This window comes from Escherichia sp. 94.0001 (genome assembly GCF_013369155.2).
GTDB lineage: Bacteria > Pseudomonadota > Gammaproteobacteria > Enterobacterales > Enterobacteriaceae > Escherichia > Escherichia coli_F.
The window spans coordinates 1-57,671 of sequence record NZ_JABWMS020000021.1 but is presented as its reverse complement, the minus strand read 5'-3'; the positions used below and the strand labels follow the sequence as shown (position 1 = coordinate 57,671).

Sequence of the window (57,671 nt, the reverse complement as noted above, 5' to 3'; positions counted from 1 at the left end):
TGCCGCAAATGGTTCGCGGTGCTCGTCGAAAATACACGCTGCGAGGCAACGCAGCCCCAGCGCATGTTCCTCATCGTCAAATGAATAACCCCGTTTTCGCGTTTGGGCGAGATCTTCTTTTAAATGTACAGGAGACACCAGTGTTGCGTGGGTATAGGCATGTAACCCTTTGCGGTGCAGCAGCTTCGTCACCTGTTCTTCGCTCAGTTGGGCTAAAAAGGCTTTACCCGCACCGGAAGCGTGCATCGGTAATTTACCGCCAATAGGGGCGGACATACGCATCAGGTGCGTACACTGTACCTGGTCGATAATAATCGCTTCGTGATCGCTTTGATCAAGCACCGCCATATTTACCGTTTCGCCAGACTCTTCCATTAGATTGCGCAGGATAGGGTGAACAATGGCTAACAAATTACGGCTCTGGAGAAAGCTGCTGCCGACCATAAAGGCATGTGCGCCGATTGCCCAGTGTCCCAGTTCGCCGACCTGACGCACGAAACCCAGCTGTTGCATCGTGGTTAGCAGACGGTGGGTCGTGGAGTTGGGTAACCCGGCTTGTTGCGCCAGTTCCGTGAGTGCCACACTGCCATTTGATTCGGCAATCCACTCCAGTAATTTCAGGCCACGCGTTAAAGACTGTACTTGCCCGGTAGCGGGGGCGGTGGCAGCGGCGGGTTTTCTGCCGCGTTTTGCGGGAACAGGTGCGACCATGACAGCCTCCTTTTTCTGTATCGTGGAAATCATTTTCATTTTTATTGTTAGCTAATGCAATAGTTGCCACACTGATCCGATGAGTTAATGTTGAACAAATCTCATGTTGCGTGGTGCTCGCTTTTACCACAGATGCGTTTATGCCAGTATGGTTTGTTGAATTTTTATTAAATCTGGGTTGAGCGTGTCGGGAGCAAGTGTGAGCAGCAAAGTGGAACAACTGCGTGCGCAGTTAAATGAACGTATTCTGGTGCTGGATGGCGGTATGGGCACTATGATCCAGAGCTATCGACTGAACGAAGCCGATTTTCGTGGTGAACGCTTTGCCGACTGGCCATGCGATCTCAAAGGCAACAACGACCTGCTGGTACTCAGCAAACCGGAAGTGATCGCCGCTATCCACAACGCCTACTTTGAAGCGGGCGCGGATATCATCGAAACCAACACCTTCAACTCCACGACTATTGCGATGGCGGATTACCAGATGGAATCCCTGTCGGCGGAAATCAACTTTGCGGCGGCGAAGCTGGCGCGTGCCTGTGCTGACGAGTGGACCGCCCGTACGCCGGAGAAACCGCGCTACGTTGCCGGTGTTCTCGGCCCGACCAACCGCACGGCGTCTATTTCTCCGGACGTAAACGATCCAGCATTCCGCAACATCACTTTTGACCAGCTGGTGGCGGCTTATCGAGAATCCACTAAAGCGCTGGTGGAAGGCGGCGCGGACCTTATCCTGATTGAAACCGTTTTCGACACCCTTAACGCCAAAGCGGCGGTCTTTGCGGTGAAAACGGAGTTCGAAGCGTTGGGCGTTGAGCTGCCGATTATGATCTCCGGCACCATCACCGACGCCTCCGGGCGCACGCTCTCCGGGCAGACCACTGAAGCATTTTACAACTCATTGCGCCACGCCGAAGCGCTGACCTTTGGCCTGAACTGTGCGCTGGGGCCTGATGAACTGCGCCAGTACGTGCAGGAGCTGTCACGGATTGCGGAATGCTACGTCACCGCGCACCCGAATGCTGGGCTGCCCAACGCTTTTGGTGAATACGATCTCGACGCCGACACGATGGCAAAACAAATACGTGAATGGGCAGAAGCGGGATTCCTGAATATTGTTGGCGGTTGCTGCGGCACCACGCCACAACATATTGCAGCGATGAGTCGTGCAGTAGAAGGATTAGCGCCGCGCAAACTGCCGGAAATTCCCGTAGCCTGTCGTTTGTCCGGCCTGGAGCCGCTGAACATTGGCGACGAAAGCCTGTTTGTGAACGTCGGCGAGCGGACCAACGTCACCGGTTCCGCTAAGTTCAAACGCCTGATTAAAGAAGAGAAATACAGCGAGGCGCTGGATGTGGCGCGTCAGCAGGTGGAAAACGGCGCGCAGATTATCGATATCAACATGGATGAAGGGATGCTCGACGCCGAAGCGGCGATGGTGCGTTTTCTCAATCTGATTGCCGGTGAACCGGATATCGCTCGCGTGCCGATTATGATCGACTCCTCAAAATGGGACGTCATTGAAAAAGGTCTGAAGTGTATCCAGGGCAAAGGCATTGTTAACTCTATCTCGATGAAAGAGGGCGTCGACGCCTTTATCCATCACGCGAAACTGTTGCGTCGCTACGGTGCGGCAGTCGTGGTTATGGCCTTTGACGAACAGGGCCAGGCCGATACCCGCGCACGGAAAATCGAGATTTGCCGTCGGGCGTACAAAATCCTCACCGAAGAGGTTGGCTTCCCGCCGGAAGATATCATTTTTGACCCGAACATCTTCGCGGTCGCAACCGGTATTGAAGAGCACAACAACTACGCGCAGGACTTTATTGGCGCGTGTGAAGACATCAAACGTGAACTGCCGCACGCGCTGATCTCCGGCGGCGTTTCTAACGTTTCGTTCTCATTCCGTGGCAACGATCCGGTGCGCGAAGCCATTCACGCGGTGTTCCTCTACTACGCTATTCGCAATGGCATGGATATGGGGATCGTCAACGCCGGGCAACTGGCGATTTACGACGACCTACCCGCTGAACTGCGCGACGCGGTGGAAGATGTGATTCTTAATCGTCGCGACGATGGCACCGAGCGTTTACTGGAGCTTGCCGAGAAATATCGCGGCAGCAAAACCGACGACACCGCTAACGCCCAGCAGGCGGAGTGGCGCTCGTGGGAAGTGAATAAACGTCTGGAATACTCGTTGGTCAAAGGCATTACCGAGTTTATCGAGCAGGATACCGAAGAAGCCCGCCAGCAGGCTACGCGCCCGATTGAAGTGATTGAAGGCCCGTTGATGGACGGCATGAACGTGGTCGGCGATCTGTTTGGCGAAGGGAAAATGTTCCTGCCGCAGGTGGTGAAATCGGCGCGCGTCATGAAACAGGCGGTGGCGTATCTCGAACCGTTTATTGAAGCCAGCAAAGAGCAGGGCAAAACCAACGGCAAGATGGTGATCGCTACAGTGAAGGGCGACGTCCACGATATCGGTAAAAATATCGTTGGCGTGGTGCTGCAATGTAACAACTACGAAATTGTTGATCTCGGCGTGATGGTGCCTGCGGAAAAAATTCTCCGTACCGCCAAAGAAGTGAATGCTGATTTGATTGGCCTTTCAGGATTGATCACGCCGTCGCTGGACGAAATGGTTAACGTGGCGAAGGAGATGGAGCGTCAGGGCTTCACCATTCCGCTATTGATTGGCGGCGCGACCACCTCAAAAGCGCACACGGCGGTGAAAATCGAGCAGAACTACAGCGGCCCGACGGTGTATGTGCAGAACGCTTCACGCACCGTTGGTGTGGTGGCGGCGCTGCTTTCCGACACTCAGCGCGATGATTTCGTTGCTCGTACCCGCAAGGAGTACGAAACCGTGCGTATTCAACACGGGCGCAAGAAACCGCGCACTCCACCGGTCACGCTGGAAGCGGCGCGCGATAACGACTTCGCTTTTGACTGGCAGGCTTATACGCCGCCGGTGGCGCACCGTCTCGGCGTGCAGGAAGTCGAAGCCAGCATCGAAACGCTGCGTAATTACATCGACTGGACGCCGTTCTTTATGACCTGGTCACTGGCTGGGAAGTATCCGCGCATTCTGGAAGATGAAGTGGTGGGTGAAGAGGCGAAGCGCCTGTTTAAAGACGCCAATGACATGCTGGATAAATTAAGCGCCGAAAAAACGCTGAATCCACGTGGCGTGGTGGGCCTGTTCCCGGCAAACCGTGTGGGCGATGACATTGAAATCTACCGTGACGAAACGCGTACCCATGTAATAAACGTCAGCCACCATCTGCGTCAACAGACCGAAAAAACGGGCTTCGCTAACTACTGTCTCGCTGACTTCGTTGCGCCGAAGCTTTCTGGTAAAGCAGATTACATTGGCGCATTTGCTGTGACCGGCGGGCTGGAAGAGGACGCACTGGCTGATGCCTTCGAAGCACAGCACGATGATTACAACAAAATAATGGTGAAAGCGCTTGCCGACCGTTTAGCCGAAGCGTTTGCGGAGTATCTCCATGAGCGTGTGCGTAAAGTCTACTGGGGCTATGCGCCGAACGAGAACCTCAGCAACGAAGAGCTGATCCGCGAAAACTATCAGGGAATCCGCCCGGCACCGGGCTACCCGGCCTGCCCGGAACATACGGAAAAAGCCACCATCTGGGAGTTGCTGGAAGTGGAAAAACATACCGGCATGAAACTTACAGAATCTTTCGCCATGTGGCCCGGTGCATCGGTTTCGGGTTGGTACTTCAGCCACCCGGACAGCAAGTACTACGCGGTAGCGCAAATTCAGCGCGATCAGGTCGAAGACTATGCCCGCCGTAAAGGTATGAGCGTCTCAGATGTTGAACGCTGGCTGGCACCGAATCTGGGGTATGACGCGGACTGATTCACAAATCTGTCACTTTTCCTTACAACAAACAGGGCGCTCAATGAGTGCCCTGTCTCTTTATTAATATGAAACACTTATACTGGAATCAGGCTGGAATAATCTTAGCCGGAAAAACGAATGTCAAAAGTCACGATAAAGATTTCAGTCAGCGTGTTTCCGGTCCTTTGGTCATTCAATTGCTTCAGGAACATATAACGATAAGGAGAACCTGAACTCGTGTTAACGCTGCTTCACCTGCTTTCTGCCGTCGCCCTGTTGGTCTGGGGGACACATATTGTTCGAACAGGCGTAATGCGCGTCTTCGGCGCACGTCTGCGTACCGTTCTGAGCCGGAGCGTCGAAAAAAAGCCGCTCGCCTTTTGTGCGGGGATCGGCGTTACCGCACTGGTGCAGAGCAGTAATGCTACCACCATGCTGGTGACTTCGTTCGTCGCTCAGGATCTGGTTGCCCTCGCGCCTGCGCTGGTGATTGTGCTGGGTGCAGATGTCGGGACGGCGCTAATGGCGCGTATTCTCACCTTCGACTTATCCTGGCTGTCACCGTTACTTATTTTTATCGGCGTGATTTTTTTCCTCGGCCGCAAACAGTCACGCGCCGGGCAACTAGGCCGTGTCGGTATTGGTCTTGGGCTGATTTTACTGGCGCTGGAATTGATTGTGCAGGCCGTAACGCCGATCACCCAGGCAAACGGCGTTCAGGTGATCTTTGCCTCGCTAACCGGCGATATTCTGCTGGATGCGCTGATTGGCGCGATGTTCGCCATTATCAGCTACTCCAGCCTTGCTGCTGTACTGCTGACCGCGACTCTGACCGCCGCAGGCATCATCTCCTTCCCCGTGGCACTTTGTCTGGTGATTGGTGCTAACCTCGGCTCCGGCTTGCTGGCGATGCTCAACAACAGTGCCGCCAATGCCGCAGCTCGCCGTGTCGCGCTGGGTAGCCTACTGTTTAAGCTGGTGGGTAGTCTGATTATCCTGCCGTTTGTCCATTTGCTGGCAGAGACAATGGGGAAGTTGTCATTGCCAAAAGCGGAACTGGTGATCTATTTCCACGTTTTCTACAACCTCGTTCGTTGCCTGGTCATGCTGCCCTTTGTTGAACCGATGGCACGTTTTTGCAAAACGATTATTCGCGATGAACCGGAACTGGATACCCAGCTACGGCCTAAACATCTGGATGTCAGCGCGCTGGATACGCCCACGCTTGCTCTGGCGAACGCTGCCCGCGAAACCCTGCGCATTGGCGACGCCATGGAACAGATGATGGAAGGGTTGAATAAAGTGATGCACGGCGAGCCACGGCAGGAGAAAGAGCTGCGTAAGCTGGCTGATGACATCAACGTTCTCTATACCGCTATTAAGCTGTATCTGGCGCGAATGCCAAAAGAAGAGCTGGCGGAGGAAGAGTCGCGTCGCTGGGCGGAGATCATCGAAATGTCGCTTAACCTTGAACAGGCCTCCGATATCGTCGAGCGCATGGGTAGTGAAATTGCCGACAAATCGCTGGCTGCAAGGCGAGCATTTTCGCTTGATGGCTTGAAGGAACTGGATGCGCTCTATGAGCAATTGCTCAGTAATTTAAAACTGGCAATGTCGGTTTTCTTCTCTGGCGATGTTACCAGCGCCCGTCGTTTGCGCCGCAGCAAACATCGTTTTCGCATTCTTAATCGCCGCTATTCCCACGCCCACGTCGATCGCCTGCATCAGCAAAACGTGCAGAGCATTGAAACCAGTTCGCTACATTTAGGCTTACTGGGAGATATGCAGCGCCTGAACTCGCTGTTTTGTTCGGTGGCTTACAGTGTGCTGGAACAGCCGGATGAAGATGAAGGACGGGACGAGTATTAATACCGTGACCCTGAAGGCCTGATAAGACGCGTAAAGCGTCGCATCAGGCACTATGAACAAGATGCCGGATCATGCATCCGGCAATTCACTTAAAAACGGTGACCCGCTTCCAGCGGAACCGCTTCTTCACCAGCCTTAAACACATAAGTGGTGTTCGGGCCACCCAGCGTAGCGTGACCTTTACTTACTGTGATCCAGTTACCTTCCGGCAGACCAATAATCGTCAGTTCTGGCGCGACGACCAGCAGTTCGCGAATACGCTGCTCACGGGTTTCACCTTTATGGCCTTCCGGCAGCGCGTTGGTGAAGTGCGGGTTGATTTGCAGCGGGAACAGATTTAGCGCATCGAAACCTTGCGGATCGACAATCGGCATATCGTTGGTGGTACGAATGGTTGGGCAAGCAAGGTTAGCGCCTGCGCTCCAGCCAATATACAGCGCGCCACGTTTCACCACGTCAGTAATTGGTGCCAGCAGCCCGCGCTCGCGGCACTGTTTCAGCAACTGGAAAGTATTACCGCCGCCGACAATCACGATCTCAGCATTTTCAATCGCGGCAACGGGATCGACAACGCTATGAATACCGGTGACAGAAACACCCAGCGGAGCGAGAACCGCAGCCGTTTTCGCTGTGTAATCATCCCAGGTCTGCGTTACGCCAGCGAAAGGAATAAATACCGCAGAACGGCGACCCTGCAACTGTTCAGCAATCAGCGGCAGCGCGTGTTCCAGCCAGGCTTTTCCCGGCAGCGTCGAGTTACTCAATAAAAGCAGTTCCATTACTTCTCCGGTTAGTAAGAAATCACGGGAGGCATGCTATCACTGTGATTTTAATCGCTTACTGACATGGCTCACGATGTCGCACATTGCTTCTGGAAAGTGATTTGAGCAGGTAATGAATTCAAGCCAATGGAAATAACAAATAGTTCGCTCATGACTATTTTTTATCAACCCAAAGGTACGGTATATTCCGTTTTTTACAGGAGAATTTATGCTGCCCGACTCATCAGTCCGTTTAAATAAATACATCAGCGAAAGCGGAATTTGCTCACGCCGCGAAGCGGATCGCTATATCGAGCAAGGCAATGTGTTCCTTAATGGCAAGCGAGCCACCATTGGCGATCAGGTGAAACCCGGCGACGTTGTGAAAGTAAATGGTCAGTTGATTGAGCCTCGGGAAGCCGAAGATTTGGTACTTATCGCCCTGAACAAGCCCGTCGGTATTGTCAGCACCACCGAAGATGGCGAGCGCGATAACATTGTCGATTTTGTTAACCACAGCAAACGCGTGTTCCCGATTGGCCGCCTGGATAAAGATTCCCAGGGGCTGATTTTCCTCACCAATCACGGCGATCTGGTGAATAAGATCCTCCGTGCGGGTAACGATCATGAGAAAGAGTATCTGGTTACGGTCGATAAACCGATTACCGATGAATTTATTCGTGGTATGGGGGCGGGGGTGCCGATCCTCGGGACGGTGACGAAAAAGTGCAAAGTCAAAAAAGAAGCGCCGTTTGTTTTTCGCATTACCCTGGTGCAGGGACTGAACCGTCAGATCCGTCGCATGTGCGAGCACTTTGGTTACGAAGTGAAAAAGCTGGAGCGTACGCGCATTATGAACGTCAGTTTAAGCGGCATTCCGCTGGGTGAGTGGCGCGATTTAACCGACGATGAGCTAATTGATCTCTTTAAATTAATTGAGAATTCCACTTCTGAGGTAAAACCCAAAGCGAAGGCCAAACCGAAAACGGCGGGCATTAAACGCCCGGTGGTGAAGATGGAAAAAACGGCGGAAAAAGGTGGTCGCCCGGCGTCCAACGGTAAACGTTTCACCTCGCCGGGGCGCAAAAAGAAGGGGCGCTAATCAGCGCCTACCACGCGTCGACGTATTTGCCGACCAGCTAAACGATGCTTCGGGATCGGGTTTATAAGCCTGCTTTTTCTTCAACTGGCGGGCTTTTTTTGCTTCAGCCTCACGCTCAACCATTAATTTATCGATGTAATCTTTCTTAATGCTGTTGGTTTCGGAGTTGGTCAGTACGCGACCATGCGCAATCCGCGCGCGATCCAGCAATGTTTTTAGTTCGCGCTGCTCGCGTTCAGTCATCTCTTTTTGGGTAATACGGGGGAGTGCCATGATGGTGCCCTCAGTGAGCCGGAGAGTTCAGTGTACGGGAATTCCCTTGCGAGCAGAACTGATAATATTCATTTTGCCTTCTCTTAAATATTTATCTCTCTCGATAATTAGCTAGAGATGCAGATAAAAAATTAAAGGTAATTATTCTTAGATAAAGATGCTGGTTAACAGGGAATAGACTCGTTTATTGATGGGCATAATGACAAGAAAAACATACGGCCCGAAATAATGTCTTTCGGACCATACTGTGTTTACTCAAACAAATTAAAATGCAGCTTCTGCACCACCTGCTCGGCATCTTCGCCGGGCACCAGGAAGCACAGGTTATGGCTGGATGCGCCGTAGCAAATCATGCGGATGTTGAACGGTTCCAGTACGCCGAATACCTCTTTGCCTACGCCGCAGGCTTTTGACAGGTCATTGCCAATCAACGCGACCAGCGCCAGGCCTTCTTCCACTTCTACCCGGCACAGTGCGGAAAGCTCCATCAGCAGAGATTGCGTCAGCAATGTATCGCCAGTGGAGGTTGAACCGGTGGTATCAAGGGTTAATGCCACGCTCACTTCTGATGTGGTGATTAAATCCACCGAGATATTATGCCGCGCGAGAATGCCAAAAACTTCCGCGAGGAAACCGCGAGAATGCAGCATATTCAGGCTGTGCAAAGTGAGCAGAGTCTGATTACGACGAAGCGCCAGGGCGCGGAACAGCGGCGGATTTTCAGTTTTATTGCACACCAGCGTACCACCTGCGCGTGGGTCTTTACTGGAGCCGACAAACACCGGAATATCGCTGCGTACTGCGGGTAGCAATGTTGCCGGATGCAGTACTTTTGCACCAAAAGTTGCCATCTCTGCCGCTTCGGCAAACGCGATTTCATCAATACGTTTTGCTGCGGTGACCACGCGTGGATCGGTGGTGTAGATGCCCGGGACGTCGGTCCAGATATCAACACGAGATGCGTGTAAAGCCTCCGCCAGCAAGGCTGCCGTATAATCGCTGCCTCCACGGCCAAGCGTCGTTGTACGACCTTTACTTTCGCTGCCGATAAATCCTTGGGTGATCACTAAGCCTTCATTGAGGCGCGGGAGCATCTGCAGCGCGGTCAGTTCCGCCAGCGCGGCTACGTCTGGCTCTGCACGACCAAATCGGTCATTAGTACGCATCACTTTACGTACATCAAACCACTGTGCCTGAATATCGCGTTCGCGCAGGATCTCAACAAACAGCAGGGTCGACATCAGCTCGCCGTGGCTGACCAGTTCATCTGTCAGCGCCGGAGACGTTGCCAGCGCCGCCGCTTCTGCCAGAACAGTAATGTTCTCCAGCAGACGTTCAATCTCTTCACGGATAACGTTCGGGTAACGCAGACGTTCCAGAATGGCAAACTGGATATTGCGGATTGCGTCGAGTTTTTCGAATCGCTCGCCAGGTTCCAGTCCTTCAGCTAAAGCGACCAGCAGATTAGTGATACCAGCAGAAGCCGAGAGGACAACTAAACGTACGTTGGCATCAGAAAGCACAATATCAGCACTGCGGTTCATCGCGTCAAAATCAGCTACGCTGGTACCGCCAAATTTGGAGACAACAATTTCAGACATAACTACCTCGTGTCAGGGGATCCATTTTCAGCCTTGGCACAAGGGAAGAGCGGAAGACGGGTGGGCGCAGAGCGATACTTCGCTACTATTTTCACCCAGAAGTGCTCCACCACTTGCGAAACGCCCGACTGCGAACGCTTCTGGTGACAACCCAGGGGATTCAGCCCCTGTAGCCGATGATGAACGTGGCCAGCCGTTCAATCACCTCGGCGATGCACCCCCTCAGGTGTTATCACAGGACTGGCTCCTCCAACACCGTTACTTGGGCAACGCGCCTCTTCTGGCCTGCGCTAGCGCAGGTAGTACATTTATAAATAAAGGGTGAGCGGGGCGGTTGTCAACGATGGGGTCATGCGGATTTTTCATCCACTCCTGGCGGTCAGTAGTTCAGCTAATAAATGCTTCACTGCGCTAAGGGTTTACACTCAACATTACGCTAACGGCACTAAAACCATCACATTTTTCTGTGACTGGCGCTACAATCTTCCAAAGTCACAATTCTCAAAATCAGAAGAGTATTGCTAATGAAAAACATCAATCCAACGCAGACCGCTGCCTGGCAGGCACTACAGAAACACTTCGATGAAATGAAAGACGTTACGATCGCCGATCTTTTTGCTAAAGACGGCGATCGTTTTTCTAAGTTCTCCGCAACCTTCGACGATCAGATGCTGGTGGATTACTCCAAAAACCGCATCACTGAAGAGACGCTGGCGAAATTACAAGATCTGGCGAAAGAGTGCGATCTGGCGAGTGCGATTAAGTCGATGTTCTCTGGCGAGAAGATCAACCGCACCGAAAACCGCGCCGTACTGCACGTAGCGCTGCGTAACCGTAGCAATACCCCGATTCTGGTTGATGGCAAAGATGTCATGCCGGAAGTTAACGCCGTGCTGGAGAAGATGAAAACCTTCTCGGAAGCGATCATTTCCGGTGAGTGGAAAGGTTATACCGGCAAAGCCATCACTGACGTAGTGAACATCGGGATCGGCGGTTCTGACCTCGGCCCATACATGGTGACTGAAGCACTGCGTCCGTACAAAAATCACCTGAACATGCACTTTGTTTCTAACGTCGATGGAACTCACATCGCGGAAGTGCTGAAAAAAGTAAACCCGGAAACCACCCTGTTCCTGGTAGCGTCTAAAACCTTCACCACTCAGGAAACTATGACCAACGCCCATAGCGCGCGTGACTGGTTCCTGAAAGCGGCAGGTGATGAAAAACACGTTGCGAAACACTTTGCGGCGCTCTCCACCAATGCCACAGCCGTTGGCGAGTTTGGTATTGATACCGCCAACATGTTCGAGTTCTGGGACTGGGTCGGCGGCCGTTACTCTTTGTGGTCAGCGATTGGCCTGTCGATTGTTCTCTCCATCGGCTTTGATAACTTCGTTGAACTGCTTTCTGGCGCACACGCGATGGACAAGCATTTCTCCACCACGCCTGCAGAGAAAAACCTGCCTGTACTGCTGGCGCTGATCGGCATCTGGTACAACAATTTCTTTGGCGCGGAAACTGAAGCGATTCTGCCGTACGACCAGTATATGCACCGTTTCGCAGCGTACTTCCAGCAGGGCAATATGGAGTCCAACGGTAAGTATGTAGACCGTAACGGTAACGTTGTGGATTACCAGACTGGCCCGATTATCTGGGGTGAACCTGGTACTAACGGTCAGCACGCGTTCTACCAGCTGATCCACCAGGGTACGAAGATGGTGCCATGCGATTTCATCGCCCCGGCTATCACCCATAACCCGCTCTCTGATCATCACCAGAAACTGCTGTCTAACTTCTTCGCTCAGACCGAAGCGCTGGCGTTTGGTAAATCCCGCGAAGTGGTTGAGCAGGAATATCGCGATCAGGGTAAAGATCCGGCCACGCTTGACTACGTGGTACCATTCAAAGTGTTCGAAGGTAACCGTCCGACCAACTCTATCCTGCTGCGCGAAATCACTCCGTTCAGCCTGGGGGCGTTGATTGCGCTGTATGAGCACAAAATCTTTACTCAGGGCGTGATCCTGAACATCTTCACCTTCGACCAGTGGGGCGTGGAGCTGGGTAAACAGCTGGCGAACCGTATTCTGCCAGAGCTGAAAGATGATAAAGAAATCAGCAGCCACGATAGCTCGACCAATGGTCTGATTAACCGCTATAAAGCGTGGCGCGGTTAATCATCGAGCGAGCCTGATGCCGATGATATGTAGGCCGGATAAGGCGTTTACGCCGCATCCGGCAACTGGTGCCTGATGCGACGCGTTACGCGTCTTATCAGGCCTACAGGTCGATGCCGATATGTACATCATATTCGGCAATTAATACATAGCAGGATTGATTAAATAACCTTAATAACAATGCCGACTATAAGTCGGCATTGTTTTATCAGATAAATCCCCTTGTCTGTGATTTAACGAAAATCATACCGTGAGGTTAATCCTAAAATAGATTTTTAATCATGATTGATTTCGGAAAATACGTAGGTTAATTATTTTTGATTTTGTTTTAAATTTTTGATTTTAAATATTATTTATATATAAGTTGAAACTTATATTTGATATTCATTCCAATTATCTTAAAACCCCATCACTAATTCCCCGCGCCGTAATTCGCATGCTTTAGTTGTGTATACTCGATCCCGCCCGAAATGTTTTTGGGTAAATCTCCATTCATTCAATGAAGGGAAATTGTTATGAAAAAAGTTCTGTATGGCATTTTTGCCATATCTGCGCTTGCGGCGACTTCTGCGTGGGCTGCACCTGTACAGGTGGGCGAAGCGGCAGGGGCGGCAGCAACGTCGGTTTCGGCGGGTAGCTCCTCCGCGACCAGCGTCAGCACCGTAAGCTCGGCGGTGGGTGTCGCGCTCGCGGCAACCGGTGGCGGTGATGGTTCTAATACCGGGACCACAACAACCACAACCACCAGTACCCAGTAATAAAGTATGTATCCCCAAAATAATTCGAGTCATCGCATCTGTGGCTTGAAGTATGACGGGGATTAACCATAACCACACTCCGGTGTGGTTATTCTGCCCCTCTGGAGAAGAGTCGTGAAGCGACCTGCACTCATTCTTATCTGCCTGCTATTACAGGCCTGTTCAGCCACGACTAAAGAGCTGGGCAATTCACTGTGGGACAGTCTGTTCGGTACGCCAGGCGTACAGCTGACGGACGATGATATTCAAAATATGCCCTATGCCAGCCAGTATATGCAGCTTAATGGCGGGCCGCAGTTATTTGTGGTGCTGGCCTTCGCTGAAGATGGACAACAAAAATGGGTCACTCAGGATCAGGCCACTCTCGTCACACAACATGGTCGTCTGGTGAAGACTTTGCTTGGCGGCGACAACCTGATTGAAGTGAATAACCTTGCCGCCGACCCGCTGATAAAACCCGCACAAATTGTTGATGGCGCAACCTGGACGCGCACGATGGGCTGGACCGAGTACCAGCAGGTGCGCTACGCCACCGCACGCTCGGTTTTCAAATGGGATGGCACCGATACCGTCAAAGTCGGTAGCGATGAAACTCCGGTTCGTGTGCTGGACGAAGAAGTCTCCACCGACCAGGCACGCTGGCATAACCGCTATTGGATCGACAGCGAAGGGCAAATTCGCCAGTCGGAACAGTATCTCGGCGCGGATTATTTCCCGGTGAAAACCACTCTCATCAAGGCGGCAAAACAATGATTAAACAAACTATTGCTGCGTTGATTATGAGCGTGGGAGCGTCATCGGTCTTTGCGGCAGGCACCGTCAAAGTGTTCAGTAATGGCAGCAATGAGGCCAAAACGCTGACAGGCGCAGAGCATTTAATTGATCTGGTAGGTCAACCGCGGCTCGCAAACAGTTGGTGGCCCGGTGCGGTGATTAGCGAAGAGCTGGCAACGGCGGCGGCATTACGGCAGCAGCAGGCGTTGCTGACAAGGCTGGCAGAACTGGCCTCAGAATCCAGCACCGACGATGCCGCCGCCATTAACGCCTTACGCCAGCAAATTCAGGCGTTGAAGGTGACGGGCAGACAAAAAATCAATCTTGATCCTGATATCGTGCGCGTTGCCGAACGCGGTAACCCGCCGTTGCAGGGCAACTACACGCTGTGGGTCGGACCACCACCGTCCACGGTCACGTTATTCGGGCTTATCAGCCGTCCTGGCAATCAGCCATTCACTCCAGGTCGCGACGTGGCGAGCTATCTCTCTGACCAGAGCCTGCTCAGCGGTGCGGATCGCAGCTACGCGTGGGTGGTTTACCCGGACGGACGCACGCAAAAAGCGCCGGTGGCTTACTGGAACAAGCGTCACGTAGAGCCGATGCCCGGCAGCATTATTTATGTTGGCCTCGCGGACTCCGTCTGGAGTGAGACACCTGATGCACTTAACGCCGACATTCTTCAGACTCTGACGCAGCGGATACCGCAATAATGAAAAAAAGACATCTGCTTAGTTTACTGGCGCTGGGCATTAGCACGGCTTGCTATGGCGAAACATATCCTGCGCCCATTGGTCCGTCGCAATCGGATTTCGGTGGTGTAGGATTATTACAAACACCTACCGCGCGCATGGCGCGGGAAGGGGAGTTGAGTCTGAACTATCGCGATAACGATCAGTACCGTTATTACTCTGCTTCGGTGCAACTCTTCCCGTGGTTGGAAACAACGCTGCGTTATACCGATGTGCGCACTCGGCAGTACAGCAGCGTCGAAGCGTTCTCTGGTGATCAAACGTATAAAGATAAAGCCTTCGATCTCAAACTGCGTTTATGGGAAGAGAGTTACTGGCTGCCACAGGTGGCGGTTGGTGCGCGGGATATCGGCGGTACGGGGCTGTTCGATGCGGAATATCTTGTCGCCAGCAAAGCCTGGGGGCCATTCGATTTTACGCTCGGCCTGGGCTGGGGATATCTGGGCACCAGCGGTAACGTGAAAAATCCGCTCTGTTCAGCCAGTGACAAATATTGCTATCGCGATAACAGCTACAAACAAGCGGGATCTATCGACGGCAGCCAGATGTTCCACGGTCCGGCCTCACTGTTTGGCGGCGTGGAATACCAGACGCCCTGGCAGCCGCTGCGTCTGAAACTGGAGTATGAAGGCAATAATTATCAGCAGGATTTTGCCGGGAAGCTGGAGCAAAAAAGTAAGTTTAACGTCGGGGCGATTTATCGCGTTACCGATTGGGCCGACGTTAACCTTAGCTATGAACGCGGTAACACCTTTATGTTTGGCGTCACGCTGCGTACCAACTTTAACGATCTACGCCCGTCCTACAATGATAACGCCCGTCCGCAATATCAACCGCAACCACAGGATGCCATTTTGCAGCATTCGGTGGTGGCGAATCAGTTAACGCTGTTGAAATACAACGCCGGACTGGCCGATCCGCAGATCCAGACGAAAGGCGATACGCTGTACGTCACCGGTGAGCAGGTGAAATATCGTGATTCGCGTGAAGGGATCATCCGTGCTAATCGGATCGTGATGAACGATCTGCCGGAGGGGATCAAGACGATCCGCGTTACAGAAAATCGCCTTAACATGCCGCAGGTGACGACGGAAACCGATGTCGCCAGCCTGAAAAATCATCTTGCCGGAGAGCCGTTGGGCCACGAAACGACGCTGGCGCAAAAACGCGTCGAGCCGGTAGTTCCTGCGTCCACTGAGCAGGGCTGGTATATCGACAAATCGCGCTTTGATTTCCATATCGATCCGGTGCTGAACCAGTCGGTCGGGGGCCCGGAAAACTTTTACATGTACCAGTTGGGCGTGATGGGAACGGCGGATTTGTGGCTGACGGACCATCTGCTGACCACCGGTAGCCTGTTTGCTAACCTGGCGAACAATTACGACAAGTTTAATTACACCAATCCACCGCAGGACTCGCACTTACCGCGCGTTCGTACCCATGTGCGTGAGTATGTGCAGAATGATGTCTATGTGAATAACCTGCAAGCCAACTACTTTCAGCATCTGGGCAACGGCTTCTACGGTCAGGTCTACGGTGGTTATCTCGAAACCATGTTTGGCGGCGCGGGGGCAGAAGTATTGTATCGCCCGCTGGATAGCAACTGGGCGTTTGGTCTGGATGCTAACTACGTTAAACAGCGCGACTGGCGTAGTGCGAAAGATATGATGAAATTCACCGATTACAGCGTGAAAACTGGTCATTTGACCGCCTACTGGACGCCATCTTTCGCTCAGGATGTATTAGTGAAAGCCAGCGTCGGGCAGTATCTGGCAGGGGATAAAGGCGGCACGCTGGAAATAGCCAAACGCTTTGACAGCGGCGTGGTGGTGGGTGGGTATGCCACGATCACGAATGTTTCGAAAGAGGAGTACGGCGAAGGGGACTTCACCAAAGGCGTGTATATCTCTGTACCGTTGGATCTCTTCTCGTCTGGCCCGACTCGTAGCCGAGCGGCAATTGGCTGGACGCCGCTGACGCGTGACGGTGGTCAGCAACTTGGGCGTAAGTTCCAGTTGTATGACATGACCAGCGACCGAAGCGTCAATTTCCGCTAAGTCAGAGGAAAGGTGCCAGTTTTCGCACTCACTGGCACCTTCATTCTTAATGGCCTGTCGAGCCATCAGGAACGCAGTTCACCCCCGGTTTGCGATCTGGTGTGTAAAGGCGAAAACATTCTGTTTTCCTGTCCGTCGATATTGGTTGCAGGTCTGGTTGCCTGAGCGACTGGGCCATCATTGGGCTGGAGACATTGCTTTGCGGTAGGTCGGCTTTATCAGCAGTACCGAGCGGACCAGCATAAGCAGGAAGGACAGAGACTGATAACATCAAAGCAGCAAAATAAGGCTTCATTTTTACCACCTTTATCAGGTTACGTTTCATTTGTTCCAGAGGAACATTGTTGATTTTTCGCGCATTGCTGGTGGCTGGGAATCACCTGAATGGGTGATTTTTGCATTACAGGCTATGGTGCGGTTTGTCTTGCCGGATGCGCCGCCAGGCGCGGCTTATCCGGCCTACGGGTAGGACGGATAAGGCGTTCACGCCGCATCCGGCGTTGGTTGGGAGATGCCCATTTAATCGATCTGAACAAAACATACACAAAAAATATAGATCTCCGTCACATTTTTGCGTTATACAGGAAGCTCGCCACTGTGATGGAGGTACTGCTATGACGTCACTCTCTCGTCCGCGCGTGGAGTTTATCTCCACCATTTTGCAGACCGTTCTCAATCTTGGCCTGTTGTGTCTCGGCCTGATTTTGGTTGTCTTCCTCGGCAAAGAAACGGTGCATCTGGCTGATGTGCTGTTCGCGCCAGAACAAGCCAGCAAATATGAGCTGGTGGAAGGGCTGGTGGTTTACTTTCTCTATTTCGAATTTATCGCGTTGATTGTGAAGTACTTTCAGTCCGGTTTTCACTTTCCCTTGCGTTACTTTGTCTATATCGGGATCACCGCCATTGTGCGCTTGATCATCGTCGATCATAAATCACCACTGGATGTGTTGATCTACTCGGCAGCGATCCTGCTACTGGTGATCACCTTATGGCTGTGTAATTCGAAACGGCTGAAGCGGGAGTAAAAAAAGGCGCTCCATAGAGCGCCGAATAACAGTCACAAGTTGGGATAACGTAAGTTGAGGGTGTAGCGGCATAACATTGGCAGAACAACATCTTTAACCTTTCACACCACCTGCCGTCAGTCCGTTGACCAGCCAGCGTTGAGCCAGCAAGAAGACGATGGTGATCGGTAATGCAGACATCACGGCAGCGGCGGCAAAGTCACCCCACAGGTAGTTTTGCGGGTTGAGGTATTGCTGCATTCCCACGGCCAGGGTGTAGCTGTTTACGTCACGCAGTAACAACGACGCGACCGGAACTTCAGTAATGGCAGCGATAAACGACAGGATGAACACCACCGCCAGAATCGGCACTGACAGCGGCAACAGGACAAGGCGGAAGGCCTGCCACGGTGTTGCACCATCCAGCGCCGCCGCTTCTTCCAGCGAACTGTCGATGGTTTCGAAATAGCCTTTGATGGTCCAGACATGCAGCGCAATCCCCCCCAGGTACGCGAAGATTACGCCGCCGTGAGTATTCAGGCCGATGAATGGAATGTACTCACCCAAACGATCAAATAACGCATACAACGCTACCAGTGAAAGCACCGCCGGGAACATCTGGAAAATCAGCATGCCTTTCAGCAGTGTCGCTTTACCAGGAAAGCGCATACGGGCGAAAGCGTAGGCGCAGGTGGTGGATAGCGCAACAATGCCAATCGCAGAAATTCCGGCGACCTTTACTGAGTTCCACAGCCACAGCAGTACCGGGAACGGCGGTGGCGTAATGCGCCCATCAGCCTGTTCAACGCTAAAACCTAACGCCAGTTTCCAGTGATCCCAGGAGATTTGTTCCGGGATCAGGCTACCAGTCGCGAAGTTCCCCTGACGCAGAGAGATAGCGACGACCATCAGCAGCGGGAACATAATCGCCGCGATAAAAAGTAGCAGTAGCAGATGAGTAATAAACAAACGTGCTTTTTGCGATTTCGGTTGGACCATTGCCATTTTTGTTATCTCCCTTAATCAAACTTCATTCGCGTGGCTTTCAGGTTGACGATCGCCAGCGCACCCACCAGCAGGAAGATCAGCGTGGCAATTGCCGCCGCCAGACCGAAGTCCTGACCACCGCCGCCTTCAAAGGCGATGCGGTAGGTGTAGTTAACGAGCAGGTCGGTATAACCGGCTGGCGTGGTAGTGCCAAGACGATCCGGGCCGCCGTTAGTTAACAGTTGAATCAGCACGAAGTTGTTAAAGTTAAAGGCGAAGCTGGCGATCATTAGCGGTGTGAGCGGTTTAATCAGCAGCGGCAGCGTAATTTTAAAGAAGTTCTGGAATGGACCTGCGCCATCCATTGCTGAGGCTTCATACAGATCGTCCGGAATCGCTTTCAACAAGCCCATGCAGAGGATCATCATGTACGGATAACCCAGCCAGGTGTTGACGATAATCAGCATCGTGCGGGCAGTGGTCGGATCGCTAAACCAGGCAGGCTTCACGCCAAATAGCGCGCTCAACATCATGTTGATTTCACCGAAGCTCTGGTTAAACAACCCTTTGAAAATCAAGATTGAAATAAACGATGGCACCGCGTAGGGCAGAATCAGCAGGACACGATAGACCGCTTTGCCGCGCAACGCTTCCCACTGCACCAGACACGCCAGAACCATGCCGACTGCCACTGTTAAAAAGACGGTGATTAGCGAGAACACCACGGTCCAGACGAAAATGGCGAGGAACGGTTTCTGAATGCCTTCGTCGGTGAAGACGCGGGTAAAGTTTTTCCAGCCGGTGGTCACGGTGTAACCGGGGCTTAACTTTTCATCGCCCCAGTTGCCGTCGGCGGTAATGGACTGGTAAAAACCAATTTGGTTATTCGGCCGATATTTCACACCGCTCTGGTTATTCGTCAGCGTGCCGTCACCGTCGAGTGTGTAGAGCGGCTGCGTGCCAGAAAACTGGCGCAGGGAGCTCATCATCACTTTGTTACCATCCGGCAGAATGGCAGTAATGTCACTCAGTGCCTGACGATTCTGGGTAATCACACGCAGATTCGCGCGCTCGCCTTCAGGCTGGGCGGCTGTTTCTTTTAGTTGCAGTTTTTGCTCGCCGCCAAATTTAAACGCGTCGGAGAGGTAATTTTTGCCAGTTTCGCCGTCGCTGAGCGCCAGTTGCCACTCATCGCCCGCCGGGTAAAGACCAAAGTTATAGGTTTTGCCTGCTTGCCAGGAGCGATCTAACAATACTTCCTGCGCACGTTCAAAAGTCAGCTGGTTAGTGCTGCTGTAGTTGGTGAAGGCAATGGCGATGGTGCAGACCAGAGGGAAAAGGACGAATAGCCCCATCCCAGCCATACCCGGATAGACATAGCGCCAGGCGTAGGCTTTACGATTGGCGAAAATATAGAGCCCCGCTGAACTCAATATCAGCGTGGTAATGGCGAACAGGTATTCCCCTTGTGCGTACATTAAAACAACAAGGTAACCCACCAGCAGGCCGAGCAGACCTAACACTGACCATTTCAGCGCGTCGCTTTGCCACCAATGTTTCTTTTTAATGACATCCATGGGGTTCTTCCTCATTCCAGGACAGATAAAGCATTTACGCCTTATCCGACAACAACTGCCTGATGCGACGCTGACGCGTCTTATCAGGCCTACATACGTTTCGGTTTTGTAGGCCGGATAAGGCGTTTACGCCGCATCCGGCATTTCACTGCATTACTTGGTGATACGAGTCTGTGCATCTTTCAGCGCTGCATCCACAGTCTGACGACCGCTGGCGGCGTTGATCACGGCAGTACGCACGGCATACCAGAAAGCGGACATCTGCGGGATATTCGGCATAATTTCACCTTTCTGAGCGTTATTCATGGTGGCGGCAATACGAGGATCTTTCGCAAGTTCATCCTGATAGGACTTCAGCGCTACTGCACCCAGCGGTTTATCTTTATTAACCGCTTCCAGGCCTTCGTCAGTCAGCAGATAGTTTTCGAGGAACTCTTTCGCCAGCTCTTTGTTCGGACTGGCGGCGTTAATACCCGCGCTCAGTACGCCCACGAACGGTTTGGATGGCTGGCCCTTAAAGGTCGGCAGTACCGTTACACCATAATTCACTTTGCTGGTGTCGATGTTGGACCATGCCCACGGGCCGTTGATGGTCATCGCTGTTTCGCCTTTATTAAAGGCGGCTTCTGCGATGGAGTAATCGGTGTCCGCATTCATGTGTTTGTTTTTAATCAGGTCAACCAGGAAGGTCAGACCCGCTTTCGCGCCAGCGTTATCCACGCCCACGTCTTTAATGTCGTACTTGCCGTTTTCGTACTTGAACGCATAACCCCCGTCAGCAGCAATCAGCGGCCAGGTGAAGTACGGTTCTTGCAGGTTGAACATTAGCGCGCTCTTACCTTTCGCTTTCAGTTCTTTATCCAGCGCTGGGATCTCTTCCCATGTTTTTGGCGGGTTCGGCAGCAGATCTTTGTTATAAATCAGCGATAACGCTTCGACAGAAATTGGGTAAGCAATCAGCTTGCCGTTGTAACGTACGGCATCCCAGGTAAACGGATACAGCTTGTCCTGGAACGCTTTGTCTGGGGTGATTTCAGCCAACAGGCCAGATTGAGCATAGCCACCAAAGCGGTCGTGCGCCCAGAAGATAATGTCAGGGCCATCGCCAGTTGCCGCAACCTGAGGGAATTTCTCTTCCAGTTTATCCGGATGCTCAACGGTGACTTTAATTCCGGTATCTTTCTCGAATTTCTTACCGACTTCAGCGAGGCCGTTGTAGCCTTTGTCGCCGTTAATCCAGATTACCAGTTTACCTTCTTCGATTTTGGCGAGAGCCGAGGCGGAAAACATCATCGTCGTTAATGCGGATAATGCGAGGATGCGTGCACCTGTTTTTATTTTCATAATCTATGGTCCTTGTTGGTGAAGTGCTCGTGAAAACACCTAAACGGACTCTAGTTTCTTTATACGGCAACCTCTTTCCATCCTCCTTGCCCCTACGCCCCTCCGTTGCTTTGTGTGATCTCTGTTACAGAATTGGCGGTAATGTGGAGATGCGCACATAAAATCGCCACGATTTTTGCAAGCAACTTCACGAAATTCCTTACATGGTCTCGGGTTAGTTCACAGAAGCCGCGTTCTCATCCTCCCGCCTCCTCCCCCATAAAAAAGCCAGGGGGTGGAGGATTTAAGCCATCTTCTGATGACGCATAGTCAGCCCATCATGAATGTTGCTGTCGATGACAGGTTGTAACAAAGGGAGAAGGGCATGGCGAGCGTACAGCTGCAAAATGTAACGAAAGCCTGGGGCGAGGTCGTGGTATCGAAAGATATCAATCTCGATATCCATGAAGGTGAATTCGTGGTGTTTGTCGGACCGTCTGGCTGCGGTAAATCGACTTTACTACGCATGATTGCCGGGCTTGAGACGATCACCAGCGGCGACCTGTTCATCGGTGAGAAACGGATGAATGACACACCGCCAGCAGAACGCGGCGTTGGTATGGTGTTCCAGTCTTACGCGCTCTATCCCCACCTGTCAGTAGCAGAAAACATGTCATTTGGCCTGAAACTGGCAGGCGCAAAAAAAGAGGTGATTAACCAACGCGTCAACCAGGTGGCGGAAGTGCTGCAACTGGCGCATTTGCTGGATCGCAAACCGAAAGCGCTCTCCGGTGGTCAGCGTCAGCGTGTGGCGATTGGCCGTACGCTGGTGGCCGAGCCAAGCGTATTTTTGCTCGATGAACCGCTCTCCAATCTCGATGCTGCACTGCGTGTGCAAATGCGTATCGAAATCTCCCGCCTGCATAAACGCCTGGGCCGCACAATGATTTACGTCACCCACGATCAGGTCGAAGCGATGACGCTGGCCGACAAAATCGTGGTGCTGGACGCCGGTCGCGTGGCGCAGGTTGGGAAACCGCTGGAGCTGTACCACTATCCGGCAGACCGCTTTGTCGCCGGATTCATCGGTTCGCCAAAGATGAACTTCCTGCCGGTAAAAGTGACCGCCACCGCAATCGATCAAGTGCAGGTGGAACTGCCGATGCCGAATCGTCAGCAAGTTTGGCTGCCGGTTGAAAGCCGTGATGTCCAGGTTGGAGCCAATATGTCGCTGGGGATTCGCCCGGAACATCTACTGCCGAGTGATATCGCTGACGTCATCCTTGAGGGTGAAGTTCAGGTCGTCGAGCAGCTCGGCAACGAAACTCAAATCCATATCCAGATCCCTTCCATTCGTCAAAACCTGGTGTACCGCCAGAACGACGTGGTGTTGGTAGAAGAAGGTGCCACATTCGCTATCGGCCTGCCGCCAGAGCGTTGCCATCTGTTCCGTGAGGATGGCACTGCATGTCGTCGACTGCATAAGGAGCCGGGCGTTTAAGCACCCCACAAAACACACAAAGCCTGTCACAGGTGATGTGAAAAAAGAAAAGCAATGACTCAGGAGATAGAATGATGATTACTCTGCGCAAACTTCCTCTGGCGGTTGCCGTCGCAGCGGGCGTAATGTCTGCTCAGGCAATGGCTGTTGATTTCCACGGCTATGCACGTTCCGGTATTGGCTGGACAGGTAGCGGCGGCGAACAACAGTGTTTCCAGACTACCGGTGCTCAAAGTAAATACCGTCTTGGCAACGAATGTGAAACTTATGCTGAATTAAAATTGGGTCAGGAAGTGTGGAAAGAGGGCGATAAGAGCTTTTATTTCGACACTAACGTGGCCTATTCCGTCGCACAACAAAATGACTGGGAAGCTACCGATCCAGCCTTCCGTGAAGCAAACGTGCAGGGTAAAAACCTGATTGAATGGCTGCCAGGCTCCACCATCTGGGCAGGTAAGCGTTTCTACCAACGTCATGACGTTCATATGATCGACTTCTACTACTGGGATATTTCTGGTCCTGGTGCCGGTCTGGAAAACATCGATGTTGGGTTTGGTAAACTCTCTCTGGCAGCAACCCGTTCCTCTGAAGCTGGTGGTTCTTCCTCTTTCGCCAGCAATAATATTTATGACTATACCAACGAAACCGCGAACGATGTATTCGACGTACGTTTAGCGCAGATGGAAATCAACCCGGGCGGCACGTTAGAGCTGGGTGTCGACTACGGTCGTGCCAATCTGCGTGATAACTATCGTCTGGTTGATGGTGCATCGAAAGATGGCTGGTTATTCACTGCAGAACATACTCAGAGTGTCCTGAAGGGCTTTAACAAGTTTGTTGTTCAGTACGCTACTGACTCGATGACCTCACAGGGTAAAGGTCTGTCGCAGGGTTCTGGCGTTGCGTTTGATAACGAAAAATTTGCCTACAATATCAATAACAACGGTCACATGCTGCGTATCCTCGACCATGGTGCGATCTCCATGGGCGACAACTGGGACATGATGTACGTGGGTATGTACCAGGATATCAACTGGGATAACGACAACGGCACCAAATGGTGGACCGTCGGTATTCGCCCGATGTACAAGTGGACGCCAATCATGAGCACCGTGATGGAAATCGGCTACGACAACGTCGAATCCCAGCGCACTGGTGACAAGAACAATCAGTACAAAATTACCCTCGCACAACAATGGCAAGCTGGCGACAGCATCTGGTCACGCCCGGCTATTCGTGTCTTCGCAACCTACGCCAAGTGGGATGAGAAATGGGGTTATGACTACAACGGTAGCTCTTCAACCAACCCATACTACGGCAAAGCTGTTCCAGCTGATTTCAACGGCGGCAGCTTCGGACGTGGCGACAGCGACGAGTGGACCTTCGGTGCTCAGATGGAAATCTGGTGGTAATAGCAAAACCTGGGCCGGATAAGGCGTTCGCGCCGCTTCCGGCAATCAGCGCCTGATGCGACGCTTGCGCGTCTTATCAGGCCTACAACGGCTGTCAAATGTAGGCCGGATAAGGCGTTTACGCCGCATCCGGCATAAAAACAGGTTGTCATTATCTGAAAGGGGCGAAAGCCCCTCTGATTATCGGGTTTGGCGCGCTATTGCCTGGCTACCGCTGAACTCCAGATTTTGAGGTGAAAACAATGAAAATGAATAAAAGTCTCATCGCCCTCTGTTTATCAGCAGGGTTGCTGGCAAGCGCGCCTGGAATCAGCCTTGCCGATGTTAACTACGTACCGCAAAACACCAGCGACGCGCCAGCCATTCCATCTGCCGCGCTGCAACAACTCACCTGGACACCGGTCGATCAATCGAAAACCCAGACCACCCAACTGGCGACCGGTGGCCAACAACTGAACGTTCCCGGCATCAGTGGTCCGGTTGCTGCGTACAGCGTCCCGGCAAACATTGGCGAACTGACCCTAACGCTGACCAGCGAAGTGAACAAACAAACTAGCGTATTTGCGCCCAACGTGCTGATTCTTGATCAGAACATGACCCCATCAGCCTTTTTCCCCAGCAGTTATTTCACCTACCAGGAACCTGGCGTGATGAGCGCAGACCGTCTGGAAGGCGTTATGCGCCTGACACCGGCGTTGGGGCAGCAGAAACTTTATGTACTGGTCTTTACCACGGAAAAAGATCTCCAGCAGACGACCCAACTGTTCGACCCGGCAAAAGCCTATGCCAAAGGCGTCGGTAACTCGATCCCGGATATTCCCGATCCGGTTGCTCGTCATACCACCGATGGCTTACTGAAACTGAAAGTGAAAACGAACTCCAGTTCCAGCGTGTTGGTGGGGCCTCTATTTGGTTCTTCCGCTCCAGCTCCGGTTACGGTAGGCAACACGGCGGCACCAGCTGTGGCTGCACCCGCTCCGGCACCGGTGAAGAAAAGCGAGCCGATGCTCAACGACACGGAAAGTTATTTTAATACCGCGATCAAAAACGCTGTCGCGAAAGGTGATGTTGATAAGGCGTTAAAACTGCTTGATGAAGCTGAACGCCTGGGGTCGACATCTGCCCGTTCCACCTTTATCAGCAGTGTAAAAGGCAAGGGGTAATTACGCCCCACAGTGCTGATTTTGCAACAACTGGTGCGTCTCCTGGCGCACCTTTTTTTATGCTTATTTCCTGGGATATGAGCGATTTTTTATAGTACTTCGCTTCTTCTTCACTAAGAATGTGCATTATCTCAATGCCATATCAGAGATTCTTTTCCTATCCCCGGTAGTGTCTGGACGCTCAGGCTACTTTTCCAGGTTATTTTATTTCTGTAATACAGAGGTTTTATGATAGGTCATATCACAAATTCTGGCGGCAATAACTCTTTGATGAAACATGATGTGGTGCAAGGAAATAATAAATTAGATCTTGATTTACTACGTAATTTCAATGGGGTACCAGGGTTAAATCGAGAAAATTTTATTTATATCAGCAATATATTTTTAAATATAAAACAACGGAACGAAAAAAAGCATTCAATAAATATGTTTCGTGAAGTCTCAATCAGTAATGATATTATAAGCGTAAAATTTTATAGAAATGAAAAAATAGAATGTGCTTGTGATTTTCTGATGGATAAAGATGCGCAGGGGTATATCGACCTGTCTGATTTGGATTTAACAAGTTGCCATTTTAAAGGTGACGTTATTTCGGAGGTATCTTTTTTATCGTCAAATCTACAACATGCAACTTTCGAATGTAAAGAAATTGAGAATTGCAATTTTACTAAGGCAACAGTTAATAATGTCATATTTAAATGTCGACGTTTACACAATGTGATTTTTCTCAAAACGAGTGGCGAATGTGTTGATTTTAGCCAAAATATTCTTGATACCGTTGACTTCTCGCAGAGTCAACTTGGTCATAGTAATTTTCGCGAATGTCAGATTAAAAATTCAAACTTCGATAATTGTTATCTTTATGCTTCGCACTTCACCAGAGCAGAATTTCTTTCTACCAAAGAAATATCATTTATTAAATCGAATCTGACAGCTGTTATGTTTGATCATGTGCGAATGTCGACAGGGAATTTTAAAGACTGCATTACAGAGAAATTGGCATTAACGATTGATTACTCAGATATATTTGGTAATGAAGATCTTGATGGTTATATCAATGGCATTATCCAAATGATTAATACGTTGCCTGATAATGCAGTGAAATTAAAATCCGTTCTGGCAGTCAAACTGGTGATACAATTAAAAATTCTTAATATTGTTAATAAAAACTTTATTGAGAATATGAAAAACACATTTAGTCATTATCCTTATGTGAGCAATCCAATTATACGTAGCTATTTATATCATGATGAAGATGATAAGTTCGATATTTTTATGCGTCAACATCGTTTTAGTAAGGTGAAATTTGATGTCACACAGATGAATACTTTCATTAATAGATTTCGTGTGAATAAATGGTTGATTGATCAAAATAATAATTTTTTTATCCAACTTATCGATCAGGCTCTACGATCATCGGATGAGATTATCAGAGAAAATGCCTGGTATCTTTATAAAGAGTGGATACGCAGTGATAATATATCACCTGTATTTAAAGAAGTTGACGATTATTTAAGAACATTTAACGCCAAGCAATTAACACAAAACGACAATATCTTTATCCTGTTTTCCTCTGTCGATGATGGGCCAGTTATGGTGGTAAGCTCCCAGCGCTTACATGATATGTTGAATCCTACAAAAGATACCCATTGGAAATCCCCCTATATCTTTAAATCCAGACATGAAATGCTGCCTGTTAATATTACTCCGGAAACACTTTTCGGCTCCACATCTCATGATGAACATGCGCTTTTCCCAATTTTTACTGCAAGTTGGCGAGCTATCCATAAAAAGAATAAAGGTGTTAAGTAAAGGAAAACATCACCATTCCTGGCATCCCGGGCGGTGATGCCCCTATGGTTGCTCTTGCCAGCACGGGCATCGGCAAGCGTAAGGTTCAACAGCGTTTTATCACTTCATGCGATTGTTGCGTTTTTGTTGCGCATTAGATCACTTAATTTGCTATACATCTCCCGTAAACACTTTTCTGCGATACAATGCCTTTACGTTATGTAACGGAGAGTTCGGCATGTCACACCCCGCGTTAACGCAACTGCGTGCGCTGCGCTATTTTACAGAGATCCCTTCCCTGGATCCGCAACTGCTCGACTGGTTGTTGCTGGAAGATTCCATGACGAAACGTTTTGAGCAGCAGGGAAAAACAGTGAGCGTGACGATGATCCGCGAAGGGTTTGTCGGGCAGAATGAAATCCACGAAGAACTGCCATTGTTGCCGAAAGAGTCCCGTTACTGGTTACGTGAAATTTTGTTATGTGCCGATGGTGAACCGTGGCTTGCCGGTCGTACCGTCGTTCCTGAGTCAACGTTAAGCGGGCCGGAGCTGGCGTTACAAAAATTGGGTAAAACGCCGTTAGGGCGCTATCTGTTCACATCATCGACATTAACCCGGGACTTTATTGAGATAGGCCGTGATGCCGGACTGTGGGGGCGACGTTCCCGCCTGCGATTAAGCGGTAAACCGCTGTTGCTAACCGAACTGTTTTTACCGGCGTCACCGTTGTACTAAGAGGAAAAAAATATGGAGTGGAGTCTGACGCAGAATAAGCTGCTGGCGTTTCATCGCTTAATGCGTACGGATAAGCCAATTGGCGCGTTACTGCTGCTCTGGCCAACATTATGGGCGTTGTGGGTGGCGACACCGGGCGTTCCCCAGCTCTGGATCCTGGCGGTGTTTGTCGCGGGTGTCTGGCTGATGCGCGCTGCCGGATGTGTTGTGAATGATTATGCTGACCGCAAGTTCGATGGTCATGTTAAGCGCACGGCGAACCGACCACTTCCCAGCGGCGCGGTAACAGAGAAAGAGGCGCGCGCGCTGTTTGTCGTGCTGGTACTGATTTCGTTTTTACTGGTGCTGACGCTAAATACGATGACCATTCTGTTGTCGATTGCCGCGCTGGCGCTGGCGTGGGTGTACCCGTTTATGAAGCGGTATACCCATCTACCGCAAGTGGTGCTGGGGGCGGCGTTTGGCTGGTCGATTCCAATGGCTTTTGCCGCTGTGAGTGAGTCGGTGCCGTTGAGTTGCTGGTTAATGTTCCTCGCCAATATTCTCTGGGCGGTGGCTTACGACACGCAGTATGCGATGGTTGACCGCGATGATGATGTGAAGATTGGCATTAAATCCACCGCAATCCTGTTCGGCCAATACGATAAATTGATTATTGGTATTTTGCAGATTGGCGTACTGGCGCTGATGGCGATCATCGGTGAGTTAAATGGCTTAGGCTGGGGATATTACTGGTCAATTCTGGTGGCTGGCGCGCTGTTTGTTTATCAACAAAAACTGATTGCCAACCGTGAGCGAGAAGCCTGCTTTAAGGCATTTATGAATAATAACTATGTTGGCCTGGTGCTGTTTTTAGGGCTGGCAATGAGTTACTGGCATTTCTGATGATGTAAAAAAGCCGGATGATCATCCGGCTTTCTTCTGGGCTGGCTGATGCGCTGCGCTTCTCAGGCCTACACAACATATCGCAATTTATTGAATTTGCAGATCATGGTAGGCCGAATAAGGCGTTTGCGCCGCATCCGGCAATTCTCACTGATTACCCTTCGCCCTGCGTCGCACTCTCAATCGTCAAACGCACGTCTGATGTAATCAACTCCGCCAACAACTGATACACCTTCATCGTTTCTGCCGGTTCGGCGTCGCCGCTATCGCTGATATACCCTTCATCACGCAGTGTCAGCACCAGAGAACTGAACACCGCCTTGTCGAAGAACTCCGGCGCATTGATACCGTGCAGCACGGAGAGACGTTGCGCGACGGTGCGGCTCTCTTTCTCCAGCGTACCGCGGTTGATCGACGGGTTGGCGCTCAACAGCCAGAAGGTGATGGCATAACGTTGCAGCGTTTCGCGCGCGCCTGCGGCCAGCAGCTGTAGCGTGCGAGAATGCGCCGGGTTGATATGCAATTCATTATCTTGCAGGGTAATCAGTCCCTGGCGCTGCATCTCATTTGCCAGCGCATCAATAACGCCCGGCAACTCGTCGCGATCCCAACGCAGGAACAGCTCCGCTTTCAGCATGGGGTAAAGCACATTGACGTGCTCCATCAATACGTCACGGGAGATGTGGCGATGCTGGGTGACAATTGCCGCCATCAACGAAGGCAGCACCAACATATGCGCAATGTTATTGCGATAGTAGGTCATCAACACTGCTTGTTCGCGCGGCAGAATGATGATGTCGCCGATAGTGTCTTTCTCGACTTCAAACTTGTTCATTTGCAGCGCGTGATCGATAAGCTCGCTGGCGCTGGCTGAAGGAACAGTAGAGTCCGTGGAGTAAGGTACATTGCGCATCAGATCCAGGTAGCAGTTGAGTTGCTCGGTTAACTGCTCGCGGGTGAGTGAGCGCTGACGTGACGCCAGAAGCGCAGTACAGCACAGGTTCATGGCGTTTGCCGCGCCTGCGTTGTTAATGCGTACCATCAGATCGGCAGCAATATTATTGACCGTCGGCGTTAACCAGGCCGGACGCACCGCTTCGATGGGATCGATAGATTCACGCCAGTCAGGTACATGCTGGTTAAGGTAGGTCATCAACGGCATTGGTTCACCGAAGTTGACGTAACCCTGACCGAGATTACGTAGCTTGCTTAACCCGCGCAGCATCTGCGGCAAACTCTCTTTCTCTTTCGTCGCACCGCGCAGTTCTTTGGCGTAAGTACCCACTTCCATGACATGCTCATACCCGATATAGATCGGAATCAACGTAATCGGACGCGTACCGCCACGCAGCATCGCCTGAATGGTCATCGACAGTGTACCGGTTTTCGGGTCAAGCAAACGCCCCGTACGGGAACGACCGCCTTCTACAAAGTACTCGACGGAATAACCACGGCTGAACAGTTCGCCGAGATACTCACGGAAAACGGTGGAGTAGAGTTTATTGCCTTTAAAAGTACGGCGAATGAAGAACGCACCCAGACGGCGGAAAATCGGCCCGGCAGGCCAGAAGTTCAGGTTGATCCCGGCGGCGATATGCGGTGGCACCAGCCCCTGGTGATAGAGCACGTAAGAAAGCAGCAGGTAGTCCATGTGACTGCGGTGGCAAGGCACATATACCAGCTCATGACCGTCATGAGCCAGCTGGCGAACGCGCTCAGCGTTATGGACGTTAATGCCCTGATAAAGTCGGTTCCAGGTGAAGCCCAGAATACGGTCAGTCAGGCGAATCATCTCGTAAGAGAAATTCGCCGCAATCTCTTCCATCAGTGCAATGGCGTTCTGCTGCGCTTTTTCATGGGAGATTTTTTTGCTGCGCGCTTCATCTTCTACCGCTTTGGCAATGGCGCGGGAGGCGAGCAGCTTATTAAACAGATCCTGACGGGCAGGAAGACGTGGACCTACGGCAGCCAGACGCTGACGAGCAAAGTGCATACGTGCCACGCGCGCCAGTTTCTGCGCGATAGTTTTATCCGTGCCGTGTTCATCGGCCATGCGGCGCAGAGAAACTGACGGTGAGAAACGCACAAAACTGTCGCGACCGAGCCACAGTACGGCGAAAAATTTCTGCACGCCATTTAGCATACGCAGCGGTGGGTTCACTTCACCTTTTTCCCGCCCAGGCGCGCGACCGAACATCACCGATACTGGCACCATCTGCACATCCAGATTTGGATTGCTACGATGCAAATCAAGATAGTCGTGGAACAGCTTAATGGACTCTTCTTTCGGTGTGTAATAGGTGAAAACACGCGGCCCGCCGTGAATGAACACATAGCGCGGCAGTAGCGTGCCGTCAATCTCCAGCGGCTCTAAGGGGTCAGGCAGGTCATGTGCCAGACACTGGGCGCGCAACGTCAGCAAATCTGCTTTCGAGTTGTACGGTAAAACGTACATAATTGGACGAGAGGTATCCAGTCCCAGTTCCGGGGCAGGATCTGCCGGAATAGACTTGCTTTTTACCAGGATGCTTAATGGTAAATTCAGTAATTTGTAGTAAATTCGTGGCCAGCCGGACATAAACGATGTAAAGCCTCTGGTTAATAATGCAAATGCGCGGCAAGGATAGCAGAAACTCATGGGAAATTCTGTGGTATCCGCTCATGTTTCGCGCGGCGTTACGCAAACCCGAATCATCGGATTTAACGGTACACTGATATTGACGCTCATAATGTAAAAAGGTTCTTTCAATGGCCAATAATACCACTGGATTCACTCGAATTATCAAAGCTGCTGGCTATTCCTGGAAGGGGTTACGCGCGGCATGGATCAACGAAGCGGCATTCCGTCAGGAAGGCGTAGCGGTATTGTTGGCGGTGGTCATCGCCTGCTGGCTGGATGTGGACGCGATTACTCGCGTGCTGCTTATCAGCTCCGTCATGCTGGTGATGATTGTGGAAATTCTCAATAGTGCCATTGAAGCCGTGGTTGACCGAATTGGCTCTGAATACCATGAGCTTTCCGGACGCGCTAAAGATATGGGGTCCGCTGCGGTACTGATCGCGATTATCGTCGCCGTGATTACCTGGTGCATCCTGTTATGGTCGCATTTTGGATAACCCTTCCAGAATTCGATAAATCTCTGGTTTATTGTGCAGTTTATGGTTCCAAAATCGCCTTTTGCTGTATATACTCACAGCATAACTGTATATACACCCAGGGGGCGGAATGAAAGCGTTAACGGCCAGGCAGCAAGAGGTGTTTGATCTCATCCGTGATCACATCAGCCAGACAGGTATGCCGCCGACGCGTGCGGAAATCGCGCAGCGTTTGGGGTTCCGTTCCCCAAACGCGGCTGAAGAACATCTGAAAGCGCTGGCACGCAAAGGCGTTATTGAAATTGTTTCCGGCGCATCACGCGGGATTCGTCTGTTACAGGAAGAGGAAGAGGGGTTGCCACTGGTAGGTCGTGTGGCTGCCGGTGAACCGCTTCTGGCGCAGCAGCACATTGAAGGTCATTATCAGGTTGATCCTTCCTTGTTCAAGCCGAATGCGGATTTCCTGCTGCGCGTCAGCGGGATGTCGATGAAAGATATCGGCATTATGGATGGCGACTTGCTGGCTGTGCATAAAACTCAGGACGTACGTAATGGTCAGGTCGTCGTCGCTCGTATTGATGACGAAGTTACCGTTAAGCGTCTGAAAAAACAGGGCAATAAAGTCGAACTGTTGCCAGAAAACAGTGAGTTTAAACCGATTGTCGTTGACCTTCGTCAGCAAAGCTTCACGATTGAAGGGCTGGCGGTTGGGGTTATTCGCAACGGCGACTGGCTGTGACATATCTCTGAGACCGCGATGCCGCCTGGCGTCGCGGTTTGTTTTTCATCTCTCTTCATCAGGCTTGTCTGCATGGCATTCCTCACTTCATCTGATAAAGCACTCTGGCATCTCGCCTTACCCATGATTTTCTCCAATATCACCGTCCCGTTGCTTGGGCTGGTCGATACGGCGGTTATTGGTCATCTTGATAGTCCGGTTTATCTGGGCGGTGTGGCGGTTGGTGCAACGGCGACCAGCTTTCTCTTTATGCTGTTGCTGTTTTTGCGCATGAGCACCACCGGGCTTACTGCGCAGGCTTATGGTGCCCAAAATCCCCAGGCATTAGCCCGTGCGCTGGTACAGCCGTTGCTGTTGGCTCTGGGGGCTGGGGCGTTAATTGCGCTACTGCGTACGCCGATTATCGATCTGGCGCTGCATATTGTTGGCGGTAGCGAAGCAGTGCTGGAACAGGCGCGGCGCTTTCTTGAAATCCGCTGGTTAAGCGCACCGGCGTCGCTGGCGAATCTGGTGTTACTTGGCTGGCTACTCGGCGTGCAATATGCCCGTGCGCCAGTAATTTTGTTAGTAGTCGGCAATATTCTCAACATAGTGCTGGATGTCTGGCTGGTGATGGGGCTGCATATGAACGTGCAGGGCGCTGCGCTGGCGACGGTTATTGCGGAATATGCAACATTGCTGATTGGTCTGCTACTAGTGCGTAAAATCATCAAAACACGCGGTATCTCCGGCGAAATGCTGAAAAAAGCCTGGCGAGGTAATTTCCGTCGTTTGCTGGCGCTTAACCGCGATATCATGCTGCGCTCGCTGTTGCTGCAACTCTGTTTTGGTGCGATCACCGTACTTGGCGCACGACTTGGAAGTGACATCATCGCGGTAAACGCGGTTCTGATGACTCTACTCACCTTTACCGCCTATGCGCTTGATGGTTTTGCCTACGCGGTTGAAGCGCATTCAGGTCAGGCGTACGGTGCGCGCGACGGGAGCCAGCTATTGGAGGTCTGGCGCGCAGCGTGCCGCCAGTCGGGGATCGTTGCACTGCTGTTTTCGGTGATTTATTTACTGGCAGGGGAACACATCATTGCGTTGTTGACGTCGTTAACCCAGATTCAACAGCTGGCCGACCGCTATCTTATCTGGCAGGTGATTTTGCCATTGGTCGGTGTCTGGTGTTATCTACTGGACGGCATGTTTATAGGCGCAACGCGTGCGGCTGAAATGCGTAACAGTATGGCGGTAGCAGCAGCAGGTTTTGCCCTGACGCTCCTTACGCTGCCGTGGCTGGGCAATCATGGTTTGTGGTTGGCGTTAACTGTCTTTCTGGCGCTGCGCGGGCTTTCTCTGGCAGCTATCTGGCAGCGTCACTGGCGCAACGGTACCTGGTTTGCAGCAACGTGACGGTTAAAAATTCTGAATAAATAATCCTGGGTAAAATTCCTGACTACACTTAATCTCACGTTCAGAAGAAAAGTGAGCGTACTCTCATTCACAACCTAACGATGAGGTCTTGATTATGAATAAAGATGAAGCCGGCGGTAACTGGAAACAGTTTAAAGGTAAAGTGAAAGAGCAATGGGGCAAACTGACCGATGATGATATGACGGTCATTGAAGGTAAACGTGATCAACTGGTCGGTAAAATCCAGGAACGTTATGGTTATCAGAAAGATCAGGCAGAAAAAGAGGTCGTGGATTGGGAAACCCGCAATGAATATCGCTGGTAATTAATCCCTTCTGCCCGACGTGTACAAGGATGTACGCCCTGTTAGCGAGATTTCTTTTTCACCTGAATAGAGTGGTCATGGTGGCACTGTTCAGGATGACGACACGCTTCTATTTCTACACATGCTGAACATAATCCATGTGCTTCAATCACATTATGCCGCAGGGCAAAACCCATTTTTGCCGCCAGCGTATGCATGATGTCCTCCACACCTTCCGCACACTCTTCTTTCACCGCACCGCAGCGATCGCAAATAAACATAGCTGAAGTATGCGTTGGCTGGTCGAACAGATGACAGAGCACATAGCTGTTGGTGGACTCAACTTTATGCACAAACCCTTGCTCAAGGAGAAAGTCTAGCGCGCGGTAAACCGTTGGCGGCTTGGCTTGCGGTTCAGCTTCGCGCAACAAATCAAGCAGATCATAAGCGCTGATAGCGCCATCCTGCAGACTCATCAGGCGTAACACTTCAAGGCGCTGCGGGGTCAGGCGCACATTACGCTGCGCACAGAGTTTTTCAGCCTGCGCTAATAATTCCTGCGTTGTGGTCTTTTCCATCGGGCACCTCAAGGTGTGGGTTAAGAATGTCCTTACTTTACCATGTTCCAGGAAAAACACCGAGAACCCTTATTGTTGTTGTAATGTTGATTTTCTGTTTCATAGGTAAGGTGTTGTATAGCCAGGTGACACCATTATCAACATGACAATAATTATTACTCCATTTTTAAATACATTGCTTGAAGTTAACTCGCTATTTATTTAAATGCGTTTGAAAGTATGCCTACAGATCAGAAATTATGAGCGGTTTTTGATAGTGACTTTTTGTCAAATGAATTATAAGAATGATACAGCTCGGTAAAAAGGTGGATAAATTATGTCAAGTATAATAGGAAGTTCAAGAGATTACTTTAATAAAAGCCTCAACTCAAATCAATACGATAATAAAAATGTAAGCTCGGAAAAACTTAAGGATATGTATAATAAATCGGTTGATTATGCAACGATGAGTAATCGCGCTGCGATTATTGCAAAAATAGATTTGTTTATTCAGAGGATTACCCATAATTTATGGACTGCAAGTGAAAAGAATGTTTCCTTAATTGGACGAATAAATGCTCTCAAAGATTGGGTTGACGAGTGTATTGTAGAGTGCACTAATGAGCAATTAGGTGATCGTGACTATATTTCTGCATTTGTAGAACGGGCGATTTTTCATTATGCGATGGATTTTGTTTGTAATCCAATGGAAAATAGCGATGCAACTCTAATAGACAGGTGTACTTTCGATGTAATAAATCAGAATGACCTTCCCTCCGCAATTCAGCTATTTTATGATAAACCCTATGGTAAAGTACCTGTAGCGTCATTACATCTAAAAACTGTAAGCGAAGGTTTTTTAAATTTGGAAAATGCATATAAAGCAAAGAACGATGCTCGCTTAAAACCCTTGGCTTCCCTTTTACTTTCATTCTCATATGGTAGTGCATCAGCTGATACCATAGCAACAGCACAAAGAGTTAATGATTATTGTGAAAACCACATAACAAGTAAGATAAAAATATTATCTCGTCAAGTGATGAAAAAAAGCCTGAGGGATATGAAAGAATTAGTAGATAAAAATGAACTGGATTTTAATTTAATTCTGAATGAGAGGAAAAAGAAGGCTGAAGAAGACAATAAAGACATCACAGACATTACAAAAATGCAGGCTGCAGGTGAGACGTTAATTAAATTCGTTCAATCATTTGACCCAGACTCAACGGGACCCATTGTAATTGGCAAAGATATGAATGACAAAGATATAAATGACAACGATCTCATTAACGAAGATATTATTAAGTTCATTTATGACCTATTCGGTATTGTGTTAAAAAAATAAAATGTGAATTTTCTCTGTAGTATGGAATTTTTTACATAAAAGAACCCAACATTGCTTGGGTTCTTTTTTATCTATCATTGCCATTCGCCGCGAGATAGTTCAACACGCTTTTATGTATGATTTTTTATTTATCGTCGAAACTGAATTGCTTATCATTGCTTTTCACAACGCTAACATCTAATAAGATTATTTCTTCAATTCGCGAGAGCGTCACGCTTTGAAGGGATCTCATTTTTCTTTTTCAAAGAGCCAGGCGCTTCCTGTTGTTATGGTATAGTACCCCGCTATTGAGCCTCCTGAACAGTGATGCTGAATAACATAACTCCATGATATATCGTTAAAATAATCTCTACTTTTGAAAATGCACGGTAATTCTGAAATGCAAAAAATCAACCAAACCAGCGCAATGCCTGAAAAAACTGACGTTCACTGGAGTGGTCGGTTTAGCGTTGCACCAATGCTCGACTGGACGGACAGGCACTGCCGTTATTTCCTGCGTCTGCTTTCCCGCAATACGTTGCTGTATACAGAAATGGTGACCACAGGGGCGATTATTCACGGTAAAGGTGATTACCTGGCGTACAGTGAAGAAGAACATCCGGTAGCGTTGCAACTGGGCGGTAGCGATCCGGCGGCGCTGGCGCAGTGTGCGAAGCTGGCAGAAACGCGCGGATATGATGAGATCAACCTGAATGTCGGCTGCCCGTCTGACCGGGTACAGAACGGCATGTTTGGTGCGTGCCTGATGGGCAATGCGCAGCTGGTTGCCGACTGCGTGAAAGCGATGCGCGATGTCGTATCGATTCCGGTGACGGTGAAAACGCGTATTGGCATCGATGACCAGGACAGCTATGAATTTCTCTGCGATTTCATCAACACCGTTTCCGGCAAAGGCGAGTGTGAGATGTTCATCATCCACGCACGTAAAGCCTGGCTTTCTGGGTTAAGCCCGAAAGAAAACCGTGAAATCCCGCCGCTCGATTATCCGCGCGTTTATCAACTGAAGCGTGACTTTCCGCATCTGACGATGTCGATTAACGGTGGCATCAAGTCGCTGGAAGAGGCTAAAGCACATTTGCAACATATGGATGGCGTGATGGTCGGGCGCGAAGCGTATCAGAATCCAGGCATTCTGGCGGCGGTAGACCGAGAGATCTTTGGTTCTTCGGATACCGATGCCGATCCGGTGGCGGTGGTGCGTGCCATGTATCCGTACATTGAGCGTGAACTCAGCCAGGGGACGTATCTCGGCCATATTACCCGGCATATGCTGGGCTTGTTCCAGGGTATTCCTGGCGCGCGGCAGTGGCGGCGTTATTTAAGTGAAAATGCCCATAAAGCGGGTGCTGACATTAACGTGCTGGAACACGCGCTCAAACTGGTGGCAGATAAGCGTTAACTTTTCACCAAAAAGTAGTCAAATTCACCACGCCCTGCGCACCGTCGCGGGGCGTTTTGCAGTTAAATCAATAGATTATTTTTGGCATGATTCTTGTAATGCCAGCAAGAGATTTCATATTTGGGAGAGCATCATGCTGGAACTACTTTTTGTGATTGGCTTTTTTGTCATGCTGATGGTCACCGGCGTTTCGTTGCTGGGTATTATCGCTGCGCTGGTTGTGGCGACGGCCATTATGTTCCTCGGCGGTATGCTGGCATTGATGATTAAGTTGCTGCCGTGGCTGTTATTGGCGATTGCGGTGGTGTGGGTTATTAAGGCGATTAAAGCACCAAAAGTGCCGAAATATCAGCGCTATGACCGTTGGCGTTACTAAGGGATTGTGCGGACGATCACAACCTAAGGTTTTATCCTTAGAACAAAATAGGAATTGATAATCAAATCTGTCACTATTGCGCCTCTAACAGATTCATCGTGCTGTACCCTACATACAGCCGAACTATAAAAAGAAAGGGCTTCCCAGGTGGAAGCCCTATTTCTTTTATGGAATCAACAGGCTGGAACCTTGCGTCGCCCGGCTTTCCAGAATCTCATGCGCACGCTGCGCATCCTTCAGCGGATATTTCTGTTGTTCGGCGACATCGACCTTAATCACACCGCTGGCAATCAAAGAGAATAGTTCATTACTGGCCTCGGTTAATTCCTCCCGCGTGGTGATATAGCCTTGCAGGGAAGGGCGTGTCACATACAGCGAGCCTTTCTGATTGAGAATGCCTAAGTTCACACCGGTAACCGCGCCTGATGAGTTGCCAAAACTCACCATTAAGCCGCGACGTTGCAGGCAATCCAGCGACCGTTCCCAGGTGTCTCTGCCGACGGAATCGTACACCACGCGCACTTTCTTACCGCCGGTGATCTCTTTTAACCGCTCGACCAGGTTTTCTTCGCGATAGTTAATCACCTGCCACGCCCCCGCTTTTAGCGCACTCTGCGCTTTTTGCGCGCTTCCCACGGTACCGATGAGCTTCGCGCCCAGGGCTTTTGCCCACTGGCAGGCAATCAAGCCAACGCCGCCAGCAGCAGCGTGGAACAGGAACTGTTCGTCGGGTTTAATTTCATAGGTTTTGCGCAGCAGATAATAAACCGTTAAGCCTTTCAGGAATGATGCCGCCGCTTGCTCAAAAGAAATTGCCGCGGGCAGAATCGCCGCTTTATCGGCATTGACGTTATGCACAGAGCTGTAAGCGCCTAATGCCGACTGTGCATAGACTACGCGATCGCCTGCCTTAATATGCTTTACACCACTGCCGACTTTACTCACGATGCCTGCCGCTTCGGTACCTAATCCGCTGGGTAGCGATGGCGGCGGATAAAGGCCGCTGCGGATATACGTGTCGATAAAATTGATGCCGATGGCTTTATTTTCGACCTGGATTTCATTCTCCGCCGGATCGGCAGGAGTGAACTCTACGGCTTGAAGTACTTCCGGGCCACCGTGCTTGTGAAATTCAATTCGTGTTGCCATGTGTCCTCCAGAACGTATCGTCAGGGTCTGCTTCATATGGTAAAGTTTCGACCCATTCTTTATCTCGGTAACTCCATTCACTATGGCAGGAAATAAACCCTTCAACAAACAGCAGGCTGAACCCCGCGAACGCGATCCACAAGTTGCCGGGCTGAAAGTGCCTCCGCACTCGATCGAAGCGGAGCAGTCGGTGTTGGGCGGTTTAATGCTGGATAACGAACGCTGGGACGATGTAGCCGAGCGTGTGGTGGCAGACGATTTTTACACCCGACCACACCGTCATATCTTTACCGAAATGGCGCGTTTGCAGGAAAGCGGTAGTCCTATCGATCTGATTACCCTTGCGGAATCGCTGGAACGTCAGGGACAACTCGACAGCGTTGGTGGTTTTGCTTACCTGGCAGAGTTGTCAAAAAATACGCCAAGTGCGGCGAACATCAGTGCCTATGCGGACATCGTGCGTGAACGTGCCGTTGTCCGTGAAATGATCTCTGTCGCGAATGAGATTGCCGAAGCCGGTTTTGATCCGCAGGGGCGAACCAGCGAAGACCTGTTGGACCTGGCTGAATCCCGCGTCTTTAAAATTGCCGAAAGTCGTGCAAACAAAGACGAAGGGCCGAAGAACATCGCCGATGTGCTCGACGCAACCGTGGCGCGTATTGAGCAGCTGTTTCAGCAGCCACACGATGGCGTTACCGGGGTAAACACCGGTTATGACGATCTCAACAAAAAAACCGCTGGTTTGCAGCCGTCGGATTTGATCATCGTCGCAGCGCGTCCGTCGATGGGTAAAACGACATTTGCGATGAACCTCGTCGAAAACGCGGCGATGTTGCAAGATAAACCGGTACTTATCTTCTCTCTTGAGATGCCATCAGAACAGATTATGATGCGTTCTCTGGCGTCGCTGTCGCGCGTTGACCAGACTAAAATTCGTACCGGGCAACTGGATGATGAAGACTGGGCGCGCATTTCCGGCACGATGGGCATTTTGCTGGAAAAACGTAATATCTATATTGATGATTCCTCCGGTCTGACGCCCACAGAAGTGCGCTCTCGCGCCCGCCGCATTGCCCGTGAACACGGCGGCATCGGGCTTATCATGATCGACTACTTGCAATTGATGCGTGTACCGGCGCTTTCCGATAACCGTACGCTGGAAATTGCAGAAATCTCCCGCTCGCTGAAAGCACTGGCGAAAGAACTGAACGTGCCGGTGGTGGCGCTGTCCCAGTTGAACCGTTCTCTGGAACAACGTGCCGACAAACGCCCGGTCAACTCCGACCTGCGTGAATCCGGCTCCATCGAGCAGGATGCGGACTTGATCATGTTTATCTATCGTGATGAGGTGTATCACGAAAACAGTGATTTAAAAGGCATCGCGGAAATTATTATCGGTAAACAACGTAACGGCCCAATCGGGACGGTACGCCTGACCTTTAACGGTCAATGGTCGCGCTTCGACAACTATGCGGGGCCGCAGTACGACGACGAATAATAATTATTTTATGAATTAGGTAATTAAAGCAAACACTTATCAAGGAACACAAATGCAAGCGGCAACTGTTGTGATTAACCGCCGCGCTCTGCGACACAACCTGCAACGTCTTCGTGAACTGGCTCCTGCCAGTAAAATGGTTGCGGTGGTGAAAGCGAACGCTTATGGTCACGGTCTTCTTGAGACCGCGCGAACGCTCCCCGATGCTGACGCCTTTGGCGTAGCCCGTCTCGAAGAAGCTCTGCGACTGCGTGCGGGGGGAATCACCAAACCTGTACTGTTACTCGAAGGCTTTTTTGATGCCAAAGATTTACCGACGATTTCTGCGCAGCATTTTCATACCGCCGTGCATAACGAAGAACAGCTTGCTGCGCTGGAAGAGGCTAGCCTGGACGAGCCGGTTACCGTCTGGATGAAACTCGATACTGGTATGCACCGTCTGGGTGTAAGGCCGGAACAGGCTGAGGCGTTTTATCATCGTCTGACGCGGTGCAAAAACGTTCGTCAGCCGGTGAATATTGTCAGCCATTTTGCGCGCGCGGATGAGCCAAAATGCGGTGCAACCGAGAAACAACTCGATATCTTTAATACCTTTTGTGAAGGCAAACTTGGTCAACGTTCCATTGCCGCGTCGGGGGGCATTCTGCTGTGGCCACAGTCACATTTTGACTGGGTGCGCCCGGGCATCATTCTTTACGGTGTCTCGCCGCTGGAAGATCGCTCCACCGGTGCCGATTTTGGCTGTCAGCCGGTAATGTCATTGACCTCCAGCCTGATTGCTGTGCGTGAGCATAAAGCCGGAGAGCCTGTCGGTTATGGTGGAACCTGGGTAAGCGAACGTAATACCCGTCTTGGCGTAGTCGCGATGGGTTATGGCGATGGTTATCCGCGCGCCGCGCCGTCCGGTACGCCGGTGCTGGTGAACGGTCGCGAAGTGCCGATTGTCGGGCGAGTCGCGATGGATATGATCTGCGTCGACTTAGGTCCACAGGCGCAGGATAAAGCCGGGGACCCGGTCATTTTATGGGGCGAAGGTTTGCCCGTAGAACGTATCGCTGAAATGACGAAAGTGAGCGCTTACGAACTTATCACGCGCCTGACTTCAAGGGTCGCGATGAAATACGTGGATTAATCGTTCTGTAATATCTGATTATCTGTGCCGGATGTGGTATGAATGCCTATCCGGCTAATAAAATCTTACTAATTCAATAAATTGATATTATTTCATGCTGTTATAAAGGTCGTGCCTCTGGCGAATGTGCGTTTGTCATTGGTCACTTTTTGTTGCTAATTGTCGTTCACCCCTGAACATCCTCTCGATCTTCCCCACCTTCCGGTTTATTGTGTTTTAACCACCTGCCCGTAAACCTGGAGAACCATCGCGTGTTTCAAAAAGTTGACGCCTACGCTGGCGACCCGATTCTTACGCTTATGGAGCGTTTCAAAGAAGACCCTCGCAGCGACAAAGTGAATTTAAGTATCGGTCTGTACTACAACGAAGACGGAATTATTCCCCAACTGAAAGCCGTGGCGGATGCGGAAGCGCGCCTGAATGCGCAGCCTCATGGCGCTTCGCTTTATTTACCGATGGAAGGGCTTAACAGCTATCGCCATGCTATTACGCCGCTGCTGTTTGGTGCGGACCATCCGGTAATGCAACAACAGCGCGTAGCAACCATTCAAACCCTTGGCGGCTCAGGGGCATTGAAAGTGGGTGCTGACTTCCTGAAGCGTTACTTCCCGGAATCAGGCGTATGGGTCAGCGATCCCACCTGGGAAAACCACGTAGCAATATTCGCCGGGGCTGGATTCGAAGTGAGTACTTACCCCTGGTATGACGAAGCGACTAACGGCGTGCGCTTTAATGACCTGTTGGCGACGCTAAAAACATTACCTGCCCGCAGTATTGTGTTGCTGCACCCATGTTGCCACAACCCAACGGGTGCCGATCTCACTAATGACCAGTGGGATGCGGTGATTCAAATTCTCAAAGCCCGCGAGCTTATCCCATTTCTTGATATTGCCTATCAAGGATTTGGTGCCGGTATGGAAGAGGATGCCTACGCCATTCGCGCCATTGCCAGCGCTGGATTACCCGCTCTGGTGAGCAATTCGTTCTCGAAAATTTTCTCCCTTTACGGCGAGCGCGTCGGCGGACTTTCTGTGCTGTGTGAAGATGCCGAAGCCGCAGGCCGCGTACTGGGGCAATTGAAAGCAACAGTTCGCCGCAACTACTCCAGCCCGCCGAATTTTGGTGCGCAGGTGGTGGCTGCGGTGCTGAATGACGAGGCATTGAAAGCCAGCTGGCTGGCGGAAGTAGAAGAGATGCGTACTCGCATTCTGGCGATGCGTCAGGAACTGGTGAAGGTATTGAGCACAGAAATGCCAGAACGCAATTTCGATTATCTGCTTAATCAGCGCGGTATGTTCAGTTATACCGGTTTAAGTGCCGCTCAGGTTGACCGACTACGTGAAGAATTTGGTGTCTATCTCATCGCCAGCGGTCGCATGTGTGTCGCCGGGTTAAATACGGCAAATGTACAACGTGTGGCAAAGGCGTTTGCTGCGGTGATGTAATGTCGTTGGCAGGCGGATGAAAAGCCGCCTGCTCAATCATCAATAAGTGGGTATACGTATTTTTTCGGCTAATCGTACAAAGGAATGGGTTCTGATAAGCGATATTTCCTACTGAGAAAATAGAAGTTTTTATATCCGAATATTTTTACACGATAGAGAGCCATTAAGTTATTAAATACAACTAACATAGTCTGATCGCATGTGATCCTGCTCCCTTTCTTAACAAAAGCCGTAGATAACCCTTTTATTCCCTGGCAGCTGGCGTTATGGTCAGATGGTTTTTGCAACAAATCTCATAATAAAACGTTTCAATAGACTGACTATTTAGGGAAAAATATGCGCAAGATCACACAGGCAATCAGTGCCGTTTGCTTATTGTTCGCTCTAAACAGTTCCGCTGTTGCCCTGGCCTCATCTCCTTCACCGCTTAACCCTGGTACTAACGTTGCCAGGCTTGCTGAACAGGCACCAATTCATTGGGTTTCGGTCGCACAAATTGAAAATAGCCTCGCAGGGCGTCCGCCAATGGCGGTGGGGTTTGATATCGATGACACGGTACTTTTTTCCAGTCCGGGCTTCTGGCGCGGCAAAAAAACCTTCTCGCCAGAAAGCGAAGATTATCTGAAAAATCCTGTGTTCTGGGAAAAAATGAACAATGGCTGGGATGAATTCAGCATTCCAAAAGAGGTCGCTCGCCAGCTGATTGATATGCATGTACGCCGCGGTGACGCGATCTTCTTTGTGACTGGTCGTAGCCCGACGAAAACAGAAACGGTTTCAAAAACGCTGGCGGATAATTTTCATATTCCTGCCACCAACATGAATCCGGTAATTTTTGCGGGCGATAAACCAGGGCAAAATACAAAATCGCAATGGCTGCAGGATAAAAATATCCGAATTTTTTATGGCGATTCCGATAACGATATTACCGCCGCACGCGATGTCGGCGCTCGTGGTATCCGCATTCTACGCGCCTCCAACTCTACCTACAAACCCTTGCCACAAGCGGGTGCGTTTGGTGAAGAGGTGATCGTCAATTCAGAATACTGACAGAGCGGGAGAGCGTGATGCTCTCCCGAATGCTGTTTTTTTAATCACACCTTTATCCTTTCGCTGTCTTGCTGCAAACTGATTAAGAGAGTTTTATCAAGGAGCAGCACATGTGGTATCAAAAGACGCTCACGCTTAGCGCCAAATCTCGTGGATTTCATCTGGTAACGGATGAAATACTGCATCAGCTGGCTGATATGCCGCGCGTTAACATCGGTTCACTGCATCTGTTGCTGCAACATACCTCCGCCTCTCTGACACTTAATGAGAACTGCGATCCCACCGTACGCCACGACATGGAGCGTTTTTTCCTCCGCACCGTTCCCGATAACGGAAATTATGAGCATGACTATGAGGGAGCAGACGATATGCCTTCTCATATCAAATCCTCAATGCTGGGAACATCGCTTGTATTGCCGGTGCATAAAGGGCGTATTCAGACCGGCACCTGGCAAGGCATCTGGCTGGGGGAACATCGCATCCACGGCGGATCGCGTCGCATCATCGCGACACTACAAGGGGAGTAAAAAATGACCATTTCGGAGTTGCTACAATATTGCATGGCAAAACCAGGCGCAGAACAGAGCGTGCATAACGACTGGAAAGCGACGCAGATCAAAGTGGAAGATGTACTGTTTGCGATGGTGAAAGAAGTAGAAAATCGCCCAGCTGTTTCGCTGAAAACCAGCCCGGAGCTGGCGGAGCTGCTACGTCAGCAGCACAGCGATGTGCGTCCAAGCCGCCATCTGAATAAAGCGCACTGGAGCACCGTGTATCTCGACGGTTCGCTGCCAGATTCGCAAATCTATTATCTGGTGGATGCGTCTTATCAGCAGGCGGTGAATTTACTGCCGGAAGAAAAACGTAAATTGCTGGTGCAACTCTGAAAGGAAAAGGCCGCTCAGAAAGCGGCCTGAGAATGATGACAAACGCAAAATTGCCTGATGCGCTACGCTTATCAGGCCTACGTAATTTCTGCAATATATTGAAATTGCATGTTTTTGTAGGCCGGATAAGGCGTTCATGCCGCATCCGGCAAGAACAAAGCGCACTTTGTCAATAATCTGAGGCCGCTCAGAAAGCGGCCTTAACGATTACAGCATCGGCTTAAGGAAGCGTGCCGTGTGTGATGCTTCACACTCCGCGACGGTTTCTGGTGTACCGGAGACGAGGATCTCGCCGCCGCCACTGCCGCCTTCCGGCCCCAGGTCGACAATCCAGTCAGCGGTTTTGATCACGTCGAGATTGTGCTCAATCACCACGATGGTATTGCCCTGATCGCGCAGTTTATGCAGTACGTCGAGCAGTTGCTGAATATCGGCGAAGTGCAGACCGGTGGTCGGCTCGTCGAGAATATACAGTGTCTGCCCGGTGCCGCGTTTTGACAGCTCACGCGCCAGCTTCACGCGCTGGGCTTCACCACCAGAAAGCGTGGTTGCGGACTGCCCGAGGCGAATGTACGTCAGGCCAACGTCCATCAACGTTTGCAGCTTACGCGCCAGAGCAGGCACCGCATCAAAGAACTCACGCGCCTCTTCGATGGTCATATCCAGCACTTCGTGGATGGTTTTGCCTTTGTACTTAATCTCCAGCGTTTCACGGTTATAGCGTTTACCTTTGCACTGGTCGCACGGTACGTAAATGTCCGGCAGGAAGTGCATCTCCACTTTGATCACGCCGTCGCCCTGACAGGCTTCGCAGCGTCCGCCACGGACGTTAAAGCTGAAACGTCCTGGCGTATAACCACGCGCACGGGATTCCGGTACGCCCGCAAACAGTTCACGTACAGGCGTAAACACGCCAGTATAAGTCGCCGGGTTAGAACGCGGAGTACGACCAATTGGGCTTTGGTCGATATCGATCACTTTATCGAAATGCTCCAGCCCCTGAATATCGCGATAAGGTGCCGGTTCGGCGATGGTCGCACCATTCAACTGGCGTTGGGCAATCGGGAACAGTGTGTCGTTAATCAGCGTCGATTTACCGGAACCTGAAACCCCTGTGATGCAGGTAAACAGACCGACTGGCAGCGTCAGCGTCACGTCTTTCAGGTTATTACCACGTGCGCCTGTCAGCTTCAGCACTTTTTCCGGATTCGCCGGAACGCGTTTCTTCGGCACTTCAATCTTGCGTTTGCCGCTCATGTACTGCCCGGTTAACGACTCAGGCACCGCCATAATCGCTTCCAGGGGACCTTCCGCGACTACTTCACCGCCGTGTACACCTGCGCCCGGGCCAATGTCGATCACATGGTCAGCGGCGCGAATCGCGTCTTCGTCGTGCTCCACCACAATCACGGTATTACCGAGATCGCGCAGATGGATAAGCGTACCCAGCAGGCGCTCGTTATCGCGCTGGTGCAGGCCGATAGACGGCTCATCCAGCACGTACATCACGCCAACCAGGCCCGCACCAATCTGGCTCGCCAGACGGATACGCTGGGCTTCACCGCCAGAAAGCGTTTCTGCCGAGCGGGAAAGTGTCAGGTAATTCAGGCCGACGTTAACGAGGAATTTCAGGCGATCGCCAATCTCCTTAAGAATTTTTTCCGCAATCTTCGCTCGTTGACCTGCGAGTTTGAGATTGTTGAAGAATTCCATCGCATGACCGATGCTCATGTCGGAGATAGCAGGCAGCGGCGTATTCTCGACATACACATGGCGCGCTTCCCGACGCAGACGCGTTCCTTCGCAGCTGGCGCACGGGCGATTGCTGATAAACTTGGCTAATTCTTCGCGTACCGCACTGGATTCCGTCTCTTTATAACGGCGCTCCATATTGTGCAGCACGCCTTCAAACGGATGACGACGAATGGAGGTATCGCCGCGATCGTTCATGTATTTGAATTCAATGTTTTCTTTGCCTGAACCGTACAGCACCACTTTATGCACGTTCGCGCTAAGGCTGCCCCACGGCGCTTCGACGTCGAACTTATAGTGATCTGCCAGCGATTTCAGCATCTGGAAATAATAGAAGTTGCGGCGATCCCAGCCTCGGATCGCACCGCCAGCCAGCGACAGTTCCGGGTTTTGGATCACGCGATCAGGATCGAAATATTGCTGTACGCCAAGGCCGTCACAGGTCGGGCAGGCACCCGCCGGGTTGTTAAACGAAAACAGGCGTGGTTCCAGTTCACGCATACTGTAGCCGCAAATTGGGCAGGCGAAGTTGGCGGAAAATAGCAGCTCTTCCGCTTTTGGATCGTCCATATCGGCAACTACCGCGGTACCACCGGAAAGCTCCAGCGCGGTTTCAAACGACTCTGCCAGACGTTGGGTGAGATCGTCACGCACCTTGAAGCGATCAACCACCACTTCAATGGTATGTTTCTTTTGCAGTTCCAGTTTCGGCGGATCGGAAAGATCGCAGACTTCGCCATCAATACGAGCACGGATGTAACCCTGGCTTGCCAGATTTTCCAGCGTTTTGGTGTGTTCGCCTTTGCGCTCTTTAATGATTGGCGCGAGCAGCATCAGGCGTTTACCTTCCGGCTGCGACAGCACGTTATCCACCATCTGGCTGACGGTTTGCGCCGCCAGCGGTACATCGTGGTCCGGGCAGCGCGGCTCACCGACGCGGGCGAACAACAAACGCAAATAGTCGTGGATTTCGGTGATTGTCCCCACCGTAGAACGCGGGTTATGAGACGTCGATTTCTGCTCAATCGAGATGGCAGGAGAAAGCCCCTCAATATGATCGACGTCCGGCTTTTCCATCAGTGACAGAAACTGCCGCGCGTAGGCGGAAAGGGATTCAACGTAACGGCGCTGCCCTTCGGCATATAAGGTGTCGAAAGCGAGCGAGGATTTGCCAGAACCCGAAAGCCCGGTCACGACAATGAGCTTGTCGCGGGGGATAACGAGGTTGATGTTTTTGAGATTATGGGTGCGGGCGCCCCGAACTTCGATCTTATCCATTCACCTTTCCCGGATTAAACGCTTTTTTGCCCGGTGGCATGGTGCTACCGGCGATCACAAACGGTTAATTATGACACAAATTGACCTGAATGAATATACAGTATTGGAATGCATTACCCGGAGTGTTGTGTAACAATGTCTGGCCAGGTTTGTTTCCCTGAACCGAGGTCACAACATAGTAAAAGCGCTATTGGTAATGGTACAATCGCGCGTTTACACTTATTCAGAACGATTTTTTTTCAGGAGACACGAACATGGCCAGCAGAGGCGTAAACAAGGTTATTCTCGTTGGTAATCTGGGTCAGGACCCGGAAGTACGCTACATGCCAAATGGTGGCGCAGTTGCCAACATTACGCTGGCTACTTCCGAATCCTGGCGTGATAAAGCGACCGGCGAGATGAAAGAGCAGACTGAATGGCACCGCGTTGTGCTGTTCGGCAAACTGGCAGAAGTAGCCAGCGAATATCTGCGTAAAGGTTCTCAGGTTTATATCGAAGGTCAGCTGCGTACCCGCAAATGGACCGATCAATCCGGTCAGGATCGCTACACCACAGAAGTCGTGGTGAACGTTGGCGGCACCATGCAGATGCTGGGTGGTCGTCAGGGTGGTGGCGCTCCTGCAGGTAGCAATATCGGTGGTGGTCAGCCGCAGGGCGGTTGGGGTCAGCCTCAGCAGCCGCAGGGTGGCAATCAGTTCAGCGGCGGCGCGCAGTCTCGCCCGCAGCAGTCTGCTCCGGCAGCACCGTCTAATGAGCCGCCGATGGACTTTGATGACGATATTCCGTTCTGATTTGTCATTAAAACAATAGGTTATATTGTTTTAAGGTGGATGATTAAAGCATCTGCCAGCCATAAAAAAAGAAGCCTCCGTTATGGAGGCTTCTACATATCAAGTCAAAATCATTGGCCACTGTGGTGGTGTCTGATTCATCTGCTCCATCATCACCGACTCGATGTTGTGCCAGATGGCGGTGATATCCGCCATTGTGATGCCAAGCAATCCCATAGCGAACCAGCAGGCGGAAACCACGCCGAGACCGCTGCTGATCACTGCAAGTCCGATATAATCAGACCGACGAAAACGGATGTTAAGCGTGCTGGCCAGAAACATCATCACGGCACTAAGCAGCTGCCAGCGAAGAAGAACCACGCCAGTGGTGAGGGTAGCCATCAAACAATTCCTCTGAAAAGAGCCGATGCCGTGGACAGCGCGGCGTTGTTCACGGGAGGCGTGATACAATCTGGCTATCGCGGGGCTTGCAGAACACAAAAAAGAAACACTCTGTTTGTTTCATTAATTTTGTGAACTATATCACAATTGATTGTTTGTTAGCCAGATTAGGCCGTGACTTTTATTGCCGTACAGATTATGTGTTTTTTCAGCGGCATTAAGGGCATATCTTCCCGCCGCCTCTGCATTCCTGTAGGAAATTAATTTTGAATATCAATGAATTATTTTTATTCAGGTGACGATTAAAAAGGTATCAATTTCAAATCAGGCAAAAGTGCTATTTATACCGTAAGATTTATCTAAAGACGTCGATAACCAGGGTTCTCGCCTTGCAATGACCGGGTATAAACAGGCAGGAAATTGATAGCAATGAGTCATCATGCACGACACCAATTACTGGCGTTGCCGGGCATTATCTTTTTAGTTCTCTTTCCCATCATTCTGTCGCTATGGATTGCCTTCCTTTGGGCAAAATCAGAAGTGAATAGTCAGCTCCAAACTTTTGCTCAGCTGGCGCTGGATAAATCCGAGCTGGTCATTCGCCAGGCAGATTTAGTGAGCGATGCAGCAGAACGCTATCAGGGGCAAGTTTGCACTCCGGCCCATCAAAAGCGAATGTTGAATATTATTCGTGGCTATCTTTATATTAATGAATTGATCTATGCCCGTGATAACCATTTTTTATGCTCATCGCTGATAGCGCCTGTAAACGGTTATACGATTGCACCGGCCGATTATAAGCGTGAACCTAACGTTTCTATCTATTATTACCGCGATACGCCTTTTTTCTCTGGCTATAAAATGACCTATATGCAGCGGGGAAATTATGTGGCGGTCATCAACCCTCTATTCTGGAGTGAAGTGATGTCTGATGATCCGACATTGCAATGGGGTGTGTATGATACGGTAACGAAAACCTTTTTCTCGTTAAGTAACGAGGCCTCGGCAGCAACGTTTTCTCCGCTGATTCATTTGAATGATTTAACCGTACAAAGAAATGGCTATTTATATGCGACAGTTTATTCGACAAAACGCCCAATTGCAGCCATTGTTGCGACTTCATATCAACGTCTTATAGCGCATTTTTATAATCATCTTATTTTTGCGTTACCCGCCGGCATTTTGGGGAGTCTTGTTCTGTTATTACTCTGGCTACGTATTCGACAAAACTATTTGTCTCCCAAACGCAAATTGCAACGCGCCCTCGAAAAACATCAACTTTGCCTTTATTACCAGCCAATAATAGATATCAAAACAGAAAAATGTATCGGCGCTGAAGCATTGTTACGTTGGCCTGGTGAGCAGGGGCAAGTAATGAATCCGGCAGAGTTTATTCCGCTGGCAGAAAAGGAGGGAATGATCGGACAGGTAACTGATTATGTTATTGATAATGTCTTCCGCGATCTGGGCGCGTACCTGGCAACACATGCCGATCGCTATGTTTCTATTAACCTGTCGGCCTCCGATTTTCATACGTCACGGTTGATAGCGCGAACCAATCAGAAAACAGAGCAATACGCGGTGCGTCCACAGCAAATTAAATTTGAAGTGACTGAACATGCATTTCTTGATGTCGACAAAATGACACCAATTATTCTGGCTTTCCGCCAGGCCGGTTACGAAGTGGCAATTGATGATTTTGGTATTGGCTACTCTAACTTGCATAACCTTAAATCATTGAATGTTGATATTTTGAAAATCGACAAATCGTTTGTTGAGACGCTGACTACCCACAAAACCAGCCATTTGATTGCGGAACACATCATCGAGCTGGCGCACAGCCTGGGGCTGAAAACGATTGCAGAAGGGGTAGAAACTGAGGATCAGGTTAACTGGTTGCGTAAACGCGGCGTGCGCTATTGCCAGGGATGGTTCTTTGCTAAGGCGATGCCACCGCAGGTGTTCATGCAATGGATGGAGCAATCACCCGCGCAGGAGTTAACGCGCGGGCAATAAAACTACAGGCGGTGGCGATAATCGCTGGGAGTGCGATCAAACTGCCGACGGAAAACGCGGGAGAAGGTCTGCTGCGAGACATAACCCAGGTCCATTGCGATATCAAAAATCGGACGCTCGGTGGTGCGCAACTCAACGGCGGCCAGTAACAGGCGGCGTTGGCGAATGTAATCACCAAGTGTCTGATGCGTCACCGTGCGGAACATTCGCTGTAAGTACCACTTTGAATAGCCTGATTTTTTTGCGACGACATCAATGTTAAGCGGCTGGTCAATATGCTCGTCAATCCATGCGATAAGATCCTGAATAATTTTCTGATGGGACATAAATCTGCCTCTTTTCAGTGTTCAGTTCGTTAATTCATCTGTTGGGGAGTATAATTCCTCAAGTTAACTTGAGGTAAAGCGATTTATGGAAAAGAAATTACCCCGCATTAAAGCGCTGCTAACCCCCGGCGAAGTGGCAAAACGCAGCGGTGTGGCGGTATCGGCGCTGCATTTCTATGAAAGCAAAGGGTTGATTAGCAGTATCCGTAATAGTGGCAATCAGCGGCGATATAAACGTGATGTGTTGCGATATGTCGCAATCATCAAAATTGCTCAGCGTATTGGCATTCCGCTGGCGACCATTCGTGAAGCATTTGGCGTGTTGCCCGAAGGGCATACGTTAAGTGCGAAAGAGTGGAAACAGCTTTCGTCCCAATGGCGAGAAGAGTTGGATCGGCGCATTCATACCTTAGTGGCGCTGCGTGACGAACTGGACGGATGTATTGGTTGTGGCTGCCTTTCGCGCAGTGATTGCCCATTGCGTAACCCGGGCGACCGCTTAGGAGAAGAAGGCACAGGCGCACGCTTGCTGGAAGATGAACAAAACTAAAGCGCCACAAGGGCGCTTTAGTTTGTTTTCCGGTCTTTGTCTTTCTCTCTATCCCGCTGGTACACAGGAGGGTTTCCCCCGACGTCAACACACCTCATTCGAGCACGTGGTGGAGGTTCCGGTTGGTGTTGATGCTTTAATTGTATGTCACCGGCGTTTCTTTGCCAGTGTAAAAGTATACTTTTTAGCCGCAATATTTTTGTCATCTCAGACGATTTTTTATCGCAATCCTGAACGGTATGCGGCTCGATAACGCTGCAATCTTGCGCATCGACGATAACGTTTGCGCATCAATTGCCTGGTTTTTCATCGTCAAGACCATAAAAGAGAAAAAAGCAGCAAACTTCGGTTGAAAAAGCCGCTATGATCGCCGGATAATCGTTTGCTTTTTATTACCATCCGTTTTGTATGCGCGGAGCTAAACGTTTGCTTTTTTGCGACGCACCAAATTGTCGCAAACCTGGAGCAGGAAGATAACGTTTCGCTGGCAGGGGAATGTCCGCCACGCATCTTGACGAAAATTAAACTCTCAGGGGATGTTTTCTTATGTCTACGCCATCAGCGCGTACCGGCGGTTCACTCGACGCCTGGTTTAAAATTTCACAACGTGGAAGCACTGTCCGTCAGGAAGTGGTTGCCGGGTTAACAACGTTTCTGGCGATGGTCTACTCGGTTATCGTCGTTCCAGGCATGTTGGGTAAAGCAGGCTTCCCGCCTGCGGCAGTTTTCGTTGCGACCTGTCTGGTTGCCGGACTCGGTTCTATCGTGATGGGTCTGTGGGCTAATCTGCCGTTGGCGATTGGTTGCGCCATCTCCCTGACGGCGTTTACCGCATTCAGTCTGGTGCTGGGGCAACATATTAGCGTACCTGTCGCGCTGGGTGCCGTGTTCCTGATGGGTGTACTGTTTACGGTAATTTCTGCCACGGGTATTCGTAGCTGGATTTTGCGCAACTTGCCGCACGGTGTGGCGCACGGCACGGGGATCGGTATCGGTCTGTTCCTGCTGCTGATTGCTGCTAATGGTGTCGGTCTGGTGATTAAAAACCCGCTTGATGGTCTGCCTGTTGCGCTGGGTGATTTCGCGACCTTCCCGGTGATTATGTCACTGGTAGGTCTGGCTGTGATCATCGGCCTGGAAAAACTGAAAGTCCCCGGTGGCATTCTGCTGACCATTATCGGTATCTCAATTGTCGGTTTGATCTTCGATCCTAACGTCCACTTCTCTGGCGTTTTCGCCATGCCTTCATTGAGCGATGAAAACGGCAATTCACTGATTGGCAGCCTGGACATTATGGGCGCGCTGAACCCTGTGGTTCTGCCGAGCGTTCTGGCACTGGTGATGACGGCAGTATTTGATGCCACCGGAACTATCCGTGCCGTCGCCGGCCAGGCGAACCTGCTGGATAAAGACGGGCAGATCATCGACGGCGGGAAAGCACTGACCACTGACTCCATGAGCAGCGTTTTCTCTGGCCTGGTGGGTGCAGCTCCGGCAGCGGTATACATTGAGTCTGCGGCGGGTACGGCGGCGGGCGGTAAAACTGGTTTGACGGCTATCACCGTTGGCGTGTTGTTCCTGCTGATTCTGTTCCTCTCTCCACTCTCTTACCTCGTTCCGGGTTACGCAACGGCTCCGGCGCTGATGTACGTTGGCCTGCTGATGCTGAGCAATGTGGCGAAAATTGACTTTGCTGATTTTGTTGATGCGATGGCGGGTCTGGTAACAGCAGTATTCATCGTACTGACCTGTAACATCGTAACGGGCATTATGATCGGCTTCGCGACTCTGGTGATTGGTCGTCTGGTTTCCGGAGAATGGCGCAAGTTGAACATCGGTACGGTCGTCATCGCCGTGGCGCTGGTGACCTTCTATGCGGGCGGTTGGGCTATCTAAGCTTTAATAAGATTCTGAAAACGGGTGGCAATGGCTGCCCGTTTTTATTTTCTCCGCACATTGTGTGAGCTTTTGCGATATTCTGAAAAAATGAGAATTCAGGCATAACGCCTTTCTCAGATCATAAAAAAACATCGCAAACAGGGAACGCATGGAAATCTTCTTCACCATACTGATAATGACCCTCGTGGTCTCGCTGTCCGGGGTGGTCACTCGTGTCATGCCCTTTCAGATCCCGCTTCCGCTTATGCAAATCGCCATCGGTGCGCTACTGGCGTGGCCGACGTTTGGTTTGCATGTGGAGTTTGATCCTGAACTCTTTTTAGTCTTGTTTATCCCGCCGTTGCTGTTCGCAGATGGCTGGAAAACGCCGACCCGTGAATTTCTCGAACATGGTCGGGAGATTTTCGGCCTCGCGCTGGCGCTGGTGGTGGTCACCGTGGTTGGCATTGGCTTCCTTATTTACTGGGTGGTGCCGGGCATTCCGCTGATTCCCGCCTTTGCGCTGGCGGCGGTGCTTTCTCCGACCGATGCTGTGGCGCTTTCCGGTATTGTTGGCGAAGGGCGCATCCCGAAAAAAATCATGGGTATTTTGCAGGGCGAAGCGTTGATGAATGACGCCTCCGGCCTGGTGTCATTAAAGTTTGCTGTGGCAGTGGCGATGGGGACGATGATCTTCACCGTCGGCGGTGCAACGGTGGAATTTATGAAAGTGGCAATAGGCGGTATTCTCGCCGGTTTTGTGGTGAGCTGGCTGTATGGTCGTTCGCTGCGATTCCTGAGTCGCTGGGGCGGAGATGAACCTGCGACGCAGATTGTACTGCTGTTCCTGCTGCCATTCGCTTCTTATCTGATTGCCGAACATATTGGCGTTTCCGGTATTCTTGCTGCGGTTGCCGCCGGGATGACCATCACCCGCTCCGGTGTAATGCGCCGTGCGCCGCTGGCGATGCGCCTGCGTGCAAACAGCACCTGGGCGATGCTGGAATTTGTCTTCAACGGTATGGTATTCCTGCTGTTAGGTCTGCAGTTGCCGGGTATTCTGGAGACGTCGCTGATGGCGGCAGAAATCGACCCTAACGTCGAAATCTGGATGCTGTTTACCGATATCATTCTGATTTATGCGGCGCTGATGCTGGTCCGTTTTGGCTGGCTGTGGACGATGAAAAAGTTCAGCAACCGTTTTCTGAAGAAGAAGCCGATGGAGTTTGGTTCGTGGACCACACGAGAAATCCTGATTGCGTCTTTTGCCGGGGTGCGTGGGGCGATCACACTAGCCGGTGTGCTCTCTATCCCGCTGCTCTTGCCGGATGGCAACGTCTTCCCGGCGCGCTATGAGTTGGTGTTCCTGGCGGCTGGCGTCATTCTCTTTTCGCTGTTTGTCGGCGTGGTGATGTTGCCCATTCTGCTGCAACACATTGAAGTCGCAGACCATTCGCAGCAGTTGAAAGAGGAGCGTATTGCGCGAGCGGCAACGGCAGAAGTGGCGATTGTGGCAATCCAGAAAATGGAGGAGCGTCTGGCGGCGGATACCGAAGAGAATATCGATAACCAGCTGCTCACGGAGGTCAGTTCTCGCGTCATTGGTAACCTGCGTCGTCGCGCCGATGGACGTAACGACGTTGAAAGTTCCGTGCAGGAAGAGAACCTTGAGCGTCGCTTCCGTCTGGCGGCATTGCGTTCTGAACGTGCTGAACTGTACCACCTGCGCGCCACGCGGGAGATCAGTAACGAAACGCTGCAAAAATTATTGCACGATCTCGATTTGCTTGAAGCGTTGTTGATTGAGGAAAATCAGTAAGCCGAAAGCGACGTAACCAGGCCCGAGGTAATCTGAAAAAGGTGCAATCTTTTGCACCTTTTTCAGATTACCTCGGGCTAACATTCATGATTCTAAAATAAATAAGTCAGAAGTCCGTGAGTATCTCTCTTTTAAAGTCAATTCATTGGCTATTCTTCGGCTTAATCTCAATCTGCGTATTGCATAGTATCTTCAGTGGTATTCATAGACACTTCCTGAATATTATGCTCAGTTTGTGACATGCCAGTATGAGTGGCACAATCCTCTTCAAAGAGTTTCTGTAGTGTTATCAGGATATCACTATTAATGGGAATATTATCCTCCCCACGGAGAATGGATATGCCCATTCCCTGGACGATAGCCTCATCGAAATTAACCCGATAGAAACGGGTATTAAACATCCAGGCTTTTGTTAAAATAGAACAGTTGAAATGGCAATTGCTTAAATTGGCATTATTAAAATTAGCATTAGCCATATTAGAATCGGTACATATAACCATTTCGAGGAACGTATTTGTCAGCCGCGTAAAAAAGAGTTTGCTATTAATTAAGTTTATATTCTGGAGGGTTGCTTTGTTCAGGTTGACGCGAGAAAGATTAGCATGTTCAAAGTTAATTAAATCGAGTTTAGAGAAACTAAGGTCGGCTCTAAATAAATTAACATATGGCGCTATTACTTTATAAAGATTCACCTCAGCCATGTACGCCATATAAAAATTTGAATAGTCAAGGAAGGTGTTTTTAATTTTAGCTCTAATCATTGTTGCATTGAAGAATTCAACATGCATAGCGGAGCATGCATTTAGAGTTCCGTCAGTCATTTTTATCTGAGCGAAATTTGAGTCATCGAGAATACAATTATCAAAAATTATTTTTTCCATTATGGCAAAATTAAAATTCGTTTGATACATATTACAGCCCTGGAAAATAGCATTTTGTAGTCTGCAACCTGCAAAATCCGAATTGGATAAATCTTCATCTTTAATCCTGATACCTTTCAGGCTAAGGTGTGAAAAATCGTAACCACCATTTACTGTCTGTGGGATTTCGATAGTATTATTATGGACAGTGACATTATTTATAAAATACACTACCTTAATTGATACTTCCTTATCTTTATTAAGGTAAACTCTTCTCGTAATTCTATCGTCATATTTATTACTTGCATATAAAGCTATATCTATAAAATATTTATGAATTTTCCTGTCAGTTTCTTTAGTGATTTTTCCTGATGGTAAAGTATCATAAGTTCTTTTCATTTTCTGAATCAAGCCTATCACTTTTTCATGATCATCCATTTTGAAAAGAGAGAGGGCTTTATTGTCAATTAACGTGTCTTTATGATGTTTGCTATAATTATCTGATTTTGTTTTCTTTGTATGTGATGGACTTGTGACAGAGTGTGTCTCTTTAATCAGGCAAAGAGGGACAA

The 57,671-nt window shown here is 50.4% G+C and carries 49 protein-coding genes and 1 riboswitch (1 of these 50 running past the window's edge); of the genes, 34 read left to right on the top strand and 15 right to left on the bottom strand.

Going from position 1 to position 57,671, the window contains the following annotated elements:
- A protein-coding gene (gene iclR / locus HEN33_RS12445) for a glyoxylate bypass operon transcriptional repressor IclR (protein WP_176262502.1) crosses the window boundary here: on the bottom strand, positions 1-711 show its 5' portion. 114 nt of this gene lie to the left of the window's left edge; only the first 711 of its 825 coding nucleotides appear in the window; it begins with the start codon at positions 709-711; its stop codon lies off the left edge, out of view.
- Between the two features lie 199 nt (positions 712-910).
- Here iclR and metH point away from each other — a divergent pair, with 199 nt between their 5' ends.
- Both metH and HEN33_RS12435 read left to right on the top strand, forming a co-directional pair.
- Entirely contained in the window at positions 911-4,594 is a 3,684-nt protein-coding gene (gene metH, locus HEN33_RS12440; RefSeq protein WP_176262503.1) for a methionine synthase, read from the top strand.
- A 219-nt stretch (positions 4,595-4,813) separates the two neighbouring features.
- Positions 4,814-6,445, top strand: coding sequence for a Na/Pi cotransporter family protein (locus tag HEN33_RS12435; RefSeq protein WP_105277319.1), 1,632 nt, complete (start codon positions 4,814-4,816; stop codon positions 6,443-6,445).
- An 89-nt stretch (positions 6,446-6,534) separates the two neighbouring features.
- Here HEN33_RS12435 and pepE read toward each other — a convergent pair whose 3' ends face one another.
- Positions 6,535-7,224 carry a dipeptidase PepE gene (gene pepE / locus HEN33_RS12430; RefSeq protein ID WP_000421763.1) on the bottom strand — a complete coding sequence of 230 codons (690 nt, stop codon included), beginning with the start codon at positions 7,222-7,224 and terminating at the stop codon, positions 6,535-6,537.
- A gap of 211 nt (positions 7,225-7,435) precedes the next feature.
- Between pepE and rluF the strand changes: the two genes are divergently transcribed.
- Positions 7,436-8,308 carry a 23S rRNA pseudouridine(2604) synthase RluF gene (rluF, locus tag HEN33_RS12425; protein ID WP_000936373.1) on the top strand — a complete coding sequence of 291 codons (873 nt, stop codon included), beginning with the start codon at positions 7,436-7,438 and terminating at the stop codon, positions 8,306-8,308.
- On the opposite strand, the gene HEN33_RS12420 is transcribed toward rluF, so the two are convergent.
- Together HEN33_RS12420 and lysC are read right to left on the bottom strand one after the other, a co-directional pair.
- The gene (locus HEN33_RS12420) at positions 8,309-8,581 is read right to left on the bottom strand and encodes a DUF3811 domain-containing protein (protein ID WP_001207634.1); all 273 of its coding nucleotides are present in this window, start codon (positions 8,579-8,581) and stop codon (positions 8,309-8,311) included. It lies immediately after the preceding gene.
- Positions 8,582-8,832: 251 nt separating this feature from the next.
- Entirely contained in the window at positions 8,833-10,182 is a 1,350-nt protein-coding gene (gene lysC / locus HEN33_RS12415) for a lysine-sensitive aspartokinase 3 (RefSeq protein WP_176262504.1), read from the bottom strand.
- Positions 10,183-10,273: 91 nt separating this feature from the next.
- Positions 10,274-10,470, bottom strand: a riboswitch (Lysine riboswitch).
- A 236-nt stretch (positions 10,471-10,706) separates the two neighbouring features.
- Between lysC and pgi the strand changes: the two genes are divergently transcribed.
- The 5 genes from pgi (at position 10,707) to HEN33_RS12390 (ending at position 16,697) form a co-directional block, all read left to right on the top strand.
- Positions 10,707-12,356: a glucose-6-phosphate isomerase gene (gene pgi / locus HEN33_RS12410; protein WP_000790002.1), complete on the top strand. Its 1,650-nt coding sequence runs from the start codon at positions 10,707-10,709 to the stop codon at positions 12,354-12,356.
- A 515-nt stretch (positions 12,357-12,871) separates the two neighbouring features.
- Positions 12,872-13,114, top strand: a complete 243-nt coding sequence (gene yjbE, locus HEN33_RS12405; RefSeq protein WP_000757329.1) for an exopolysaccharide production protein YjbE — start codon at positions 12,872-12,874, stop codon at positions 13,112-13,114.
- Between the two features lie 114 nt (positions 13,115-13,228).
- The gene (locus HEN33_RS12400) at positions 13,229-13,867 is read left to right on the top strand and encodes a YjbF family lipoprotein (protein ID WP_001296632.1); all 639 of its coding nucleotides are present in this window, start codon (positions 13,229-13,231) and stop codon (positions 13,865-13,867) included.
- Complete coding sequence (locus HEN33_RS12395; protein WP_032304283.1) at positions 13,864-14,601, top strand: capsule biosynthesis GfcC family protein; 738 nt, start codon at positions 13,864-13,866, stop codon at positions 14,599-14,601. The genes HEN33_RS12400 and HEN33_RS12395 overlap by 4 nt, the downstream gene beginning before the upstream one ends.
- Positions 14,601-16,697, top strand: coding sequence for a YjbH domain-containing protein (locus HEN33_RS12390; RefSeq protein ID WP_032304285.1), 2,097 nt, complete (start codon positions 14,601-14,603; stop codon positions 16,695-16,697). The genes HEN33_RS12395 and HEN33_RS12390 overlap by 1 nt, the downstream gene beginning before the upstream one ends.
- Positions 16,698-16,743: 46 nt before the next feature.
- On the opposite strand, the gene HEN33_RS12385 is transcribed toward HEN33_RS12390, so the two are convergent.
- Positions 16,744-17,022, bottom strand: a complete 279-nt coding sequence (locus HEN33_RS12385; protein ID WP_001295279.1) for a periplasmic protein — start codon at positions 17,020-17,022, stop codon at positions 16,744-16,746.
- On the opposite strand from HEN33_RS12385, the gene HEN33_RS12380 reads away from it, so the two are divergent.
- Entirely contained in the window at positions 17,023-17,166 is a 144-nt protein-coding gene (locus HEN33_RS12380) for a hypothetical protein (protein WP_000487760.1), read from the top strand.
- Between the two features lie 145 nt (positions 17,167-17,311).
- Entirely contained in the window at positions 17,312-17,722 is a 411-nt protein-coding gene (gene psiE / locus HEN33_RS12375) for a phosphate-starvation-inducible protein PsiE (RefSeq protein ID WP_000202899.1), read from the top strand.
- A 93-nt stretch (positions 17,723-17,815) separates the two neighbouring features.
- Here the strand turns inward: psiE and malG are convergent, their stop codons facing one another.
- The 3 genes from malG to malE form a co-directional block, all read right to left on the bottom strand.
- Entirely contained in the window at positions 17,816-18,706 is an 891-nt protein-coding gene (malG, locus tag HEN33_RS12370) for a maltose ABC transporter permease MalG (RefSeq protein WP_001252058.1), read from the bottom strand.
- A gap of 14 nt (positions 18,707-18,720) precedes the next feature.
- The gene (gene malF / locus HEN33_RS12365; RefSeq protein WP_001353545.1) at positions 18,721-20,265 is read right to left on the bottom strand and encodes a maltose ABC transporter permease MalF; all 1,545 of its coding nucleotides are present in this window, start codon (positions 20,263-20,265) and stop codon (positions 18,721-18,723) included.
- A 153-nt stretch (positions 20,266-20,418) separates the two neighbouring features.
- Positions 20,419-21,609, bottom strand: coding sequence for a maltose/maltodextrin ABC transporter substrate-binding protein MalE (gene malE, locus HEN33_RS12360; RefSeq protein ID WP_176262505.1), 1,191 nt, complete (start codon positions 21,607-21,609; stop codon positions 20,419-20,421).
- A 364-nt stretch (positions 21,610-21,973) separates the two neighbouring features.
- On the opposite strand from malE, the gene malK reads away from it, so the two are divergent.
- The 6 genes from malK (at position 21,974) to ubiA (ending at position 29,076) form a co-directional block, all read left to right on the top strand.
- Complete coding sequence (gene malK / locus HEN33_RS12355; protein ID WP_000179165.1) at positions 21,974-23,089, top strand: maltose/maltodextrin ABC transporter ATP-binding protein MalK; 1,116 nt, start codon at positions 21,974-21,976, stop codon at positions 23,087-23,089.
- Between the two features lie 71 nt (positions 23,090-23,160).
- Positions 23,161-24,501: a maltoporin LamB gene (gene lamB, locus HEN33_RS12350; protein WP_000973662.1), complete on the top strand. Its 1,341-nt coding sequence runs from the start codon at positions 23,161-23,163 to the stop codon at positions 24,499-24,501.
- Between the two features lie 242 nt (positions 24,502-24,743).
- Positions 24,744-25,664, top strand: a complete 921-nt coding sequence (malM, locus tag HEN33_RS12345) for a maltose operon protein MalM (protein WP_176262506.1) — start codon at positions 24,744-24,746, stop codon at positions 25,662-25,664.
- Between the two features lie 228 nt (positions 25,665-25,892).
- The gene (locus HEN33_RS12340) at positions 25,893-27,476 is read left to right on the top strand and encodes a SopA family protein (RefSeq protein ID WP_183083433.1); all 1,584 of its coding nucleotides are present in this window, start codon (positions 25,893-25,895) and stop codon (positions 27,474-27,476) included.
- Between the two features lie 217 nt (positions 27,477-27,693).
- Entirely contained in the window at positions 27,694-28,191 is a 498-nt protein-coding gene (gene ubiC / locus HEN33_RS12335; protein ID WP_001353542.1) for a chorismate lyase, read from the top strand.
- A 12-nt stretch (positions 28,192-28,203) separates the two neighbouring features.
- A complete protein-coding gene (ubiA, locus tag HEN33_RS12330; protein ID WP_000455227.1) occupies positions 28,204-29,076 on the top strand; it encodes a 4-hydroxybenzoate octaprenyltransferase in 873 nt (290 codons plus the stop codon).
- Between the two features lie 154 nt (positions 29,077-29,230).
- Here ubiA and plsB read toward each other — a convergent pair whose 3' ends face one another.
- Positions 29,231-31,654 (bottom strand): glycerol-3-phosphate 1-O-acyltransferase PlsB, encoded by a 2,424-nt coding sequence (gene plsB / locus HEN33_RS12325; RefSeq protein ID WP_105277369.1) that lies wholly within the window; start codon positions 31,652-31,654, stop codon positions 29,231-29,233.
- Positions 31,655-31,824: 170 nt separating this feature from the next.
- Between plsB and dgkA the strand changes: the two genes are divergently transcribed.
- The 4 genes from dgkA to HEN33_RS12305 all read left to right on the top strand — a co-directional run bounded on the left by dgkA (position 31,825) and on the right by HEN33_RS12305 (position 34,634).
- Entirely contained in the window at positions 31,825-32,193 is a 369-nt protein-coding gene (gene dgkA / locus HEN33_RS12320; RefSeq protein ID WP_000002907.1) for a diacylglycerol kinase, read from the top strand.
- 109 nt (positions 32,194-32,302) lie between these two features.
- Positions 32,303-32,911, top strand: coding sequence for a transcriptional repressor LexA (lexA, locus tag HEN33_RS12315; RefSeq protein ID WP_000646078.1), 609 nt, complete (start codon positions 32,303-32,305; stop codon positions 32,909-32,911).
- 72 nt (positions 32,912-32,983) lie between these two features.
- On the top strand, positions 32,984-34,309 hold the full coding sequence (gene dinF, locus HEN33_RS12310; protein ID WP_001353541.1) for an MATE family efflux transporter DinF: 1,326 nt from the start codon (positions 32,984-32,986) through the stop codon (positions 34,307-34,309).
- A 115-nt stretch (positions 34,310-34,424) separates the two neighbouring features.
- Positions 34,425-34,634 (top strand): CsbD family protein, encoded by a 210-nt coding sequence (locus HEN33_RS12305; protein ID WP_001030595.1) that lies wholly within the window; start codon positions 34,425-34,427, stop codon positions 34,632-34,634.
- 41 nt (positions 34,635-34,675) lie between these two features.
- Here HEN33_RS12305 and zur read toward each other — a convergent pair whose 3' ends face one another.
- On the bottom strand, positions 34,676-35,191 hold the full coding sequence (zur, locus tag HEN33_RS12300) for a zinc uptake transcriptional repressor Zur (protein ID WP_001353540.1): 516 nt from the start codon (positions 35,189-35,191) through the stop codon (positions 34,676-34,678).
- A 316-nt stretch (positions 35,192-35,507) separates the two neighbouring features.
- Here zur and HEN33_RS12295 point away from each other — a divergent pair, with 316 nt between their 5' ends.
- The 3 genes from HEN33_RS12295 to pspG all read left to right on the top strand — a co-directional run bounded on the left by HEN33_RS12295 (position 35,508) and on the right by pspG (position 38,287).
- Positions 35,508-36,512: a DUF2713 family protein gene (locus tag HEN33_RS12295; RefSeq protein WP_183083432.1), complete on the top strand. Its 1,005-nt coding sequence runs from the start codon at positions 35,508-35,510 to the stop codon at positions 36,510-36,512.
- Between the two features lie 361 nt (positions 36,513-36,873).
- Positions 36,874-37,911, top strand: coding sequence for a tRNA dihydrouridine(20/20a) synthase DusA (dusA, locus tag HEN33_RS12290; RefSeq protein WP_001355080.1), 1,038 nt, complete (start codon positions 36,874-36,876; stop codon positions 37,909-37,911).
- Between the two features lie 133 nt (positions 37,912-38,044).
- Entirely contained in the window at positions 38,045-38,287 is a 243-nt protein-coding gene (pspG, locus tag HEN33_RS12285; protein ID WP_000891404.1) for an envelope stress response protein PspG, read from the top strand.
- A gap of 165 nt (positions 38,288-38,452) precedes the next feature.
- Here pspG and HEN33_RS12280 read toward each other — a convergent pair whose 3' ends face one another.
- Positions 38,453-39,436, bottom strand: a complete 984-nt coding sequence (locus HEN33_RS12280; RefSeq protein ID WP_176263878.1) for a quinone oxidoreductase — start codon at positions 39,434-39,436, stop codon at positions 38,453-38,455.
- Positions 39,437-39,518: 82 nt separating this feature from the next.
- Between HEN33_RS12280 and dnaB the strand changes: the two genes are divergently transcribed.
- The 6 genes from dnaB to HEN33_RS12250 all read left to right on the top strand — a co-directional run bounded on the left by dnaB (position 39,519) and on the right by HEN33_RS12250 (position 45,448).
- Complete coding sequence (gene dnaB, locus HEN33_RS12275) at positions 39,519-40,934, top strand: replicative DNA helicase (protein ID WP_000918363.1); 1,416 nt, start codon at positions 39,519-39,521, stop codon at positions 40,932-40,934.
- A 52-nt stretch (positions 40,935-40,986) separates the two neighbouring features.
- Positions 40,987-42,066: an alanine racemase gene (gene alr, locus HEN33_RS12270; RefSeq protein ID WP_176263877.1), complete on the top strand. Its 1,080-nt coding sequence runs from the start codon at positions 40,987-40,989 to the stop codon at positions 42,064-42,066.
- A gap of 251 nt (positions 42,067-42,317) precedes the next feature.
- The gene (gene tyrB / locus HEN33_RS12265; protein ID WP_176263876.1) at positions 42,318-43,511 is read left to right on the top strand and encodes an aromatic amino acid transaminase; all 1,194 of its coding nucleotides are present in this window, start codon (positions 42,318-42,320) and stop codon (positions 43,509-43,511) included.
- A 336-nt stretch (positions 43,512-43,847) separates the two neighbouring features.
- The gene (gene aphA / locus HEN33_RS12260; protein ID WP_001226928.1) at positions 43,848-44,561 is read left to right on the top strand and encodes an acid phosphatase AphA; all 714 of its coding nucleotides are present in this window, start codon (positions 43,848-43,850) and stop codon (positions 44,559-44,561) included.
- Between the two features lie 110 nt (positions 44,562-44,671).
- Positions 44,672-45,088 carry a secondary thiamine-phosphate synthase enzyme YjbQ gene (locus HEN33_RS12255; RefSeq protein WP_176263875.1) on the top strand — a complete coding sequence of 139 codons (417 nt, stop codon included), beginning with the start codon at positions 44,672-44,674 and terminating at the stop codon, positions 45,086-45,088.
- A gap of 3 nt (positions 45,089-45,091) precedes the next feature.
- Positions 45,092-45,448, top strand: coding sequence for an MmcQ/YjbR family DNA-binding protein (locus HEN33_RS12250; protein ID WP_000155657.1), 357 nt, complete (start codon positions 45,092-45,094; stop codon positions 45,446-45,448).
- A 207-nt stretch (positions 45,449-45,655) separates the two neighbouring features.
- On the opposite strand, the gene uvrA is transcribed toward HEN33_RS12250, so the two are convergent.
- Positions 45,656-48,478: an excinuclease ABC subunit UvrA gene (uvrA, locus tag HEN33_RS12245; protein ID WP_000357740.1), complete on the bottom strand. Its 2,823-nt coding sequence runs from the start codon at positions 48,476-48,478 to the stop codon at positions 45,656-45,658.
- Positions 48,479-48,732: 254 nt separating this feature from the next.
- Here uvrA and ssb1 point away from each other — a divergent pair, with 254 nt between their 5' ends.
- A complete protein-coding gene (ssb1, locus tag HEN33_RS12240) occupies positions 48,733-49,269 on the top strand; it encodes a single-stranded DNA-binding protein SSB1 (RefSeq protein ID WP_032185683.1) in 537 nt (178 codons plus the stop codon).
- A gap of 99 nt (positions 49,270-49,368) precedes the next feature.
- Here the strand turns inward: ssb1 and HEN33_RS12235 are convergent, their stop codons facing one another.
- Positions 49,369-49,650, bottom strand: coding sequence for a YjcB family protein (locus tag HEN33_RS12235; protein WP_001353535.1), 282 nt, complete (start codon positions 49,648-49,650; stop codon positions 49,369-49,371).
- Positions 49,651-50,079: 429 nt separating this feature from the next.
- Here HEN33_RS12235 and pdeC point away from each other — a divergent pair, with 429 nt between their 5' ends.
- On the top strand, positions 50,080-51,666 hold the full coding sequence (gene pdeC / locus HEN33_RS12230; protein ID WP_032185684.1) for a c-di-GMP phosphodiesterase PdeC: 1,587 nt from the start codon (positions 50,080-50,082) through the stop codon (positions 51,664-51,666).
- Between the two features lie 2 nt (positions 51,667-51,668).
- Here pdeC and soxS read toward each other — a convergent pair whose 3' ends face one another.
- Positions 51,669-51,992, bottom strand: coding sequence for a superoxide response transcriptional regulator SoxS (gene soxS, locus HEN33_RS12225; protein WP_000019358.1), 324 nt, complete (start codon positions 51,990-51,992; stop codon positions 51,669-51,671).
- 85 nt (positions 51,993-52,077) lie between these two features.
- On the opposite strand from soxS, the gene soxR reads away from it, so the two are divergent.
- From soxR to HEN33_RS12210, 3 genes are all read left to right on the top strand, one after another.
- On the top strand, positions 52,078-52,542 hold the full coding sequence (gene soxR / locus HEN33_RS12220; protein WP_000412424.1) for a redox-sensitive transcriptional activator SoxR: 465 nt from the start codon (positions 52,078-52,080) through the stop codon (positions 52,540-52,542).
- Positions 52,543-53,088: 546 nt separating this feature from the next.
- Positions 53,089-54,438 carry a guanine/hypoxanthine transporter GhxP gene (ghxP, locus tag HEN33_RS12215; RefSeq protein ID WP_000106882.1) on the top strand — a complete coding sequence of 450 codons (1,350 nt, stop codon included), beginning with the start codon at positions 53,089-53,091 and terminating at the stop codon, positions 54,436-54,438.
- Between the two features lie 151 nt (positions 54,439-54,589).
- On the top strand, positions 54,590-56,239 hold the full coding sequence (locus tag HEN33_RS12210; protein ID WP_000402207.1) for a Na+/H+ antiporter: 1,650 nt from the start codon (positions 54,590-54,592) through the stop codon (positions 56,237-56,239).
- Positions 56,240-56,406: 167 nt separating this feature from the next.
- On the opposite strand, the gene HEN33_RS12205 is transcribed toward HEN33_RS12210, so the two are convergent.
- Positions 56,407-57,671 (bottom strand): pentapeptide repeat-containing protein (locus HEN33_RS12205; RefSeq protein ID WP_242460289.1); only part of this gene is annotated, 1,265 nt, incomplete at its 5' end.

Coding starts and splice junctions, on each gene's coding strand:
- HEN33_RS12280 (WP_176263878.1), bottom strand. CDS start 39,436: ATGGCAACACGAATTGAATTTCACAAGCACGGTGGCCCGGAAGTACTT.
- HEN33_RS12395 (WP_032304283.1), top strand. CDS start 13,864: ATGATTAAACAAACTATTGCTGCGTTGATTATGAGCGTGGGAGCGTCA.
- yjbE (WP_000757329.1), top strand. CDS start 12,872: ATGAAAAAAGTTCTGTATGGCATTTTTGCCATATCTGCGCTTGCGGCG.
- pspG (WP_000891404.1), top strand. CDS start 38,045: ATGCTGGAACTACTTTTTGTGATTGGCTTTTTTGTCATGCTGATGGTC.
- HEN33_RS12340 (WP_183083433.1), top strand. CDS start 25,893: ATGATAGGTCATATCACAAATTCTGGCGGCAATAACTCTTTGATGAAA.
- HEN33_RS12255 (WP_176263875.1), top strand. CDS start 44,672: ATGTGGTATCAAAAGACGCTCACGCTTAGCGCCAAATCTCGTGGATTT.
- uvrA (WP_000357740.1), bottom strand. CDS start 48,478: ATGGATAAGATCGAAGTTCGGGGCGCCCGCACCCATAATCTCAAAAAC.
- pepE (WP_000421763.1), bottom strand. CDS start 7,224: ATGGAACTGCTTTTATTGAGTAACTCGACGCTGCCGGGAAAAGCCTGG.
- pgi (WP_000790002.1), top strand. CDS start 10,707: ATGAAAAACATCAATCCAACGCAGACCGCTGCCTGGCAGGCACTACAG.
- malG (WP_001252058.1), bottom strand. CDS start 18,706: ATGGCAATGGTCCAACCGAAATCGCAAAAAGCACGTTTGTTTATTACT.
- dnaB (WP_000918363.1), top strand. CDS start 39,519: ATGGCAGGAAATAAACCCTTCAACAAACAGCAGGCTGAACCCCGCGAA.
- malK (WP_000179165.1), top strand. CDS start 21,974: ATGGCGAGCGTACAGCTGCAAAATGTAACGAAAGCCTGGGGCGAGGTC.
- alr (WP_176263877.1), top strand. CDS start 40,987: ATGCAAGCGGCAACTGTTGTGATTAACCGCCGCGCTCTGCGACACAAC.
- HEN33_RS12250 (WP_000155657.1), top strand. CDS start 45,092: ATGACCATTTCGGAGTTGCTACAATATTGCATGGCAAAACCAGGCGCA.
- HEN33_RS12305 (WP_001030595.1), top strand. CDS start 34,425: ATGAATAAAGATGAAGCCGGCGGTAACTGGAAACAGTTTAAAGGTAAA.
- lysC (WP_176262504.1), bottom strand. CDS start 10,182: ATGTCTGAAATTGTTGTCTCCAAATTTGGCGGTACCAGCGTAGCTGAT.
- aphA (WP_001226928.1), top strand. CDS start 43,848: ATGCGCAAGATCACACAGGCAATCAGTGCCGTTTGCTTATTGTTCGCT.
- soxS (WP_000019358.1), bottom strand. CDS start 51,992: ATGTCCCATCAGAAAATTATTCAGGATCTTATCGCATGGATTGACGAG.
- ubiC (WP_001353542.1), top strand. CDS start 27,694: ATGTCACACCCCGCGTTAACGCAACTGCGTGCGCTGCGCTATTTTACA.
- HEN33_RS12235 (WP_001353535.1), bottom strand. CDS start 49,650: ATGGCTACCCTCACCACTGGCGTGGTTCTTCTTCGCTGGCAGCTGCTT.
- HEN33_RS12420 (WP_001207634.1), bottom strand. CDS start 8,581: ATGGCACTCCCCCGTATTACCCAAAAAGAGATGACTGAACGCGAGCAG.
- ghxP (WP_000106882.1), top strand. CDS start 53,089: ATGTCTACGCCATCAGCGCGTACCGGCGGTTCACTCGACGCCTGGTTT.
- pdeC (WP_032185684.1), top strand. CDS start 50,080: ATGAGTCATCATGCACGACACCAATTACTGGCGTTGCCGGGCATTATC.
- malM (WP_176262506.1), top strand. CDS start 24,744: ATGAAAATGAATAAAAGTCTCATCGCCCTCTGTTTATCAGCAGGGTTG.
- dinF (WP_001353541.1), top strand. CDS start 32,984: ATGGCATTCCTCACTTCATCTGATAAAGCACTCTGGCATCTCGCCTTA.
- plsB (WP_105277369.1), bottom strand. CDS start 31,654: ATGTCCGGCTGGCCACGAATTTACTACAAATTACTGAATTTACCATTA.
- HEN33_RS12295 (WP_183083432.1), top strand. CDS start 35,508: ATGTCAAGTATAATAGGAAGTTCAAGAGATTACTTTAATAAAAGCCTC.
- ssb1 (WP_032185683.1), top strand. CDS start 48,733: ATGGCCAGCAGAGGCGTAAACAAGGTTATTCTCGTTGGTAATCTGGGT.
- lexA (WP_000646078.1), top strand. CDS start 32,303: ATGAAAGCGTTAACGGCCAGGCAGCAAGAGGTGTTTGATCTCATCCGT.
- ubiA (WP_000455227.1), top strand. CDS start 28,204: ATGGAGTGGAGTCTGACGCAGAATAAGCTGCTGGCGTTTCATCGCTTA.
- psiE (WP_000202899.1), top strand. CDS start 17,312: ATGACGTCACTCTCTCGTCCGCGCGTGGAGTTTATCTCCACCATTTTG.
- dgkA (WP_000002907.1), top strand. CDS start 31,825: ATGGCCAATAATACCACTGGATTCACTCGAATTATCAAAGCTGCTGGC.
- malF (WP_001353545.1), bottom strand. CDS start 20,265: ATGGATGTCATTAAAAAGAAACATTGGTGGCAAAGCGACGCGCTGAAA.
- dusA (WP_001355080.1), top strand. CDS start 36,874: ATGCACGGTAATTCTGAAATGCAAAAAATCAACCAAACCAGCGCAATG.
- HEN33_RS12385 (WP_001295279.1), bottom strand. CDS start 17,022: ATGAAACGTAACCTGATAAAGGTGGTAAAAATGAAGCCTTATTTTGCT.
- rluF (WP_000936373.1), top strand. CDS start 7,436: ATGCTGCCCGACTCATCAGTCCGTTTAAATAAATACATCAGCGAAAGC.
- malE (WP_176262505.1), bottom strand. CDS start 21,609: ATGAAAATAAAAACAGGTGCACGCATCCTCGCATTATCCGCATTAACG.
- soxR (WP_000412424.1), top strand. CDS start 52,078: ATGGAAAAGAAATTACCCCGCATTAAAGCGCTGCTAACCCCCGGCGAA.
- HEN33_RS12390 (WP_032304285.1), top strand. CDS start 14,601: ATGAAAAAAAGACATCTGCTTAGTTTACTGGCGCTGGGCATTAGCACG.
- zur (WP_001353540.1), bottom strand. CDS start 35,191: ATGGAAAAGACCACAACGCAGGAATTATTAGCGCAGGCTGAAAAACTC.
- HEN33_RS12210 (WP_000402207.1), top strand. CDS start 54,590: ATGGAAATCTTCTTCACCATACTGATAATGACCCTCGTGGTCTCGCTG.
- lamB (WP_000973662.1), top strand. CDS start 23,161: ATGATGATTACTCTGCGCAAACTTCCTCTGGCGGTTGCCGTCGCAGCG.